The 57,487-nt window shown below is 69.0% G+C and carries 45 protein-coding genes, 1 other RNA gene and 1 pseudogene (1 of these 47 only partly in view); 27 read left to right on the top strand and 20 right to left on the bottom strand.

Features of this window, described 5'->3' with window-relative positions:
- The 3 genes from ACFOGJ_RS22865 to ACFOGJ_RS22875 form a co-directional block, all read right to left on the bottom strand.
- The coding region (locus ACFOGJ_RS22865; RefSeq protein WP_379904966.1) for a DNA polymerase III subunit gamma/tau at positions 1-1,226 on the bottom strand (1,226 nt) is incomplete at its 3' end.
- 123 nt (positions 1,227-1,349) lie between these two features.
- Positions 1,350-1,445, bottom strand: an RNA gene (gene ffs / locus ACFOGJ_RS22870) — signal recognition particle sRNA small type.
- 80 nt (positions 1,446-1,525) lie between these two features.
- Positions 1,526-2,431, bottom strand: a complete 906-nt coding sequence (locus ACFOGJ_RS22875) for a transcriptional regulator GcvA (RefSeq protein WP_379904968.1) — start codon at positions 2,429-2,431, stop codon at positions 1,526-1,528.
- Positions 2,432-2,568: 137 nt separating this feature from the next.
- On the opposite strand from ACFOGJ_RS22875, the gene ACFOGJ_RS22880 reads away from it, so the two are divergent.
- Positions 2,569-2,829, top strand: a complete 261-nt coding sequence (locus ACFOGJ_RS22880) for a DUF1127 domain-containing protein (protein WP_379904970.1) — start codon at positions 2,569-2,571, stop codon at positions 2,827-2,829.
- A 179-nt stretch (positions 2,830-3,008) separates the two neighbouring features.
- A complete protein-coding gene (nudC, locus tag ACFOGJ_RS22885; RefSeq protein WP_379904972.1) occupies positions 3,009-3,956 on the top strand; it encodes an NAD(+) diphosphatase in 948 nt (315 codons plus the stop codon).
- A 30-nt stretch (positions 3,957-3,986) separates the two neighbouring features.
- Here nudC and ACFOGJ_RS22890 read toward each other — a convergent pair whose 3' ends face one another.
- The 3 genes from ACFOGJ_RS22890 to ACFOGJ_RS22900 form a co-directional block, all read right to left on the bottom strand.
- On the bottom strand, positions 3,987-4,385 hold the full coding sequence (locus ACFOGJ_RS22890; RefSeq protein ID WP_379904974.1) for a VOC family protein: 399 nt from the start codon (positions 4,383-4,385) through the stop codon (positions 3,987-3,989).
- A gap of 19 nt (positions 4,386-4,404) precedes the next feature.
- Positions 4,405-5,301: a prephenate dehydratase gene (locus ACFOGJ_RS22895; protein ID WP_379904976.1), complete on the bottom strand. Its 897-nt coding sequence runs from the start codon at positions 5,299-5,301 to the stop codon at positions 4,405-4,407.
- Positions 5,302-5,367: 66 nt separating this feature from the next.
- The gene (locus ACFOGJ_RS22900; protein WP_379904977.1) at positions 5,368-6,126 is read right to left on the bottom strand and encodes a 3-deoxy-manno-octulosonate cytidylyltransferase; all 759 of its coding nucleotides are present in this window, start codon (positions 6,124-6,126) and stop codon (positions 5,368-5,370) included.
- A gap of 242 nt (positions 6,127-6,368) precedes the next feature.
- Between ACFOGJ_RS22900 and ACFOGJ_RS22905 the strand changes: the two genes are divergently transcribed.
- The 8 genes and pseudogenes from ACFOGJ_RS22905 (at position 6,369) to ACFOGJ_RS22940 (ending at position 16,265) form a co-directional block, all read left to right on the top strand.
- Positions 6,369-7,058, top strand: a complete 690-nt coding sequence (locus ACFOGJ_RS22905) for a c-type cytochrome (RefSeq protein ID WP_379904979.1) — start codon at positions 6,369-6,371, stop codon at positions 7,056-7,058.
- 106 nt (positions 7,059-7,164) lie between these two features.
- Entirely contained in the window at positions 7,165-7,977 is an 813-nt protein-coding gene (gene hisN, locus ACFOGJ_RS22910; RefSeq protein ID WP_379904981.1) for a histidinol-phosphatase, read from the top strand.
- A gap of 246 nt (positions 7,978-8,223) precedes the next feature.
- Complete coding sequence (locus ACFOGJ_RS22915) at positions 8,224-10,101, top strand: extracellular solute-binding protein (protein ID WP_379904983.1); 1,878 nt, start codon at positions 8,224-8,226, stop codon at positions 10,099-10,101.
- A 16-nt stretch (positions 10,102-10,117) separates the two neighbouring features.
- Entirely contained in the window at positions 10,118-10,495 is a 378-nt protein-coding gene (locus tag ACFOGJ_RS22920) for a VOC family protein (RefSeq protein ID WP_379904985.1), read from the top strand.
- A gap of 396 nt (positions 10,496-10,891) precedes the next feature.
- Positions 10,892-12,004, top strand: a pseudogene (locus tag ACFOGJ_RS22925) (extracellular solute-binding protein); the annotation flags it as partial.
- A gap of 445 nt (positions 12,005-12,449) precedes the next feature.
- Positions 12,450-13,568 (top strand): microcin C ABC transporter permease YejB, encoded by a 1,119-nt coding sequence (locus ACFOGJ_RS22930; protein WP_379904987.1) that lies wholly within the window; start codon positions 12,450-12,452, stop codon positions 13,566-13,568.
- Complete coding sequence (locus tag ACFOGJ_RS22935) at positions 13,568-14,644, top strand: ABC transporter permease (RefSeq protein WP_449288602.1); 1,077 nt, start codon at positions 13,568-13,570, stop codon at positions 14,642-14,644. Before ACFOGJ_RS22930 ends, ACFOGJ_RS22935 begins: the two co-directional genes overlap by 1 nt.
- A 4-nt stretch (positions 14,645-14,648) precedes the next feature.
- Positions 14,649-16,265 (top strand): ABC transporter ATP-binding protein, encoded by a 1,617-nt coding sequence (locus ACFOGJ_RS22940; RefSeq protein WP_379904989.1) that lies wholly within the window; start codon positions 14,649-14,651, stop codon positions 16,263-16,265.
- Between the two features lie 39 nt (positions 16,266-16,304).
- Here ACFOGJ_RS22940 and ACFOGJ_RS22945 read toward each other — a convergent pair whose 3' ends face one another.
- Positions 16,305-17,873: an ATP-binding protein gene (locus ACFOGJ_RS22945; RefSeq protein WP_379904991.1), complete on the bottom strand. Its 1,569-nt coding sequence runs from the start codon at positions 17,871-17,873 to the stop codon at positions 16,305-16,307.
- A 181-nt stretch (positions 17,874-18,054) separates the two neighbouring features.
- On the opposite strand from ACFOGJ_RS22945, the gene ACFOGJ_RS22950 reads away from it, so the two are divergent.
- From ACFOGJ_RS22950 to ACFOGJ_RS22960, 3 genes are read left to right on the top strand one after another with little or no spacing between them, the layout of a single operon-like run.
- Positions 18,055-18,627, top strand: coding sequence for a nucleoside 2-deoxyribosyltransferase (locus tag ACFOGJ_RS22950; RefSeq protein WP_379904993.1), 573 nt, complete (start codon positions 18,055-18,057; stop codon positions 18,625-18,627).
- A 56-nt stretch (positions 18,628-18,683) separates the two neighbouring features.
- Positions 18,684-19,664, top strand: coding sequence for a class I SAM-dependent DNA methyltransferase (locus ACFOGJ_RS22955; protein ID WP_379904995.1), 981 nt, complete (start codon positions 18,684-18,686; stop codon positions 19,662-19,664).
- Positions 19,661-20,590 (top strand): 2-hydroxyacid dehydrogenase, encoded by a 930-nt coding sequence (locus ACFOGJ_RS22960; RefSeq protein WP_379904997.1) that lies wholly within the window; start codon positions 19,661-19,663, stop codon positions 20,588-20,590. The genes ACFOGJ_RS22955 and ACFOGJ_RS22960 overlap by 4 nt, the downstream gene beginning before the upstream one ends.
- 18 nt (positions 20,591-20,608) lie before the next feature.
- Here ACFOGJ_RS22960 and ACFOGJ_RS22965 read toward each other — a convergent pair whose 3' ends face one another.
- The 3 genes from ACFOGJ_RS22965 to ACFOGJ_RS22975 form a co-directional block, all read right to left on the bottom strand.
- Positions 20,609-22,039, bottom strand: a complete 1,431-nt coding sequence (locus ACFOGJ_RS22965; RefSeq protein WP_379904999.1) for a leucyl aminopeptidase family protein — start codon at positions 22,037-22,039, stop codon at positions 20,609-20,611.
- A 67-nt stretch (positions 22,040-22,106) separates the two neighbouring features.
- Positions 22,107-23,183 (bottom strand): TAXI family TRAP transporter solute-binding subunit, encoded by a 1,077-nt coding sequence (locus ACFOGJ_RS22970; RefSeq protein WP_379905001.1) that lies wholly within the window; start codon positions 23,181-23,183, stop codon positions 22,107-22,109.
- 29 nt (positions 23,184-23,212) lie between these two features.
- On the bottom strand, positions 23,213-23,491 hold the full coding sequence (locus ACFOGJ_RS22975) for a SemiSWEET transporter (RefSeq protein WP_379905003.1): 279 nt from the start codon (positions 23,489-23,491) through the stop codon (positions 23,213-23,215).
- Positions 23,492-23,614: 123 nt separating this feature from the next.
- Here ACFOGJ_RS22975 and cobU point away from each other — a divergent pair, with 123 nt between their 5' ends.
- Together cobU and ACFOGJ_RS22985 are read left to right on the top strand one after the other, a co-directional pair.
- A complete protein-coding gene (gene cobU, locus ACFOGJ_RS22980) occupies positions 23,615-24,169 on the top strand; it encodes a bifunctional adenosylcobinamide kinase/adenosylcobinamide-phosphate guanylyltransferase (RefSeq protein WP_379905005.1) in 555 nt (184 codons plus the stop codon).
- Between the two features lie 114 nt (positions 24,170-24,283).
- A complete protein-coding gene (locus tag ACFOGJ_RS22985; RefSeq protein ID WP_379905007.1) occupies positions 24,284-24,841 on the top strand; it encodes a thioredoxin family protein in 558 nt (185 codons plus the stop codon).
- Between the two features lie 42 nt (positions 24,842-24,883).
- Here ACFOGJ_RS22985 and ACFOGJ_RS22990 read toward each other — a convergent pair whose 3' ends face one another.
- From ACFOGJ_RS22990 to ACFOGJ_RS23000, 3 genes are all read right to left on the bottom strand, one after another.
- A complete protein-coding gene (locus tag ACFOGJ_RS22990) occupies positions 24,884-26,392 on the bottom strand; it encodes a tetratricopeptide repeat protein (protein ID WP_379905009.1) in 1,509 nt (502 codons plus the stop codon).
- Between the two features lie 37 nt (positions 26,393-26,429).
- Positions 26,430-27,026, bottom strand: coding sequence for a hypothetical protein (locus ACFOGJ_RS22995; protein ID WP_379905011.1), 597 nt, complete (start codon positions 27,024-27,026; stop codon positions 26,430-26,432).
- Between the two features lie 228 nt (positions 27,027-27,254).
- Positions 27,255-27,836: a hypothetical protein gene (locus ACFOGJ_RS23000; protein ID WP_379905013.1), complete on the bottom strand. Its 582-nt coding sequence runs from the start codon at positions 27,834-27,836 to the stop codon at positions 27,255-27,257.
- Positions 27,837-28,333: 497 nt separating this feature from the next.
- Here ACFOGJ_RS23000 and ACFOGJ_RS23005 point away from each other — a divergent pair, with 497 nt between their 5' ends.
- Both ACFOGJ_RS23005 and ACFOGJ_RS23010 read left to right on the top strand, forming a co-directional pair.
- The gene (locus ACFOGJ_RS23005) at positions 28,334-30,226 is read left to right on the top strand and encodes a type I secretion system permease/ATPase (protein WP_379905015.1); all 1,893 of its coding nucleotides are present in this window, start codon (positions 28,334-28,336) and stop codon (positions 30,224-30,226) included.
- Between the two features lies 1 nt (position 30,227).
- Positions 30,228-31,598 carry an HlyD family type I secretion periplasmic adaptor subunit gene (locus ACFOGJ_RS23010; RefSeq protein ID WP_379905017.1) on the top strand — a complete coding sequence of 457 codons (1,371 nt, stop codon included), beginning with the start codon at positions 30,228-30,230 and terminating at the stop codon, positions 31,596-31,598.
- Between the two features lie 64 nt (positions 31,599-31,662).
- On the opposite strand, the gene ACFOGJ_RS23015 is transcribed toward ACFOGJ_RS23010, so the two are convergent.
- Entirely contained in the window at positions 31,663-37,656 is a 5,994-nt protein-coding gene (locus ACFOGJ_RS23015; RefSeq protein ID WP_379905019.1) for an O-linked N-acetylglucosamine transferase, SPINDLY family protein, read from the bottom strand.
- Between the two features lie 256 nt (positions 37,657-37,912).
- Between ACFOGJ_RS23015 and ACFOGJ_RS23020 the strand changes: the two genes are divergently transcribed.
- From ACFOGJ_RS23020 to ACFOGJ_RS23030, 3 genes are all read left to right on the top strand, one after another.
- Positions 37,913-38,791 (top strand): phytanoyl-CoA dioxygenase family protein, encoded by an 879-nt coding sequence (locus ACFOGJ_RS23020; RefSeq protein WP_379905021.1) that lies wholly within the window; start codon positions 37,913-37,915, stop codon positions 38,789-38,791.
- A gap of 35 nt (positions 38,792-38,826) precedes the next feature.
- The gene (locus ACFOGJ_RS23025) at positions 38,827-39,690 is read left to right on the top strand and encodes a TylF/MycF/NovP-related O-methyltransferase (protein WP_379905023.1); all 864 of its coding nucleotides are present in this window, start codon (positions 38,827-38,829) and stop codon (positions 39,688-39,690) included.
- Between the two features lie 118 nt (positions 39,691-39,808).
- Positions 39,809-41,815, top strand: coding sequence for a carbamoyltransferase C-terminal domain-containing protein (locus ACFOGJ_RS23030; protein WP_379905025.1), 2,007 nt, complete (start codon positions 39,809-39,811; stop codon positions 41,813-41,815).
- Between the two features lie 57 nt (positions 41,816-41,872).
- Here ACFOGJ_RS23030 and ACFOGJ_RS23035 read toward each other — a convergent pair whose 3' ends face one another.
- The 3 genes from ACFOGJ_RS23035 to ACFOGJ_RS23045 form a co-directional block, all read right to left on the bottom strand.
- Positions 41,873-42,853 carry a transglycosylase SLT domain-containing protein gene (locus ACFOGJ_RS23035; RefSeq protein ID WP_379905027.1) on the bottom strand — a complete coding sequence of 327 codons (981 nt, stop codon included), beginning with the start codon at positions 42,851-42,853 and terminating at the stop codon, positions 41,873-41,875.
- Positions 42,854-42,988: 135 nt separating this feature from the next.
- Positions 42,989-43,225 carry a hypothetical protein gene (locus ACFOGJ_RS23040; protein WP_379905029.1) on the bottom strand — a complete coding sequence of 79 codons (237 nt, stop codon included), beginning with the start codon at positions 43,223-43,225 and terminating at the stop codon, positions 42,989-42,991.
- 28 nt (positions 43,226-43,253) lie between these two features.
- Positions 43,254-43,688 (bottom strand): hypothetical protein, encoded by a 435-nt coding sequence (locus ACFOGJ_RS23045; protein WP_379905031.1) that lies wholly within the window; start codon positions 43,686-43,688, stop codon positions 43,254-43,256.
- A 540-nt stretch (positions 43,689-44,228) separates the two neighbouring features.
- Between ACFOGJ_RS23045 and ACFOGJ_RS23050 the strand changes: the two genes are divergently transcribed.
- The 5 genes from ACFOGJ_RS23050 to ACFOGJ_RS23070 all read left to right on the top strand — a co-directional run bounded on the left by ACFOGJ_RS23050 (position 44,229) and on the right by ACFOGJ_RS23070 (position 51,990).
- Entirely contained in the window at positions 44,229-46,007 is a 1,779-nt protein-coding gene (locus ACFOGJ_RS23050) for an SLC13 family permease (RefSeq protein ID WP_379905033.1), read from the top strand.
- A gap of 186 nt (positions 46,008-46,193) precedes the next feature.
- Positions 46,194-46,832, top strand: a complete 639-nt coding sequence (locus ACFOGJ_RS23055) for a TetR/AcrR family transcriptional regulator (protein ID WP_379905035.1) — start codon at positions 46,194-46,196, stop codon at positions 46,830-46,832.
- A 74-nt stretch (positions 46,833-46,906) separates the two neighbouring features.
- On the top strand, positions 46,907-48,922 hold the full coding sequence (locus tag ACFOGJ_RS23060; RefSeq protein ID WP_379905037.1) for a hydantoinase/oxoprolinase family protein: 2,016 nt from the start codon (positions 46,907-46,909) through the stop codon (positions 48,920-48,922).
- The gene (locus ACFOGJ_RS23065) at positions 48,919-50,565 is read left to right on the top strand and encodes a hydantoinase B/oxoprolinase family protein (RefSeq protein WP_379905039.1); all 1,647 of its coding nucleotides are present in this window, start codon (positions 48,919-48,921) and stop codon (positions 50,563-50,565) included. The genes ACFOGJ_RS23060 and ACFOGJ_RS23065 overlap by 4 nt, the downstream gene beginning before the upstream one ends.
- A gap of 36 nt (positions 50,566-50,601) precedes the next feature.
- Positions 50,602-51,990 (top strand): NAD(P)/FAD-dependent oxidoreductase, encoded by a 1,389-nt coding sequence (locus ACFOGJ_RS23070; protein ID WP_379905041.1) that lies wholly within the window; start codon positions 50,602-50,604, stop codon positions 51,988-51,990.
- Positions 51,991-52,343: 353 nt separating this feature from the next.
- On the opposite strand, the gene ACFOGJ_RS23075 is transcribed toward ACFOGJ_RS23070, so the two are convergent.
- The 3 genes from ACFOGJ_RS23075 to ACFOGJ_RS23085 form a co-directional block, all read right to left on the bottom strand.
- Positions 52,344-52,529, bottom strand: a complete 186-nt coding sequence (locus ACFOGJ_RS23075; RefSeq protein WP_379905043.1) for a hypothetical protein — start codon at positions 52,527-52,529, stop codon at positions 52,344-52,346.
- Positions 52,526-54,226, bottom strand: coding sequence for a hydantoinase B/oxoprolinase family protein (locus ACFOGJ_RS23080; RefSeq protein WP_379905045.1), 1,701 nt, complete (start codon positions 54,224-54,226; stop codon positions 52,526-52,528). Before ACFOGJ_RS23080 ends, ACFOGJ_RS23075 begins: the two co-directional genes overlap by 4 nt.
- A gap of 73 nt (positions 54,227-54,299) precedes the next feature.
- Positions 54,300-56,321 (bottom strand): hydantoinase/oxoprolinase family protein, encoded by a 2,022-nt coding sequence (locus ACFOGJ_RS23085; RefSeq protein WP_379905046.1) that lies wholly within the window; start codon positions 56,319-56,321, stop codon positions 54,300-54,302.
- 228 nt (positions 56,322-56,549) lie between these two features.
- Between ACFOGJ_RS23085 and ACFOGJ_RS23090 the strand changes: the two genes are divergently transcribed.
- On the top strand, positions 56,550-57,014 hold the full coding sequence (locus ACFOGJ_RS23090) for an ATP-dependent zinc protease family protein (RefSeq protein WP_379905048.1): 465 nt from the start codon (positions 56,550-56,552) through the stop codon (positions 57,012-57,014).
- Between the two features lie 15 nt (positions 57,015-57,029).
- On the top strand, positions 57,030-57,487 hold the start of the coding sequence (locus ACFOGJ_RS23095; RefSeq protein ID WP_379905050.1) for a succinylglutamate desuccinylase/aspartoacylase family protein. It continues 634 nt past the right edge of the window; only the first 458 of its 1,092 coding nucleotides appear in the window; its start codon is at positions 57,030-57,032; its stop codon lies beyond the right edge, outside the window.

The following is a 57,487-nucleotide window of genomic DNA, read 5'->3' on the forward strand; positions in this document are numbered from 1 at the left end:
GCGACTGCGGTCGGCGCGGGCGTCCGCGGCGCGCCGGCGGTCGATGTGGCGGCCGATGCGCCGCCGCCGGCGCCCTGCAGGCCGCGCAGCACCTCTTCCGGCGGCGGCAGGTCGGCGGCATAGGCCATCCGGATCAGCGACATTTCCAGCGCCTGCATCGGCTGCGGCGCCATCCGAACCTCGGTCAGTCCCTTCATCAGCATCTGCCAGGCGCGGGACAGGCCGGTCATCGGCAGCGCCTCGGCCAGGCTGCGGCCGCGGCTGCGCTCTTCTTCCGGCAGGCCGGGATCGTCGGCCACCGCGGGCGTCACCTTCACCCGGGTCACCCAGTGGGTGACGTCCAGCAGGTCCTGCGCGATCACCACCGGGTCGGCGCCGCGGTCGTAGAGCCGCATCGCGGTGTCCAGCGCCTCGCCGATGCGGCCATGCATCAGCTGCTCGAACAGCGCGAAGATCTCGCCGCGATCGGCCAGCCCCAGCATGTCGCGCACCGCATCGGCACCGACGGTCCCGCTACCATGGGCGATCGCCTGGTCCATCAGGCTCAGGCCGTCGCGCACGCTGCCTTCGGCGGCGCGGGCGATCAGCTGCAGCGCGGTCTCGTCGACCTCCGCCCCTTCCTGCCCGGCGATGCCGGCCAGATGCGCGCTGAGGGTCGCGACATCGACCCGCCGCAGGTCGAAGCGCTGGCAGCGCGAAAGCACGGTGACCGGCACCCGCCGGATCTCCGTCGTGGCGAAGATGAACTTCACGAAGGGCGGCGGCTCCTCCAGGGTCTTCAGCAGCCCGTTGAAGGCCGCCGTGGAGAGCATGTGCACCTCGTCGATGATGTAGATCTTGTAGCGGCCCAGGACCGGCCCGTAGCGCACCGCCTCGATGATCTCGCGGATATCGCCGATGCCGGTGCGGCTGGCGGCGTCCATCTCCAGCACGTCGGGATGGCGCTCCTCGGCGATCGCCAGGCAATTGTCGCAGGCGCCGCAGGGCGACGGCGTCTCCCGCCCCTGCCCGTCCGGCCCGCTGCAGTTCAGGCCGCGGGCGATCAGCCGGGCGGTGGTGGTCTTGCCCACCCCGCGCACGCCGGTGAGGATGAAGGCCTGCGCGATCCGGCCCGCCTCGATCGCGTTGGTCAGGGTGCGCACCAGCGCTTCCTGGCCGATCAGCGCGTCGAACGTGGTCGGACGATACTTGCGGGCGAGAACTCGATAGGGATCCGGACCGCTCATCCACCCTGTTCCGTCGCCGCCGCGGCAATCGGGCGGCTTTTCCACTGCGGGGGGTCCATCGGCACGGCCGCCAGGGGCCACCCCCAGGGACCGACCCGGGGGGCCGCGGTCGTACAATACCGGGCGGAAGACTGGCAGCGACCCGGACCGAAACTCGTTACGGCTGCTTCCTTCCGGACCTGACCGGGTTGGCGAGGAGCCCGTCCACCGCCAGCCTTCCTGACCGGACTATATCAGATCACCGCCCCCGCGATGCAATGCCCCTTTCGCCGCGGCCGGACGGGTGGCGGGTGGAGGGGTCAGGCTTCCAGGGTGGGGCTGCGCCGCGCCACCTCCATCACCCATTCGCGAAAGCGGACGATCTTCGGGATCTCCGATTCTTCTTCCGGTGCGCAGACGTAGAAGCCGGCATTGGCGGGCGAGGCCAGGGCGAAAGGCCGCACCAGGCGCCCCGCCTGCAGGTCGCGCTCCACGGTGCGGGCCCGCCCGATCGCAACCCCCATGCCGTCCATCGCCGCCTCCAGGGCGGTCAGCTGCAGGTCGAAGGTGATGTTGCGCTTCCCCTCCAGGTCGGGGAAGCCGGCCGCGGTCAGCCATTGCCGCCAGGATTCCGGGTTCGGGCTGACATGCAGCAGGGTGTGGTTGGCCAGGTCCGCGGGACTGTCGAGCGCGCCGACCGTCTCCGCATAGCTCGGCGCGCAGACCGGGAACAGCTCGTCGTTCATCAGGTAGTCGGCGCGCAGGCCGGGCCATTGCCCATGCCCCCAGCGGATCGCCAGGTCGACATCGTCGCGCCGCAGGTCGACCAGCTGCGGCGAGGTGGTCAGGCGCACCTCGATGTCCGGATGGCGGGTCTGGAATTCCATCAGCCGCGGCACCAGCCATTTCGCCGCCAGGGTCGGCAGGGTGGATACCGTCAGCACGCCTTCGTCGCGGGCCGCCGTCACCCGCGCGGTGGCCCGCCGCAGATCCTCGAACGCGCCGCTGACCGCCGGCAGGTAGGCGGCACCGGCCTGGGTCAGCGCCAGTGCCCGGTGGCGGCGCACGAACAGCTTCAGGCCCAGCTGGTCCTCCAGCCGGCGGATCTGGTGGCTGATCGCGGTCTGGGTGACGTTCAGCTCCTCCGCCGCGCGGGTGAAGCTGAGGTGGCGGGCCGCCGCCTCGAAGGCGCGCAGACCGGTCAGCGAGGGCAGGCGGACGCTCATGGACGGCTCCTGGCAGGGCACGGCCCTGCCCCATAAGTCGAATGATTTCTGTTCATGTCAAAGGTGAGAACTTGTCCTTTGTCGCGCCGCACAAACAGACCCATCTGTGCGGTGTAACGCAAACGACGGAGGGTGAAATGGCTTCCACCACCTTCAACGGACTGAATTCATCTCATGTTTCGACCGGTTCCGCCAGCGCCCCCGGCAGGATCGCCGCACCGCTTGCCGCCGGTCACTGGTACGACCTGGACAGGATCGGCCGCCAGATGCGGATCTGGCGCAATCGCAGCCGCGAGCGGGCGGAACTGGCGCATATGTCGGACCTCGACCTGGCCGATATCGGCGTGTCCCGCGCCGATGCCGAGGCCGAGGCCGGCAAGCCGTTCTGGCAGGTCTGACCGGCCGGCCGGCCTGTCCCGTGCGGTCCTTTCCGGGTGCCCCCTGCCCGGATCCTGCGGCGCCGATGTTCCATCCTGACGGACGTCGGCGCCGCGCTTTCTTTCGCGGCACCGGGCCCGCCACCGGGGCCGGCGGACCGCTTGTCGGGGATCGGGGGCTGTGCCATCTTCCCCGCCTCATGCACCCGCCGATCTGCTTCACCTCCAATCCGCTCGACCGCCAGTCCGCCCACCGGGGCAATGACGATTGGCGCCTGGAGCGCCTGCGCGACCCCGACAGCCGCTTCCTGCTGGTCAGCGGCGACCTGAAGGCCTTCGTCGACCCGCGGCGGCCGGACGGCCCGCGGATCGCCTGGGTCAGCAATGCACAGATCCTGGACCTGCTGGTTCCGCAGCGGGGCGATCCGGCACCCTGCATCTTCCTGGGCGAGGCGGAGGGGCTGGCGCATTTCGCCATCGACGCCGCCGGGCTGGACCGGGCCGACCCGTCCTGGGGCGGCAAGTTCATCGACGTGCGCAGCATCGCCGGCGCCCTGCCGGTGGAAGAATCCGGTATCCTGGCGCAGGCGCGCTCGATCGTGGACTGGCATCGCCGGCACGGCCATTGCGCGGTCTGCGGCGCACCGACGGAGGTCGCCGACGGCGGCTATAAGCGCGCATGCAGCGACAGCGCCTGTGCTGCCGAGCATTTCCCGCGCACCGACCCGGTCGTCATCATGCTGGTGATCCGCGACGGACGCTGCCTGCTGGGCCGGCAGCCGCGCTTTCCGAAAGGCGTGTTCTCCGCCCTGGCGGGGTTCGTGGAGCCGGGCGAATCGATCGAGGACGCGGTCCGCCGCGAGATCGACGAGGAAGCCGGCATTGCCGTGGGCAAGGTGCGCTACATCGCCTCGCAGCCCTGGCCCTACCCGTCCTCCCTGATGATCGGCTGTGTCGGCGAAGGCATTTCCGAAGAGATCGAGGTCGACGGCGAGGAACTGGACGAGGCCCGCTGGTTCAGCCGCGACGAGGTGGCGGCGATGATCGCCGCCAGCGAGGACATGCAGGCGCCGCTGCGGATGCCGCCGGCCCTCAGCCTGGCCCATCAGCTGGCGCGGCGCTGGCTGGACGGCGACGCGGACCTGTAGGCCCGCCGACCGCCCCCTGGCCGCGGCGGGTCACGACTGCGCGGCCGGCAGCTCTCCCAGGATCGTCATCGCCTCCAGCCGGTTGCCGTCCGGATCGCGGACGAAGGCGGCAAAGACCCGCACCCGGCTGTAGGCCCGCTCCCCCGGGGCGCCATCGTCGCTGCCGCCGCCCTTCAGTGCACCGGCGTGGAAGGCCGACACCACCTCCGGGCTCGCTGCCCGCAGCGCCAGGTGGCAGCCGGTATCGGTGGCGACGGCCGCCATGCCGGGCCGCGCATGGATCCAGAGTTCCGGAAAGCGCCTGCCGTAGCCGATGCTGCCGGCGCGTTCGACCAGCCGGGCATAGCCCAGCGGACGCAGCGCGGCATCGTAGAAGCCGGCGGCGGTCGCCAGGTCGCGGACCCCGAGCGAGACATGGTCGATCGCCATGGCGGGCCCGGCCTGTCCCTCAGTGACCGCCGCGATAGTCGGAGGCGGGATAGCAGCCCAGTACCCGGAACACGGTGGAGAAGTATTTCAGCTCGTCGAAGGCGCGCTCCACTGCCGGGTCGGCGACATGGCCCTCGATCTCCGCATAGAACTGAGCGACGGTGAAGAAGCTGTCGGTCATGTAACTTTCCAGCTTCACCACGTTGATGCCGTTGGTGGCGAAGCCGCCCAACGCCTTGTAGAGCGCTGCCGGCACGCTGCGCACCTGGAAGATGATCGAGGTCAGCGCGCGCACCTCGCTGCGCGGGTCCGGGTCGGCCCGGTTGCGTGCCATCACGATGAAGCGGGTGGTGTTGCCCAGCCGGTCCTCGATATGGCTGCGCAGCACCTCCAGCCCGTAGATCTCCGCCGCCAGGGTGGAGGCGATCGCCGCCTCGGCCGGGTCGCCGCGCTCCGCCACCTCGCGCGCGGCGCCGGCGGTGTCGGCCCGGGGCACGGCTTCCAGCCCCAGGTCCCGGGTCATGCCGCGGCACTGGCTCAGCGCCTGCTCGTGGCTCAGAACCCGCTTCACGCCTTCCAGGGTCGCGCCCTTCGGCGCCAGCAGCTGGTGGCGGACGCGGTGGAAATGCTCCCCCACCACGTAGAGATGGGAATCGGGCAGCAGGTGGTGGATGTCCGCCACCCGTCCCGCCAGCGAATTCTCGATCGGGATCATGCCCAGATTGGCATGGCCTTCCTTCACCGCGGCGAAGGCATCCTCGAAGGTGGCGCAGGGATAGGCATCGAGCGCCGGAAACTTCTCCCGGCATGCGAGGTGGGAATAGGCCCCGGGCATGCCCTGGAAGGCGATCCGGGTCTCCGGCGTGCCGGGCGCCGCGGCGGCGCGTGTCTTCGGGTCTGCGATGCTGGCGTTCATGACAGTTCTGCTGGCGAATGGAAGCGACGCGGCCGACGACAGGCGTCCCCGCGGCACATCAGCTATTCAGGGTTGTGCGGAAAACAGCGCCCGCATCCGGGCGAGGTCGTCCGGAGTATCGACCCCGGCCGGAACAGCGTCAATGCAGGCGATGCCGATGGACAGACCGTTCTCCAGCGCGCGCAGCTGCTCCAGCTTCTCCCGCCTCTCCAGCGGCGAGGGCGGCAGCCGCACGAAGCGTTCCAGCGCATCGCGCCGGTAGGCATAGATGCCGACATGGTGCCAGACCGGGCCCTCGCCCCAGGGCGCCGTGGACCGGGTGAAATAGAGCGCCCGCCCCAGGCGCCCGGCGCCTCCGTCCAGCCCCCGCGGCAGGGCGGGGATCGCCTTCACCACGTTGGGATCGGCCCGCTCGCGATCGTCCATGGTCGGCACGGCCAGGGTGGCGATGTCGGTATCCAGCACCCGCAGCGGCTCCAGCACCGCGGCGATGCTGGCCGGCGGGATCGCCGGCAGGTCGCCCTGCAGGTTGATCACCGTGCCGTGGCGGCCCTCCGGATCGACCTGCCGCATCGCGGCGTGGATGCGGTCGGTGCCGCTGGGCAGATCCGGGTCGGTCATCACCGCCTCGCCGCCCGCCTTGGCGACGGCCTCGGCGATCGCGGCATCGCCGGCCGCCACCACCACCCGCCCCAGGGCGGCCTCGGTCGCGCGGCGCCAGACCTGCACGATCATCGGCGCATCGCCGATCATGGCGAGCGGCTTGTCGGGCAGCCGGGTGGCCGCCAGCCTTGCGGGAATCACGATCAGGGTGGGCTGGGACATCGTCGCAAACCTCATTGCGTCAATTGGTCACATGACCGGGGCCGGTGCACAGGCTACTCCTCATGCCTCAGGCATAGCGGACTTCCGCCGTCCCGCCGACCGCAATTTCCACCCTTTCGCGGTCGCCTCGGAACGGCCGCTTCCCGGCCTGCCGAGACCAGCCCCGCGCCCGGCCCGCCCCGGCGCCCCGTTCCCACTGCGTCGCTTTGCGGAAAGCGGCAATTCGATGTAGAGAAACCGCCATGGATACGTTCGAATTCAACAAGATTGCCGGCGCGATTCTGTTCGTGCTGCTGATCATTGTGGGCATTGGGACGGTCGGGGATATCCTGGTCAGCCCGAAGCAGCTTTATGAGCCCGTCTATCACGTCGACGTGCCCGACGCGGAAGGGGCTGCGGCGACCGCTGCCGCGCCCGCGGAGGTCGAGGTCGCGCCGATCGCCGTGCGGCTGGCCAGCGCCGATGTCGAGGACGGCATGAAGGAGGCACGGAAGTGCGCCGCCTGCCACACCTTCGAGCAGGGCGGCGCCAACAAGGTCGGCCCGAACCTGTGGGACGTCGTCGGTCATGAGACCGCCCACCTGGACAACTTCTCCTACTCCGATTCCCTCGCCAGCCTGGGCGCGACCTGGTCGTTCGAGGCGCTGGACGAATTCCTCGCCGACCCGAAGGCCTATGTCCCGGGCACCAAGATGGCCTTTGCCGGCGTGAAGAACCCGGACCGCCGCGCCGACCTGATCGCCTATATGCGCTCGCTGTCGGAAAGCCCGGTGCCGCTGCCGGAGCCGGCGCCCGCCGCCGCAGAGCCTGCCGCCGCAGAGCCTGCCTCGGGGGACGGCGCGGCGCAGCCGGCGACCGAGGACAAGGCGATGCCGGCCACGGACGGCACCGACCCGACACCACCGGTCGAGCAGGAGCCCGCGAAGGACTGATCCGGCCCGGCGCCGTGCCGGCGGCCGTCCGGCCGCCCGGCCGGTGCCGCGCCGCCGGCGCATCACCCGCCGCCTTCTGGACCGCGGCATGGATCGGGGACGGCAGATGAGCAACGGCGATTCCGGGGCGCCGGCCCTTTCCGCAACGGAACTGGGTGAACTGGCGGCCTTCGCCGGACGCCTGGCGGACGAGGCGGGTGCCGCCGTCCGACCGCATTTCCGGCGCCTGCACCATGTCGAGCGCAAGGAGGATGCCTCGCCCGTCACGGTCGCCGACCGGGCGGCCGAAGAGGCGATGCGCCGGCTGATCCTGGACAGCTATCCCGACCACGGCGTGTTCGGCGAGGAATTCGGCGTCAGCAACCCGGATGCGGCCCGGCTCTGGATCCTGGATCCGATCGACGGCACCAAGTCCTTCGTCGCCGGCCTGCCGATCTTCGCGACCATGATCGCGCTGACCGACGATGCCGGTTTCGCCCTCGGCGTGATCGACCAGCCGATCGTCGGCGACCGCTGGGTCGGCGTCCGCGGCGTCGGCACCGCGCAGAACGGCGCGCCCGTGCGCTGCCGCTCCGGGGTCGCGCTGCAAGACGCCGTGCTGGCCACCACCACCTACGAGTTCCTGACCGCGACGCAGCGCCAGACGGTGGACCGCCTGTTCGGCGATGTGCGGCTGATCCGGCTGTGCGGCGACGCCTATATCTACGCCCTGCTTTCCTCCGGCCAGATCGACATCGTCTTCGATACCGAGGTCCAGCCCTACGATTTCGCGGCGCTGGTCACCATCGTGGAGGGCGCCGGCGGCGTGATCACCGACTGGAGCGGCGCGCCCCTGCCGGTGGACCGGCCGAGCCGGGTGCTGGCCTGCGGCGACCCGGCCCTGCATCGCGCCGTGCTGGGCTATCTGGCCGGCCTCTGAGCCTCGCCCGGCGCCTGCTGCTGAAGCAGGCGTGAACGGCCGCCGGCGTCCCGGCCCCCGGCCACGGGTTCGCAGCCGGACCTATCTGTCCTACATAGCTGTCATATCGGCCGCGCGGACGGATCCCCGGATCCGGACATGCCGCGCGGCCAAGACAGTTCGAGACCCAAGACAGCTCGACACCCAAGACAGCTCGACACCCAAGACAGCTCGACACCTAAGACAGCTCGACACAGGGGCCTGAAGATGGGACTTCCGACGCGACGCACCGCCCTGACCGCTCCCCTGGCCGCCGCCCTGGCTGCGGCCCTCGCCCTGACCGGGCTGGCCCTGCCGGGGTCCGGCGGCTCCGCGGCCGCACAGGAAAACGCTGCGGCGAAGCCACAGCACGCGCTGTCATTGATCGGGGCGCCGAAATACGGCCCCGACTTCACCCGGCTCGACTATGTCAATCCGGAAGCGCCGAAGGGCGGACGCCTGCGGCTGCATTCGATCGGCGGCTTCGACAGCCTGCATCCGCTGCTGCCGCGCGGCGAGCCGGCGCCCGGGCTGGGCCTGGTCTACGAGACGCTGATGTCCTCCCCGCTGGACGATGTCTCGGCCGAATACGGCCTGCTGGCCGAAAGCGTCGAGGTGCCCGAGGACCTGTCCCATGCCACCTTCACCCTGCGGGAGGCGGCGAAGTGGCATGACGGCACACCGGTGACCGCCGACGACGTCGTCTTCACCTTCGACAAGATCAAGACCGAGGGCGATCCGCAGCTGCGCTTCTACTACGCCAATGTCGACAGGGCGGAGAAGCTCGGCCCCCGCAAGGTGAAGTTCCACTTCTCGGGGCCGAAGAACCGCGAACTGCCGCAGATCATGGGCCAGCTGCCCGTGCTGCAGAAGGCCTGGTGGGAGCAGGACGACCGGTTCGGCCGCACCACGCTGACGCCCTGGCCGAGTTCCGGCCCCTACCGCATCAAGTCGGTCGACGCCAACCGCTCCATCACTTTCGAGCGCGTCCCCGACTATTGGGGCGCCGACCTGCCGCTGAATGTCGGCCGCAACAATTTCGACGAAGTGGTCTACGACATGTACCGCGACGCCACCGTCGCGCTGGAGGCATTCAAGAGCTTCCGCTACGACTGGCGGACCGAGACCACCGCCCGGGTCTGGGCGCAGGATTACGACTTCCCGGCGCGCGCCCGCGGCGACGTGGTGCTCGACACCGTGGAGACCGCCCGCCCGACCGGCCTGGTCGGCTTCATCTTCAACCTGCGCAAGCCGAAGTTCCAGGATCCCCGCGTGCGCGAGGCGATCGCCCGGGTCTTCGACTTCGAATGGATGAACAAGAACTATTTCTTCGGCCAGTACGCCCGGACCGACAGCTATTTCGAGAACTCCGAGCTCGCCGCGCAGGGCGAACCGACGGGCGAGGAACTGGCGTTCCTGGAGCCGCTGCGCGGGCAGATTCCCGAAGAGGTCTTCGGGCCCGCCTACACGGCACCGGAATCGGACGGGTCGGGGCGCGACAGGCGGCAGCTGCGTCAGGCGATCAAGCTGCTCCAGGAGGCCGGCTGGACGATCCAGGACGGCAAGCTGACCGGCCCCGACGGGGAGGTCATGCGGATCGAGTTCCTGCTGGTGCAGCCCGCCTTCGAGCGCATCGCCGCCGCCTATGCCGACAATCTGCGCCGGCTGGGCATCCAGGTGGACCTGCGCACGGTGGATTCCAGCCAGTACATCAACCGGCTGCGCAGCTTCGACTACGACATGATCTATTCCGGCTGGGGCCAGTCGGAATCGCCGGGCAACGAGCAGCGCAGCTTCTTCTCCGCCGATGCCGCCGACGACCCGTCCAGCCGCAACTATGCCGGCATCACAGACCCGGCGGTCGACAAGCTGATCGACAACGTGATCTTCGCCGAGGATCGCGAGACCCTGATCGCGGCCACCCGGGCGCTCGACCGGGTGCTGAGCTGGAACTGGTACGTGGTGCCCGGCTGGCACCTGCAGGCCGATCGCATCGCCTACTGGAACAAGTTCGGCCGACCGGAGGAAACGCCGGCCTATGGCGTCGACATCCTGGCCTGGTGGCACGACCCGGCGAAGGCGGCGGCCCTGAAGGGCGCCGAGTAGCCGGGACGCGCCACCCGTGGACCGCTCCGCCCTGACGGTCAGCCTCTACGTGCCGGACGTCGCGGCCGCCATGGCGTTCTACACGGGCATCCTGGGCTTCACCCACAGCGGCAGTTGGAACGAGGACGGGCGGCCGATCTGGGCGGAAGTCGCCCGGGACGGACCGAAAGGCACCGCGCGGATCTGGTTCTTCTGCCATGCCGTCGAGGACCGGCCGGGCCCCGCCTTCTCCGGCCTGATCTACCTGTTCGTCGAGGATGTGCGGGCGGAGGCCGAACGGCTGGACGGTCGGGCAAAGGTCCGCTGGGGCCCGGAGGACCAGCCCTACGGGCTGCGGGAACTCGGCGTCGAGGATCCCCACGGCTACCTGCTCTGTTTCGCGCAGGACATCTGAGGAACGGCACCCGGAGTGGAGGAAGGCATGACGAACCGCGTGGCACCGACGAGAACCGCGGCCGCCGGACAGCTGCCGGCGGCGCTGCTCCTGCTGCTTCTCCTCGCTGCGCTTATCCCAGGCCTGGCGGTCGCCGGGACCGTGACACGGCACGGCCTGTCCACCTTCGGCGAGCTGAAATACGGGCCGGATTTCCGCCATTTCGACTATGTGAATCCCGAAGCCCCGAAGGGCGGCGCGATGCGGACCTGGGCGCTGCAATCCTTCGACAATCTCAACCCGCTGATCCTGAAGGGCAATCTGGCGGTGCAGACGGAACTGCACTTCGACAGCCTGATGGCACGCGCCGAGGACGAGCCGGACGCGATGTACGGCCTCATCGCGGAAAGCGTGGAAATGCCGGAGGACCGCGCCTGGGCGGCGTTCAACCTGAACCCGCAGGCGCGCTGGCACGACGGCACCCCGATCACGGCCGAGGACGTGGTCTTCACCTTCGACGCGATCCGGGAAAAGGGCCATCCCAGCCTGCAGCTGCTGTTCGCCGACCTGGAGAGCGTCACGGCGGAGGGGCCGCACCGGGTCCTGTTCCGCTTCAAGCCGACGGAGAGCCGGCGCGACCTGCCGCTGGCCGTGGCCTCCCAGCCGATCATGTCGAAGGCCTGGTTCGAGGGCCGCGATTTCGCCGCCACCACCCTGGAGCCGCCGCTGGGCAGCGGGCCCTACCGCATCGCAGAGGTCGACCAGGGCCGTTCCATCACCTACGAGCGGGTGCCCGACTACTGGGCGAAGGACCTGCCGGTGAATGTCGGCCGGCACAATTTCGATCGCGTGCGGATCGAGTATTTCCGCGACCGCGACATCGCGCAGGAGGCCCTGTTCGCCGGCGCCTTCGACTGGCGGATCGTGAACGTGGCGCGCGACTGGGCGACCGCCTTCGACGGCCGCCCACCGGTGGAGTCGGGCCAGATGAAGCGCCTGGAGCTGCCGGACAACAGCCCTTCCGGCGTGCAGGCGCTGTTCCTGAACACCCGCCGGCCGCAGCTCGCCGACCGCCGCGTGCGCGCGGCGCTGAACCTCGCCTTCGACTTCGAATGGATGAACCAGACCCTGTTCTACGGCATTTACCGGCGCATGGGCTCGATGTTCGAGAATTCCGACCTGCGTCACGACGGCCCGCCCGGACCGGCGGAACTGGCGCTGCTGGAGCCGTGGCGCGGCAAGGTGCCGGACGCGGTCTTCGAGAAGCCGTTCGAGAACCCGGTCCATGGCGATTCGCGCGCCACCCGGAGCAACCTCCGCGAAGCCCAGAAGCTGCTGCAGGAGGCCGGCTGGGAAATCCGCGATGGCAAGCTGGTGGACGGCGCGACCGGGCAGCCCTTCACCCTGGAGTTCCTGCTGTACGAGGGGCTCTACGCCCGTGTCCTGAACCCCTATATCCAGAACCTGAAACGCCTGGGCATCGACGCCTCGATCCGGGTGGTGGACGTGGCCTCCTATGAGAACCGGGTGCGCGAATACGACTACGACGTGATCGTGCGCCGCTTTGCGCAGCCGCTGACCCCAGGCGTGGAGCAGCGCAACATCTGGAGTTCGGTCGCCGCCGACCGGGTGGGCAGCTTCAACTTCTCCGGCATCGCCGACCCGGCGGTCGACGCGCTGGTGGAGGAGATCGTGAAGGCAAAGGACCGCGACAGCCTGCGCGCCGCGGTCAGCGCCCTGGACCGGGTGCTGATGTGGGGCGGGTACGCGGTGCCGCAGTTCTATTCCGGACAGTTCCGGCTGGCCTACTGGGACCGCTTCGGCCGGCCGGAGGTGCAGCCGGAATACGCGCTGGGCCTGATCGATACCTGGTGGATCGATCCGGAGAAGGATGCCAAGCTGAACCTCGACAGGTGAGCCTGCCGTCGATGCACCCGCCCCCGAACGCCCCGCAGCAAGGCCAGATCGCCCGACCGTGACCGCCTATATCATCCGCCGACTGCTGCTGATCATCCCGACCCTGTTCGGGATCATGGTCGTCAACTTCGCGATCATCCAGTTCGCGCCGGGCGGCCCGGTGGAGCAGGTGATCGCGCAGGTCACCGGCACCGCGGTCAGTTCCACCGCCCGGGTCAGCGGCGCCGGCGGATCGGAAACCGGCGGCGGCCAGGGCGCGCGCGACAGCGGCGGCGGCGGCGGCGGCAATGACAGTCGCTATCGCGGCGCGCAGGGCCTGGATCCCGCCTTCATCGCCCAGATCGAGAAGCAGTTCGGCTTCGACAAGCCGGCGCATGAGCGCTTCCTGCTGATGATGGGCAATTTCCTGACTTTCGACTTCGGGGAGAGCTATTTCCGCGACCAGCGGGTGATCGACCTGGTGCTGGAGAAGATGCCCGTCTCCATCTCGCTGGGCGTCTGGTCGACCTTCCTGATCTACCTGATCTCGATCCCGCTGGGCATCTCCAAGGCGGTGCGGGACGGCTCGCCGTTCGACCTCTGGACCTCCGCCGTGGTGATCCTGGGCTATGCGGTGCCCAGCTTCCTGTTCGCGGTGCTGCTGGTGGTGGTGTTCGCCGGCGGCTCCTTCCTGGACTGGTTCCCGCTGCGCGGCCTGGTCTCCGACGACTGGGACAGCCTGCCGCTGGGACAGCAGATCCTGGACTATCTGTGGCACCTGGTGCTGCCGATCACCGCGCTGACCATCGGCGGCTTCGCCGGCCTGACCATGCTGACCAAGAACTCCTTCCTGGAGGAGATCAACAAGCAGTACGTGGTCACCGCCCGGGCCAAGGGGCTGACCGAGCGCCGCGTGCTGTACGGCCATGTCTTCCGCAACGCGATGCTGATCGTGATCGCGGGCTTTCCCGGCGCCTTCATCTCGGTGCTGTTCACCGGCGCGCTGCTGATCGAGGTGATCTTCTCCCTCGACGGGCTGGGCCTGCTGGGTTTCGAATCCGCGATCCGCCGCGACTATCCGGTGATGTTCGCAACCCTCTACTTCTTCACCCTGCTGGGCCTGATCGTGAACCTGATCAGCGACCTCTCCTACACGATCATCGACCCGCGGATCGACTTCGAGCGGCGGGAGGTGTGATGGCGCTGATCACCCTCTCTCCCCTCAACCGGCGGCGGCTGCAGAGCTTCAAGAACAACCGGCGCGGCTACTGGTCGTTCTGGATCTTCATGGTGCTCTTCGTGGTCACCCTGCTGTCGGAGTTCATCGCCAACGACAAGCCGCTGGCGGTCTGGTTCGACGACGGGCTCTACCTGCCGATCTTCGCCAGCTATCCGGAGACCGATTTCGGCGGCGATTTCGAGACCGAGGCGGAGTATCGCGACCCGTTCGTGGCGGAGCTGATCCAGGAAAAGGGCTGGATGCTCTGGCCGCTGGTGGAATTCTCCTACGACACCATCAACCTGGAACTGCCGCAGCCCGCGCCCTCGCCGCCCTCGGCGGTGAACCTGCTGGGCACCGACGACCAGGGCCGCGACGTGGTGGCGCGGCTGCTCTACGGCTTCCGGATCTCGGTGCTGTTCGGCCTGGTGCTGACCATCCTGTCGTCGATCATCGGCATCATCGCCGGCGCGGTGCAGGGCTATTTCGGCGGCCTGACCGACCTGCTGTTCCAGCGCTTCATCGAGATCTGGTCCGGCCTGCCGACCCTGTTCCTGCTGATCATCCTGGCCAGCGTGGTGGAGCCGAACTTCTGGTGGTTGCTGGGCCTGATGCTGCTGTTCTCCTGGATGGCGCTGGTCGGCGTGGTGCGGGCGGAGTTCCTGCGGGCGCGCAACTTCGACTATGTCCGCGCCGCGCGGGCGCTGGGGGCGGGCAATGTCACGGTGATGTTCCGCCATGTCCTGCCCAACGCCATGGTGGCGACCCTGACCTTCCTGCCCTTCATCCTGAACGGCTCGATCACCACGCTGACGGCGCTGGACTTCCTGGGCTTCGGCCTGCCGCCGGGCTCGCCGTCGCTGGGCGAGCTGCTCGCCCAGGGCAAGGCGAACCTGCAGGCGCCCTGGCTGGGCCTGACGGCGTTCCTGGTGATCGCCGTCATGCTGAGCCTGCTGATCTTCATCGGCGAGGCGGTGCGCGACGCCTTCGACCCGCGCAAGACCCTGGCGCCCGGGGCGGTGCCTGCGGAGAGCGCCGCAATGGCGAAGGCCTGAGCCGATGGCGTTCTGCGAGGTGACCGACCTGAGCGTGGCCTTCGGCGAGGGCGCGGCGCCGGCCGTCGACCGTGTCTCCTTCACCGTCGACAAGGGCGAGACCCTGGCGCTGGTCGGCGAGTCCGGCTCCGGCAAGTCGGTCTCCGCGCTGTCGATCCTGCAGCTCCTGCCCTACCCGATCGCCCGCCACCCGTCGGGCTCGATCCGGATCGAGGGGCAGGAGGTGCTGGGGGCGCCGCCGGCCGTGCTGCGGAAGATCCGCGGCAACCGGATCTCGATGGTGTTCCAGGAACCGATGTCGTCCCTGAACCCGCTGCACACGGTCGAGAAGCAGGTCAACGAGGTGCTGCTTCTGCACCGGCGGATGGACCGTGCCACGGCCCGCGCCCGCACCGTGGAACTGCTGCACCTGGTCGGCCTGCCCGACCCGGAGGAACGGCTGAAATCCTATCCGCACCAGCTGTCGGGCGGGCAGCGCCAGCGGGTGATGATCGCCATGGCGCTGGCCAACGAGCCCGACCTGCTGATCGCCGACGAGCCGACCACCGCGCTGGACGTCACCATCCAGGCGCAGATCCTGGAGCTTCTGCAGGACCTGCAGGCGCGGCTGGGCATGGGGTTGCTGCTGATCACCCACGACCTGGGGGTGGTGCGCAAGATGGCGGACCGGGTCTGCGTGATGACGAAGGGGAAGATCGTCGAGGAAGGACCGGTCGCCCGCATCTTCGATGCGCCGGAGCATCCCTATACCCGGGCCTTGCTGGCGGCGGAGCCGAAAGGGGCGCCGACCCCGTTCGCGGCCGACGCGCCGGTCGTGGTGCAGGCCGACGACCTGAAGGTCTGGTTCCCGATCAAGCGCGGCGTGCTGCGCAAGACGGTGGGCCATGTGAAGGCGGTGGACGGCATCTCCCTGACCCTGCGCGAGGGAGAGACCCTGGGCGTCGTCGGCGAGTCCGGCTCCGGCAAGTCGACCCTGGGCTTCGGCCTGCTGCGCCTGCTCTCCTCCACCGGCGGGATCCTCTATCGCGGCCAGGAACTGCAGGGTCGCAGCTGGTCGGCGATGCGGCCGCTGCGGCGGGAGATGCAGATCGTCTTCCAGGACCCCTTTGCCTCGCTCAGCCCGCGCATGTCGGTGTTCCAGATCGTCGAGGAGGGGCTGAAGATCCACGACCTGATGCCTGACGCCGACGAACGGCGCCGGCATATCGCGCAGGTGCTGGAGGAGGTCGGCATCGACCCGGCCACGATGGACCGCTACCCGCACGAATTCTCCGGCGGCCAGCGGCAGCGGATCTCGATCGCCCGGGCGATGGTGCTGCGGCCCCGCTTCCTGGTGCTGGACGAGCCGACCAGCGCACTGGACATGAGCGTGCAGGCGCAGATCGTCGACCTGCTGCGCGACCTGCAGGACCGCTACGACCTGGCCTATCTGTTCATCAGCCACGACCTGAAGGTGGTGCGCACCCTGGCCGACACCGTGATCGTGATGAAGGACGGCAAGGTGGTCGAGCATGGCCCGTCGCAGGCGATCTTCGAGGCCCCGCAGACCGCCTATACCCGGGCGCTGATCTCCGCCGCGTTCGAGCTCACCACCGGCGAGGCCGGCGCGGTCAGCACCTGACCCCCGCCGGCCGTCAGACCCAGCCGTCAGACCCAGGCGTCAGACCCAGCGGATGAACAGCCAGACGGTGCCCGCCTCCGGGCCCGGCCGCATCTCGATCAGTACCTTCCAGGGCCGCCGCAGGGTAAAGACGTAGGAGAAGATCTCGCTGCGCGATCGCCCTTCGCTGACATCGCGGAAGCGGCCGTGGAACGTGTCGGTGAAGGTGCAGGGCGCGATCTCCCGGAAGAAGTTGCGCCCCTTCACCCGTTCGGCGCGCAGCTCCGCGAAGCCGGCCTCCACGGCGTTGTAGCGCAGCACCTTGCCGCTGCCATCGAGCAGAACGGTACCGACCGGCAGTTCGTCCAGCCCCCGCTCCGACATTGCCGGCACCGAATCCGCAAGTGCGACCCCGTCCAGGGCGAAGAAATCCTTCAGTCCGGCGATCGAGGGCTGCGGCCGGGTGCCCTCCGGCGCCTCCACCCGATCCGTCGGCAGGACCAGGTAGACGGTGGTCCCCACGCCGGGCTCGCTGTTGATGAATAGCTCGCCGCCATGCCGTTCGGCGATCGTCCTGGTGATCGGCAGTCCCAGGCCGGCACCGGCCGGCCCGGCCTTGTCAGCGCTTTCGATCCGTCCGAACGGCGCCAGGGCCGTCGGCAGGTCGCGCGCGGCGATGCCGCGGCCGGTATCGGAAACGTAGAAGCAGAGCCGCCCATCCGCCAGCAGGTCGCTACCGACCTGTACCGCGGTAATGTCGGCGCTGAACTTGCGGGCATTGGCGACCAGGTTGACCAGCGCCTGGCGCAGCAGCCGGCGGTCCGCCCGCAGGCGGATCCCGTCGGGCAACCGGTTCGGCAGCATTTCGGCCGCGACCGTTTCCGCCCTGGCCTGCGACAGCCGGGCGGCATCCTCGACGATCTCCGCCGGCACCACCGGTGCCTCGTCCAGCGGCGTGGCGCCGGATTCGATCCGGGCGAGATCCAGGATGTCGTTGATGATCTCCAGCAGATGCCGGCCGGCAAAGGCGATGTCGCCGGAATATTCCCGGTATTTCGGGCTGCCCAGCGCGCCGAACATCTCCGCCTCCAGCATCTCGGCATAGCCGATCACGGCGTTCAGCGGGGTGCGCAGTTCGTGGCTCATATTGGCCATGAACTCCGTCTTCGCCCTGTTCGCGACCTCGGCGCGGTCGCGCGCGGTCTCCAGATCGAACTCCAGTTTGCGCCGGTCGGTAAAGTCCATGCTGGAGCCGATCAGGCGCACCGTCCGCGCGCCGTCGCGAAGCGGCGTCAGGGTCGTCCGGGCATAGAAAAGGCCGCCCGGCAGCTCGATATCCTCGTCATACTCGACGATGCTGCCGGCCGCGATGCAGCGGCGATAGTTCTCCGCCACCTGCTGCGCGTGGCGGGGTGGAAGGATGTCGTCCAGCCGCCGGCCCGCAATCTGTTCGTTCCGCGTCGAGAAGACCCGCTCGTAGGCGCTGTTGATGAATTCCACGACATAGCCATCGTCCCGCACGGCGATGACGAAGACGGCGATGCCGATGGCATCCAACAGCGAACTGACGGTCTCCAGCGGACCCGTGGCCCAGAAATCGGCCTTGCCAGTATCGATCAGATTCTTCACGTGGTAGCTGCTCCAGGACGATCAACAGCGAAGCCCGTGGCCGGGTTCCGCCGGCGCACCGATCAGCCCGTTCGGTCGCGTCCGGACAGACCATAGCAACCGAAGCCGTCCGCGAAGTGGTGTCATTTTACCGTCATCCGGTGGGCCCGCCCGCGATTTCCCTCATTTAGCGCAGGTGAACATGAAGAAAGCCTATCTCGCCGGTCCGGAGGTCTTCCTGGCGGATGCCCTGGACATCGCCCAGGCGAAGCAGGCGCTCTGCAGCGCCTACGGCTTCGAGGGCCTGGCCCCGCTGGATGGCGAGGTGACCACGGCCGGCGGACCGGAAGCGCTGGCCGGGGCGATCTACGACAAGAACGTGGCGATGATCCGCCGCAGCGACCTGGTGATCGCCAACCTGACGCCGTTCCGCGGGCTGGTCATGGACCCCGGCACCGCGTTCGAGATCGGCTTCGCCTGCGCGCTGGGCCTGCCGGTCTTCGGCTATGCCAATACCGATGCCGGCCATTTCCGGCGGGTCGCCGATGCCGGCCCGCTGCGGCCGCGGCCGGGCCGGCCGGAGGTGCAGGAGGATGCGGACGGGCTGGCGGTCGAGGATTTCGGCCTGTTCGAGAACCTGATGATCGACGTGCCGATCCGCCGTCTCGCCGGCACGGTCGACACCGGCGCGGTGCCGCGGGACCGGCTCTATGGCGACCTTTCGGTGTTCGAGCGCTGCCTTGCGCGGGCCGCCCGCACCCTGTCCCGGGGATAGTCACAAAGCGCCCGTCTCATGCTATCACCCAGGCCATGAACCGGAAGGAAAGACGGATGCAGGCGCGTCTGCAGGGCGCCGCCGGAAGGCGGGGGCCCGGCAGGACCGGCGCCGGAAAGACCGGCGGCCTGGCGCTGCGGGCGAAGCCGCCTGCCGGCCTGGCGCCCGAACTGGCGCAGGCCCTGGCGCAGGCCCAGGCCGCCCTGCAGGCGCGACCGAACGACATCCCGACCCTGGTCGCCTATGCCCAGGCCGCCGACCGCGCAGGCCTGCGCGCGCAGGCGGTGGCCGCCTATCGCCGCTGCCTGGAGATCAACCCCCACCTGCACGCGATCCGCCATCTGGCGCATGCCCTTTCGGGCGAGGGCATGCTGCCGCGGGCGCCGGACGACTATCTGCGCTGGGTGTTCGACGAGGCGGCGCCGGTCTTCGAGCGCGAGCTGCGGGCGCTGAAATACCAGGGCCCGGAAATGGCTCTGGCGGCCTTCCATGCGGTGGCCGGCAGCGACGCGCCGCCGCAGCGGATCATCGACCAGGGCTGCGGCACCGGGCTGAATGCCGAGGTGTTCGCGCGCCATATCGGCATGATCGACGGGATCGACGTGGCGGCCCGGATGCTGGACCAGGCCCGCGCCCGGAAGGTCTACGACCGCCTGCTGCTGGGCGAGATCGCGGATGTGCTGAACCGCAGCGACCGGCAGTACAGCCTGGCCTTGTCCACCGACGTGCTGATCTATATCGGCGAGATAGAGCCCTGCTTCACCGCCACCTGGCGGGTGCTCGAACCGGACGGGCTGTTCGTTGTGACAGTCGAGATGAGCGCTGACGAACCCGTCCGCCTGATGCCCTCGGGCCGCTACCGGCAGTCGGATGCGCATATCCGCGAGGTCGCGGCCCGCACCGGCTTCCGGGTGGAGCATGCCGCCTTCGCGCCGCTGCGGATCGAGCGCGGGCAGGAGGAACCGGGCGGCGCCTATGCGCTGCGCAAGGTGGCGGGCGGCGCGCCGGCGGAGCCGAAGGAAGGAGCCGCGTCATGACCCTGGTGCTGATCACCGAAGGCATGGATGCCCAGGACTGGCGGCGTGCCCTGATCCGGGTCGCGCCGGAGATCGACGTGCGGATCTGGCCGGATGTCGGCCGCGGCGAGGGGATCACCTTCGCCGTCGCCTGGAACGCGCCCGAAGGGATCTGGGCGGCTCTGCCCGACCTGCGTGCCGTCTCCTCCGCCGGGGCGGGGGTCGACCGGCTGCTGGCCGATCCGGACCTGCCTGCCGACCTGCCGGTCGTGCGCCTGGTGGACGAGCGGCTGGCCGGCGGCATGGCGGAATATGTCCTGCTGCACGTCCTGCGCATCCACCGCCGCCTAGCGGAACTGCAGGCCGCACAGGCGGAACGCCGCTGGATCGGCTTCGCCACCCCGGACACGCCCGCCACCACGGTCGGCGTGCTGGGCCTGGGTGCGATCGGTTCCGACGTGGCCCTGAAGCTGGCTGCGATCGGCTTCCGCACCATCGGCTGGAGCCGGTCCCACAAGGAACTGCACGGGGTGGAGACCTTTTCCGGCACCGCCGAACTGCGGGAATTCCTGGGCCTCTGCGACTATTGCGTCTGTCTGCTGCCGCTGACCCCGGACACCGCGGGGATCCTGAATGCCGAAACCATGGCGCTGCTGCCCAAGGGTTCGCACCTGATCAATGCCGGCCGCGGCGGCCATGTGGTGGAGGCCGACCTGCTGGCAGCGTTGGACAGCGGCCGCATCGCCAGCGCCACCCTGGACGTCTTCGCCACCGAGCCGCTGCCGCCCGCGCATCCGTTCTGGCGCCATCCGGCGATCACCGTGACGCCGCACAACGCGGCCGACACGGTGCCGCTGAGCGCCGCCAGCCAGATCGCGGAGAACTACACCCGCCTGTCGCAGGGCCGGCCGCTGCTCAACCTGGTGGACCGCGGCCGCGGCTATTGAACCGCCGCCGGCGCCCGCTCAGCGCGCGCCATAGCGCTCTTCCAGCACCCGGAACACCGCCCGCAGGGCCATCGCCTCGCCGCCGACCGGCCGGCCGGGCCGCGCCTTGGCGTTCCAGGCATAGATGTCGAAATGCGCCCAGGATTTCGCCGCGCCGACGAACTCCTTCAGGAACAGGGCGGCGGTGACGGCGCCGGCGAAGCCGCCCTCGCCCGCATTGTTGATGTCGGCGATGGTGCTGTCGATCATCGACCGGTAGGGCGCGTGCAGCGGCAGCCGCCACAGCGGGTCGCCGCAGGCCTGCGACGCGGCCGCCAGGGCGGCGGCAAGTTCGTCGTCGTCGGTGAAGAAGGGCGGCACCTCCGGCCCCAGCGCCACCCGCGCCGCGCCGGTCAGGGTGGCGAAGTCGAGCAGCAGGTCCGGCGCCTCGTCGCCGGCATCGGCCAGCGCATCGGCCAGGATCAGCCGGCCCTCCGCGTCGGTGTTGCCGATCTCCACGCTCAGGCCCCGGCGCGAGGCCAGAACGTCGCCGGGCCGGAAGGCATTGCCGGAAACGGCATTCTCCACGCAGGGCAGCAGCAGGCGCAGGCGGACGTTCAGCCCGGCATCCATCACCAGGCCGGCCAGCGCCAGGGCATGGGCGGCGCCGCCCATATCCTTCTTCATCAGGGCCATGCCGGCGGCGGGCTTCAGGTCCAGCCCGCCGGTGTCGAAAACCACGCCCTTGCCCACGATGCCGAGGCGCGGCGCATCCTCCGGCCCCCAGCGCAGGTCGACCAGCAGCGGCGGGCGGGCGCTGGCCCGGCCGACGGCGTGGATCATCGGGTAGTTCTCCGCCAGCAGGGCATCGCCACGCACCAGGCGGAAACGGGCGCCGTGGCGGGCGGCCATCCCGCGCGCCGCATCGGCGATCTGGTCGGGGCCCATATCCTCCGCCGGCGTCGTGACAAGGCTGCGGACCAGCAGGATCGCCTCTGCCATGCGCCGGACGGACGACCGGTCCGCCGCCGCCGGCCAGGCCAGGCGCACTGCCTGCGCATCCCGCCCCTGGGCCGGCTGCCGTCGGTAGCGATCGAAGCGCCAGCCGCCCAGCACCCAGCCCAGTGCCGCGGCCTGCGCCGTGGCGGCCGCATCGGCCGGCGCCGCGGCATCCACGTTCAGCGCATAGTCGCCCGCCGGCAGCGCCGCACGCAGTGCGGCCAGGTCCCAGACCAGGCCCGGTTCGTCGGCTTCGGCCACCAGCACCACGGCGGCCAGCCCGCCATCGGGGCCAGGGATCAGGGCGTGCCGGCCCGCCTTGCCCTCGAAGCCGGAAGCGGTCAGCCAGGCGGCGGCCCGGCCGCTGCCCTCCGGCGGCGCGTCGCGCCACGCCGCAAATCCGGCAGGCCGCACGAGGTGGATCGGGCAGGCGCCGGGGGCATCGTCGAGCAGGGTGTCCAGCAGGGTCATCATGGCTCCGATGGCTATGCGCCGCGCCGTAGTGCCGCCCCGGGGAGGGGGGAGGGGGCGGGGCGGCTCACGACGGCAGCAGGCCGGCGTCGCGGTAGAACCGCTGCGCGCCGGGATGGAGGGGGATGGCGATGCCGCGCAAGGCGGTGCGCAGCCGGATGAACTGGCCCGAGGCATGCCCCGATGTCAGCAGTCCGCGATTGGCAGGGTTCCACAGCGCCTGGGTCAGCAGGAAGATCTGTTCCTCCGGCGCGCGGGCACTGACCACCCATTGCGCGCCGACCGACAGGGTCCGCAGCGGGTTCTGCCCGGGATAGGTGCCGCCGGGGATCGTGTCGGTGGTGAAGAAGCGGTGCTGCGTCGTCAGGGTGCGGGCCTCCGGCCCGTCGATCGGCAGGAAGCGGATCGCCTGCCGGCCGGCAAGATTCATCACCGTCGGCACCGGGATGCCGGCGATCAGCACCAGCGCGTCGACCCGCTGCTCCGTCAGCAGGCCGGCCAGGTCGCCCTGCGGCACCGCCATGACCTGGTCCGGGGTCGGCCGCAGGCCATAGGCGGCCAGGATCAGTTCCGCGTCGCGGCGGGTGCCCGAGCCCAGCGCTTCCACGGCGATGCGCCGGTCGCGCAGGTCGGCGATGCCTTTCGCCGTGCTGTCGGCACGGACCACGACATGCACGAACTGGGGAAACAGGTTGGCCACCACCCGCAGGTCGGTCAGCGGCGCCCCCTCGAAATCGAAGCCGGAGCCGTGATAGGCGCGGAAGATCACGTCCGCCTGCGCCATGCCGGAATTGAAGCTGCCGGCCACCACCCCCTTAACGTTCACCACCGAGCCGGCGGTGGTCATCGCGGTGGCGACCAGGTTGGGCACGCCGCAGGCGCCGCCCTCGTCGCAGGGCGGGGTCCCCGGCGGGCTGGAGACCGCCGTGGCCAGGGCGACGCCGATCGGGAAGTTGGTGCCGCCGGGCGGGCCGGTGGCGATGGTGAAGAAGATGATATTGGCTTCCGGAGAGAACCGGGTCTGGGCGAAGGCGCGTCCCGCCCCGCCCGGGCCGATCCCCCAGCCGCCTGCACAGACGGCCGCCAGCCCGCCGCAGCCGCGCAGGGCGGCGCGAAGCAGGGTGCGGCGGTCGGTCTCGGACATCGGCGGGCTCTGCGGGGTTACTTTGGAGGTTATCGTCTGTCGAAACGCAGCTTGCCCACCAGGATGCCCATTGCCAGGAAGAAGGTCACGCCGTTTGCTAGGATCAGGGAAATGGACTCCTTCAGGACACCGGACAGCAGCCAGAGCGCGACGCCGCTGCACAGCAGGATGAAGGTCGGCAGGGAGATGTCCCTGGCGGAGCGGCGCTGCCAGACCCGGAACACCTGCGGCAGGAAGGCAATTGTGGTGAGGGTTCCGGCAACGAGGCCGATCGCCTCTCCGATCTCGACACCCAGATCCAGCGACACGTCCGTCCTCCCACTGCCCTGCCGGCGGCCCGGGGCAACCGAGCGGCCCCGTCCGGACGCCTCCCATAATCCGGCGCCGGGCGGCCGGCAAGCGGCTGTCGCGGCCGCATGCGGTCCGCGTCGATGACAGCCGGGACAGCAACGGGCCGGACCCTGGTGCTGGGCGGCGCCCGCTCGGGCAAGAGCCGCCACGCCCAGCTTCTGGCCGAACATGCGGGGCCGGCGCCCTGGACCTATATCGCCACCGCAGAAGCGCTCGATCCGGAGATGGAACAGCGGATCGCGGCGCACCGGCGCGACCGCGGCCCCGACTGGCGAACGGTCGAGGCACCGCACGACCTGGCGACGGCGCTTGCCGCCGCCGCCGCGCCGGACAGGGTCGTCCTGGTCGACTGCCTGACCCTGTGGCTGAGCAACCGGCTGCTGGCCGATGCCGACCTTGCGGCGGACTCGGCGGCGCTGGAGGCCGCCTTTGCGGCCGCCCCCGGCACGGTGATCTGCGTCGCCAACGAGGTCGGCCTGGGAATCGTGCCGGACAATGCTCTCGCCCGCCGCTTTCGCGACGCGGCGGGCCGGCTGAACCAGCTGCTCGCGGCCAGGGCGGACCGGGTCCTGTTCATGGCCGCCGGCCTGCCGCTCTCCCTGAAGGGCGACAGCCCGCCGCTCGCCCCGGCGTGACGCCCCCCTCCCGCGCGTGGCGGGGAGGATTGGACAGGCGGCTCCTGGCCGCCTATCTCTGGCGCTGGAGCCCCGGGGGCGCCCGGAGCGGCATCAGGCACGGGAGGCGGCAGCATGGCGGCAACGGAAACCCCGATCTGCGACTTCGGTCGGCCGGCAGTGGATTTCGATCTGTTCGGGGTCGACAACCGTCGGCACAGCCTCGCCGACATAAGGGGGCCGAAGGGCACCCTGGTGATGTTCATCTGCAACCACTGCCCCTATGTCCGGCGGATCATCCAGCCCCTGGTGCAGGACGTGCACCGGCTGATGGCGGAAGGCATCGGCGCGATCGCGATCATGCCCAACGACACCGACGCCTATCCCGATGATTCCTTCGAGATGATGCGGCACCACGCGATCGAATGGGGCTTCGGCTTTCCCTATGTCATCGACGAGCAGCAGACCGTCGCGCGGGCCTATGGCGCGGTCTGCACGCCGGACTTCTTCGGCTACAACGCCGACCTGAGCCTGCAGTACCGCGGCCGCTTCGACGATGGCACCGGCGGCCGCGACGGCAGCGGGCAGCATGAGCTTCTGGCGGCGATGCGCCGGATCGCGGAGACCGGCGAGGGCCCGCGGGAGCAGGTGCCGTCGATGGGCTGCTCGATCAAATGGCGGAGTGCCGCCTGACGGGCTGTCAGGCGCCGGCCGCGACCGCTGCGACGCCTGCGGTCAGGCTTCCGGCAGGACGTCGAAGGCCAGGCTGATCCGCGGCCGGTCGTCGGCACCGCGGAACGGGATCGTCCGGTGGAACAGGTAGGACGGAAAGAAGACCAGCCGCCCCGGTACCGCCGCCACCTGGGTCACCAGGGTCAGCCGTTCCGGCGGCAGGATGCCGGCGGCGTCCAGCTGCGCCTCGGGCCGGCCCAGCTCCAGCCGGCCGGCCTCTGCCGGCGCATCCGCGGCAAGCTCCGGCACCTGGACATAGTAGACGCCGCTCATCCAGCCGCGCGGGTGGATGTGCGGCCGCTGGTGGCCGCCCTCGTGCAGCACGGTGGCCCACAGGTTGAAGCGGTAGCGCCGCGGCCGGTGCCCCAGGAAAGGATGCCCCTCGCGAAACGGCAGATCGTCGATGCGCCGCGCCACGGCTGCAGCCAGCCGCTCGCGGAAGGCGGCGATCGCCGGCCCGCCGCCGCGGCTCAGGTCGCCGCTCTGCCGGCCGGCGCTGGTGGTCGTGTCGGCCGGTTCCCATGTCAGCGGGATCTGCGACAGGATCTCCTCCGCCAGGGCCGTGTTCAGGCCGGAGGAGTCGCCGTCAAGCGCGCCGACCAGGACCATCTCCGCCGGATCGGCGAGCGCGGCATAGCCGGCGGTGTCACCCGCCGCCGCGGCGACATAGGAGAGGTAGCAATGGGCGTACTGCCGCTGCGCCTGCCCGCCGGGCCAGGGCGGCAGCACCTGCAGCGCATGCTCCAGCGCCGCCTTTGCCGGCGCCAGCCGGCCGGCGCGCAACGCCGTCTTGCCCAGGCTCACCGCGACATCCGGCTGGCCGGGTGCGACCCGCAGGGCGCGGTCCAGGGCGGCCAGGGCGGTGGCTGTATCGCCGCGCGCCGCCGCAACCTTGCCGCGCCCGGCCAGGGCGGCCGGATGGTCCGGCGCGGCGCGCAGCGCGCGCTCGAAATGGCCGGCCGCCGCCGCCAGCGCCGCCTGCCGGCGCGGATCGTCATCGGGGACCGTGCCGTCGGCCGGCACCTGCCCCAGCGCGAGCTGGCCCAGACCGTTCTGCACTTCGGGATGCGCCGGCTCGATCTCCGCCGCCCTGCGATAGCGCGCCTGCGCCTCGTCGAGCCGCCCCTTTTCGAGGGCCAGATTGCCGAGGTTGATCAGCGCGGGCACAGAGGCCGGATCGTCCGCCAGGACGGCGAGATAGGCGTCCCGGGCAGCGTCCAGGCGGCCTGCGGCACGGTAGGCATTGCCCAGCAGGCCGCGGAAACCGGGTTCGTCGGGATAGGTGGCGACCGCCTTCTCGAACTGCTGAACGGCCTCCGCAGGCCGGTTCGTCTGCAGGGCGATCAGGCCCAGCATGTGCATCAGGCGGGCATCCGCCGGTGCCACGACCTGCAGCTGCCGCAGCCGCCGCTCGGCCTCTGCCACCTGGCCGCCGTTCAGCAGCGCCATGGCCTGCGCGAAGCCCTCGTCCGGCGCAGCGGCCATCCGCCCGCCCGTGTCCGGCCTGCTCATCGCGCCCGGCCCATGGCCGCACGGGCCTGGAACGGCCTCATCCGGCAGCCGCCGCGCCCCCACCCGAACCGGGACCGCCCGAACCGGACCCGTCCGGCCCGGAGCGGCCCGGGCCGCTGCCATCGGTGGCCAGCGAGTCCGCCTGCCGGCCCGACTGTATGATGCGGATCGCCGACACGGCTTCGGCCACATCCTTCAGGCCCGGTACCACCAGCATGCGGCCGTTGCGCAGGGTCAGCAGCAGCAGACCGCTGCCCGGCTCGCCGCCGAACAGCCGCCCGCCCGGATCGGCACGGGCTTCCACCGTCAGGATGTCCGCAAGCGGCAGCTGCAGGCGCGGCAGCAGGATGGACTGGCGCAGTGCCAGGACATCCGAGCTGACCTCGAAGCGGAAACTGCGGGCATTGATCCAGCTCGACAGGGCAAGGAACGCCACAAAGACCAGGAACAGCACAGGAAGAAAGAAGGCGATGGGTGCCATCAGCAGGGCGGAGATCGCCGTCGCCCGGAGATAGAAGCCGGGCGCGCGCTCCGCCCAGAACAGGACCGGCTGCCGGCCATGGGGACCGGGCCCGCTGATCCCTTCGAGGGCGCCGCTGCGGCGCAGCCGCTCGATCATGTGACGGTCGGTCATAGAAAGCGCTCCGGTCTTCGCCCATGCCTGCCTGCATCGCGGCCGGGCCGGACTCACCCTGCATCGCACGCCCTGCAGACCTGTGTGTGCGCCGTCCCGTTTTCAACCGCCGCCCCGGTTCCGCCCTGTTGTCGTTTCCCGCACCCGTTGCCGCCGTCGGCCGACAATGCGGCGCGGGCCGCGGTGCGGGGGCCGGCCGGCAGTTGTCGCCGGCCGACCGGCAGCCGCCTACATGAACAGGGTCACCTCGCCCTTGCTCTCGGTCCGGATCCGCTTCAGGCAGTCCGGCTTTTCGCCATCCTCCGCTGCGCATTTCGTCACATCGTTGATCAGGAACTGACCCACGGTGGCGCAGTCCAGTTCAGGCAGGTCGAAGGGCCGCACCCGGGTCTTGTTCGGCTGCAGCGGCGCGATCTGGACCGCATAGCGGCGGCTGACGAAGCCGTCCTTGTCGAACAGGATCAGTTCCATCTCCAGGTCGGTATAGCGGTCCTCGCTCTCGTTCTTGACCACCAGATAGACCCGGCAGGCATCCTCCTGCTGCTCGATGGTGTTGAGTTCCACGTTCAGGGTCGGTTCCGCGGCGGTGGCAGCGGCTGCTTCCGCACCGCCGTCCTGGTCCTCCTTGTCCTGCGCGACGGTGGCGTCGGGCCGCAGCAGCAGGGCCATGACCGCCACGACCAGGGCGGCGAAGGCGGTCGCGGCGAGGTGGCGGCCGGAGGTGCGACCCGGCGCCCGGAGGTCCCCGTCGGGCCCGCGGCCCGCCCCGTCCGGACGTTCCATCCAGCGGCGCATCCATCCAGTGACCATGATCGTTCTCCTCGCCAGTTAGTTGATTGCGACCTGTGTCTTCCGAAGCGGTCGACATCATACGCCGCCGCACCGCTTCCGGAAATCTGTTGCGAACAGATTGCAACAAAGGCGGCGGCCGGCGCCCCCTGCCCGACTGTCGCCGCATGCGGCACGAGGTACGCGGTGCACCTGCCATCGCGGCGCCACAATGTCCCGGATGATGGGCCCTGTCGCAACAACCTGCGATCTGTGGCCGCGGGGTCCGCCGTTTGCAGAACCAAGGCCGAATGTGTAAGCAACTGTTTTCGGTCGGTCCTGGCAATCGGCCCAGGTATTTTCTGCCATGCGAAGCCGGCCGCCTCCGGAGCGGTCCATGTCCCGGATCGGGCATGTGACGGCGGATCGCCGCGCCCGCTTCCGTATCGACGCAGGGTTCCGGTTGCGGCACGGCGCTCCGGTGACGACGACAAGATGGCGCATCATGCGCGATAGCTCGAACCGACACAGGGTCTGACATGCGCTTTTATCCCCGCAGCGAGATCATGCGGGACATCTTCGGCCAGTGCGTCCCGACGCTCCTGCTGATCGTCCTGTTCAGTTTCGGCATCGGGCTGCTGTTCTTCACCATGCCTCTGTACATGATGCAGGTGTTCGACCGGGTCATGTCTTCGCAGAGCGGCGAGACGCTGATCCTGCTGACCGTCATCGCACTCTTCGGGCTCAGCGTCAGCGCGGTTCTCGAGGGCATTCGCGGCATGATGCTGGTCAGGCTGGGCAGCAAGGCGGACAAGCTGCTTTCCGAGAAGCTGCTGGGCATGCGGCTCGACGATGCCGCGCGAAAGGGCAACGATGCCGGCGCTGATCTGCTGGCAAAGCACGAGACGTACCGCAGCACCTTCGCGGGCCCAGGCCTCCACAACGTCTTCGAGATCCCGTTCGTTCCGCTCTACATCCTGGCGATGTTCATCGTCAGCCCGTTCATCGGCGTGCTCGGACTGTTGGGCCTGCTGATCAGCGCGGCGGTGGCGCTCGGCAACCAGCTGGTCACTGCGCGTCGGCTGAACAATTCGATGCAGGCCACCGGCCAGAGCCATCAGATGGCGCAGAGCTTCGTGCGCAATGCCGAGGTGGTGTCGGCGCTCGGCATGCAGCCGGAACTTATGCGGCGCTGGAAGCGCAAATATTTCGGCGGCCTGGTGGCCCAGAGCGGCGCCATGGACAGCATGAGCATCTCGGCCGGGCTGACCAAGAACCTGCAGATGATCCTGCAGATCTCCATCATCGGCGCCGGAATGGGGCTTGTAATCGCCGGCGACGCGACCCCGGGCGAGACCTTCGCGGCCATGTTCATCATGGGCCGGATGATAATGCCGGTGAGTTCCATCGTGATGTCGTGGCGCTCCATCGTCGAAGGCATGGATGCCTTCAAGGAGGTGGACGATGCCCTTGCCGACATGGACGACCGCCCCGAGGCGATGCAATTGCCGCCGCCGACAGGCGAACTGTCGGTGGAACGGCTGACCTATGTGCCCGGCGGCAGCAAGACCCTGCTGCTGAAGGGGATGTCCTTCGACATTCCCGCCGGCACCATCCTGGGCGTGATCGGTCCCAGCGCGTCCGGCAAGTCGACCCTGGCCAAGCTGATGGTCGGCGTGTGGAAACCGGCATCCGGCCATGTGCGGCTCGACGGCGCCGATGTCTATACCTGGCCACGGGAGGATTTCGGTCGCCATGTCGGCTACCTGCCGCAGGACATCGAGCTATTTGACGGCACCGTGCGCGACAATATCGCCCGCTTTCGTGAATCAGACCCGAACGATGTGGTCGATGCGGCGCGGATGGCCGGCGTACACGACCTGATCCTGCGTCTGCCGGACGGTTACGACACCGAGATCGGGCCGGGCGGTACCCGCCTCTCGGGCGGCCAGCGCCAACGGATCGCCCTGGCGCGGGCGGTCTTCGGACGCCCGAAGCTGGTGATCCTGGACGAACCCAACTCCAACCTCGACAGCGAGGGCGAAGCCGCCCTGAGCCAGATGCTGAAGGCACTGAAGGAGCGTGAGACCACTGTCGTCATCATCTCACACCGCCCCCATATCCTGGGCATGGTCGACGATATCCTGATCCTGCGCGACGGTCAGGTGGAAGCCCTCGGCAAGGCCGGGGACGTGGTGCCGCGGCTGGTCGGCGGAACGGGCGACAAGCGCCAGATCGCCCAGACACAGGGTCAGGGGCAGGGCCAGGGTCAGGGGGGCGGACAGGCCGCAGCGTCGCAGCCTCAGACAGCGGTGCAGGGATCTGCACAGGCGGCAGGGCAGCAGGCCAATGCGCAGGGACCGGCGGCCGCACAGGGGCAGGCTGGCCAGGATGCGACCGCACAGGGCCGCGCGTCGGAAGGAGCGGCATGACATGATGAAGGTGAAAAAAAATCTGTTGCCGGTGCCGCAGGACGGTGGGCCGGCGGAAGAAGAGGACCCGATGGACGGGCTGAACGACAAGGTTCGGCCGATCTCCCTGGTCGGGCTCGTCATCTTCGCCGGTTTCTTCATCGGACTGGTCGGCTGGGCCGCGCTGGCGCCACTCGCCAGTGCCGCCTTTGCGAACGGCAATGTCGAGATCGAGGGCAACCGCAAGACGGTACAGCACAAGGAGGGCGGAGTCGTGAAGTCCCTCCTGGTGAGGGAAGGCAGCGAGGTGAAGGCAGGCGATCCCCTGATCATCCTCGACGACACGCAGGCTTCATCGGTGCACGACCTGCTGCGCGAACAGTACTACGCCATGCTGGCGCAGATCGCGCGCCTGGAGGCCGAGCAGGCCGATGCACCGCAAATCACGTTCCCGGCGGAGCTGATGGACGAAGCAGCGGAGCGTGACGATGTCCGTCGCATCGTTGAAGGCCAGGAACAGGCCTTCGAGGCACGGCGGACCCTGCTTGAGAATCAGGTCAGCACCCTGGAACAGCGGCGCAAGCAGCTGGACGAGCAGATCGGCGGCCTCGAGTCGCAGATCACTTCGCACAAGCGGCAGATGCAGCTGCTGCGCGACGAACTGAAGGGCACAAGGGAGCTGCAGCAGAAAGGTCATGCCCCGATGACCCGGGTGCGCGCCCTGGAACGCTCGCTCGCATCGCTGGAGGGACAGGTCGGCGAGTATCGCGGCAATATTGCCCGAATCCAGGAAAATGATGCCGAGATCCAGATGCAGATCATCAGCCTGAAGCGCAATCGCATCAGCGAGGCCGCCGAGAAGCTGGCGGAGCTTCGCAGCCAGGCATTCTCCCTGAACGAGCGGATCGTGGCGGCCAAGGATATCCTCGACCGCAGCATCATTCGCGCGCCGACCGGCGGCCGCGTGCTGGGACTGGATATCCACACCGAGGGCGGCGTGGTGGCGCCCGGCCAGCCCCTGATGGACATCGTGCCCGGCCAGCGCAACCTTGTGGTCAAGGCCGCGCTGGAGCCCAACGCGATCGATGACGTTCATCTCGGCATGGACGCAGAGGTGCAATTCGCCGCCTTCTCCAGCCGCTTCACCGAGCGCATCATCGGCGAGATCGTCGACATCTCCGCCGATGCCAAGGAGAACAAGAAGGTCGGGTCGCTATACTACGAACTGCGGGTCGTGGTTCCACCTGAGGAACTGGCCAAGCTGGGCGACGATGTCGAATTGGCGCCGGGCATGCCGGTGACGGTGAAGATCGTCACCGGCGACCGGACCGCCCTCAGCTACTTCACGAAGCCGATCACCCGGACCTTCGACAAGGCCTTCACCGAGCAGTAGGCGCCACCATACTGCGCCGGTCCCCCACCGCGCCGGTCACCGTCGGGGCCGGCGCGGGCGCCTGTCAGTCAGCCCGGGCGGTACCGTCGGGCCGGACGGTAATCGGGGTTGCCCCCTCCCCCCGGCACCAGCGCTGCCAGGCGACACGGAAGGCCGCCTCCATCTGCCTGGCCAGATCGCTGCCGTCGCACAGCGGCGATGCCGCCATCCGGTCCCGCAGTCCCGCCCGCAGCCGGGCCAGGCCATCCAGGTCCGCCGCCGCTGCTACGGCCCGCGCCACATAGGCCTCGGTGTCGTCGACCGCCCAGTCCGACAGGCCGGTGGCCCGCAGGATGCTGACGCCGAACCGGCCCACCGACGGCCGGTCCCGCCTCGACAGCACCGGCACTCCCATCCACAGCGCCTCGCAGGTCGTCGTCCCGGCATTGTGCGGCCAGGGGTCCAGGGCGATGTCGATCTCGCGATAGTCGACCGTGCCGCGGAACACCTTCAGCCGCGACGGATCGATGCCCTGCGCCACGAAGCGCTGGACGAACAGGTCGCGCACGGCGGGGTCATGGTAGGGCTTGTTGTTCAGGACCAGCCGCGATCCCGGCACCGCCTTCAGGATCCTGGCCCAGGCCGCGACCACATGATCGTTCAGCCGCATCGTGCGGCTCAGGCTGCCGAAGGTCACATGGCCCTGCTGGAGGGCCGGCAGGCGGTTCGGCTGCGGCATTTCCGGCCGGGCCCGATAGGCCATCGGGAAGCGGTTCAGGCGGATCAGCGCCTGTTCGCCGAACAGATGCGCCGCCTCCGGCGGCGTCATGTCGCCATCGCCGACGAAATAGTCGAAGCCGCTGATCCCGGTGGTATAGCCCAGGCCGACCATCAGCGAGATCAGGATCGGTGCGGGCCGGCGCACCATCGCCAGCAGCCGGTTGCCGGCCGTGTGGCTGGCCAGGTCGATCATGATGTCGATCCGGTCCTCCCGGATCCGCGCGGCCAGCCGGTCATCGTTCAGGTCGTAGGTCTCCCGCCACTGGTCGGCGAGCGCCCGGTACTGCGCGGTCACCTCGTCCGGCGCCGGGGTCTCGGAATACAGCACCAGTTCGACCGCGCCGCGGTCATGTCCCTCCAGCATCGGCAGGAGGAAATTGCGGGCGGCATGACTGCGGAAATCGGGAGAGGCATAGCCGATACGCAGGCGGCGCCCCGGATCGCGGTCGTTGTCGTGGCGGACCTGCGCCGGCACCAGCGGCCGTGCGTGCCGTTCGTCCCAGTTGCGGTATTCCGCAAAGATCTCTTCCGCGCTCATATCCGGCGCGTAGTTCAGCGCGAACAGCAGGTTGCTGTGATGCTGCACGCCGTCGCGCTCGCTGTGCACGGCACGGCGGTAGGCATCGAACGCCTGGTCGAAACGGCATTCGTCCAGGTAGATGTTGGCCAGGTTGTTCCAGGTCAGGGCGTGGTTGGGATCGATGCGGATGCTCTCCAGGCAGAGCCGTTCCGCCTCCTTCAGATTGAACTGCCGGTACTCCGCAACGCCGAGGTTGGTGAGATCCTTCTTCACCCCCGGCCGCAACTGTATCGCCCGCCGGCCCGCCGCGACCGCCCCCTCGAAATCCTCCAGGACAATCCGCATCGGGCAGAGATTGCTCCAGCCCTCATAATCGTCGGGGACCAGCGCCAGGCCGCGTTCATAGGCTGCGATGGCACCCCTTGTGTCCATCTGCATCTGGCGCGCCTGACCCAGGGTGATCCAGCCCCGGCCGTCGTCGGGCCGCTGTTCGAGATAGGTCGCCATCAGCGTCTCGGCCTCGCCGTAGCGCTCCGATCCCATCAGCAGGCTGCACAGGTTCTGCGCCGCTTCCCCCTGCCGCGGGTCCAGCGCAACGGCCTGCCGGAACGCTGCCTCCGCCTCCGCCGTCCGGCCGGCGCGCCGCAGGACGATGGCATGGATGTTGTGGTGGCCGGGATCGCCCAGGGCCTGCCCCACCAGCCGCTCCGCCAGCTGCAGCGCGTCCTCCGGCAGACGGTCCGCATGAATCGCCGCCACGAGGTAGAGCAGCAGTTCCGCGACGGAAGCGCCTCCCGTACTGACGGCTGCCCGCAGCAGGTCGACCGCCTCGGCGGGCCGGCCCGCCGCCATCAGCGCTGAAGCCTTCGCCGCACCATCGGTTGGCACAGCGGCAGGCTGAGCCGATCCGGTATCCGGCGGTGGCAGGGACGAAACCGGGCTACCGGCTGCCGGGCCGGCGCCCGGATCGGGACCGCCGGTGGGTGCACCGCCAAGACGTAGGTAGAGTGCCTCCAGCCGCGCCGCCAAGGCCCCGTGATCGGCCATCGGGCCGCCCTGGACGTGCTCGCGCAGTCCGGCACGCGCGCGCGTCAGCCGGTCCGTGTCACCGGCCAGCTGCAGCGCGATGTCGACATACGCCTCTGGGCTGTCCGCGACCCACGCCTCCAGCCCGCCGGCCTCCAGCAGGCTGGCGCCCAGGCGGCCCACAGGGGTCGCGCCGCGCAGGCTGACCACCGGGACACCCATCCACAGGCTCTCCGCGACGGTCGTGGCGGCGCTGTGCGGGAAGGGGTCCAGGGTGATGTCGACCTTCCCATAATGGCTGAGGCTGGCCGCCTGCGGCGTCACATAGACCAGGTCCAGGCGATCCGCGCCGATCCCGCGGGCATGGAACGCGGCCAGGAAACGCGTACGCACGGCCGCCTCCTGGAAGACCCGGTTGTTCAGCATCAGGCGGCTGCCCGGCAGGGCGGCCAGGATCTCTGCCCAGCAGTCGAGGACCCGGTCGTTCAGCCGGATGACGCGGCTGAAGCAGCCGAAGGTGACATGCCCGTTCGCCGCAGCCGGCAGCGCCCCGACATTGGGGAAAGGGCTTTGCGGACGGAAGGCGACCCATGGCCCGTCCACCCGCAGCGCCGGTTCGGTGAAACCGGTCTCCGCCACCTCGGGCGCCAGCACCCGATCCGCGATCACCCCGTCGAACTGCGCCATGCCTGTGGTGCCGCCGAAGCCGATCGGATAGGTCAGCTGCACCGGTGCCGGCCGACGGGCGAACAGGCCCAGGCGGGCGGCGGATGTATGTCCGGCAAGATCGACGAGCACGTCGATGCCGATCTCGCGGACCAGGGCGGCGAGGTCGTCGTCGCTGCGGCCCGCGGTCTCGTGCCAGCCATCGGCGGCGGCCCGGTACATGGCGCTGGCCGCGTCGGTGCCGGAGAGTTCCGCGAACAGGTGGACCTCCACCTTGCCGCGGTCATGCGCCTGAAGCAGGGGCAGCAGAAAGTTCAGGGTGGCGTGTATCCGGAAGTCCGGCGAGACATAGCCGACCCGCAACCGCCGCCCGGCCGCCGCTGCCCCGGCGCTGCGGGGCAGTTCCTGCCGGCCGCCGGCCGGCGCGAAGCGCGCGGCCCAGGCTTCGGCCGTGCGCCGGATCGTTGCCGCATCCCGGTCGGGATCGTAGTTCTGCGCGAACAGAAGGTTGGCATGGGTGCGCGCGCTGGCCTTGCCGCTGTCGACAAGGCGCTGCAGCATCGGAAGGCCTTCCGCCAGCTGGGCCTGCTCGCACAGGGCCATGGCCAGGTTGCCGACGACCTGTGGCGAGTCCGCCGCGTGCTTCAGCGCCCGACGGGCGAACCCCTCGGCCGCGGCCGCACGTCCGCCCTCCAGGCAGATCGCCGCCATGTTGTTGGCCGCCGCGGCATCGTCCGGCACCAGGGCCAGCAACTGCTTGTAGCCGGCTTCCGCTGCATCCAGGCGTCCTTCCGCATGCGCCTTCTCCGCCGCCCTCCGCAGCGTACCGGCATCGCCAGGATCCACGGGCAGGTCGACCGGCACCAGGTCCGGCGGCTGCGGCCGGTCCGGTGCCGGCGCAGCCTGCGCAACGGCAAGCGCGGCCGCCTGGGCCCGGACCGACGCCGCATCGGCTGGCCGGTCGGCGGCGTCGAGGCACCGGGAAACCAGGTGCAGCAAGTCGATATCGTCCGGCCGCTCTGCCGACAGGCGGGCGGCCATGCGGAACGCCTCCGCCCCGCGGCTCGCCGCCAGCAGGGTTTCGACGGTTGTCGCGTCGGCCGCCTGAGGCCCCCCGGACGGATCGACGGAGGCATCGGCGGACACAGATGTGTGGGAGGACGCCGGTACGGGGGCGGTCGCGGAGCCACGGTAGAGCAGGAAATCGGGGGTCGGCCAGGACGGCGCCGGCTCGGTCCGGCCGGTGCACCAGCCGCGCCACAGGCGGCGGTAGTGCGCCTCCATCTCGGCGGCCAGGCCACGCGGATCCATCAGGGGCGATTGCCGCATCGCCGATCGCAGGCCGGCGCGGGTCCGCGCCAATGCCGGCAGGTCTGCGGCGAGCGCCACGGCACGGCGGACATAGTCGGCATCGTCGCGCGCCACCCAGCCGGGTTGGCCCAGGCTGTTCATGATGCTGGCGCCGAAGCGGCCGACCGAGGGCCGGTCCATCCGCGACACCACCGGCACCCCCATCCACAGCGCCTCGAAGGTCGTCGTCCCGGCATTGTGCGGGAACGGGTCCAGGGCGATGTCGACCCGGTTGTAGGTTTCCCAGGTCACCGATTGCGGCTGCGTGAACAGAAGCTGCAGCCGGTCCGGGTCCACGCCGCGCCGGGCGAACATCTGACGATAGGCATTGCGCGCCGCCTCTTCGGCGAAGCTCTTGGTGTTGAGCATCAGCCGCGCCGTCGGTACCGCCTTCAGGATCTCCGCCCAGCAATCGACAACCCGGGCATTGATGCGCACCGTCCGGCTGAACGATGCGAATGTGACATGCCCGGCTTTCTCCGCCGGCAGCGGGCCGACCTCCGGCATCTCCGCAGGCGGACGGTAGGTCATCGGGAAGCGGCCGAGGCGCAGGACGGGTTCGCTGAACAGATGCCCGGCATCCGGCGGTGCCATGGCATCGTCGGCGAAGAAGCCGTCGAACACCGACATGCCCGTCGTGTAGCCGAGGCCGACGAGATAGGCGATCTGCACAGGGGCAGGCCGGCGGGCAAACACCTTCAGCCGGTTGCGCGCGGTATGGCCGGCGAAATCCACCAGGATGTCGATGCGGTCCTGACGGATCTGCTCCACCATCTCCTCGTCGCTGATGCCGGTGACATTGCGCCAGGCATGGGCGAGTTCGCGGTAGCGGTCGGTATAGCGGTCCGGGGCCGGGACCATACCGTAGAGGAACAGCTCGAACCGGTCCCGGTCGTGCGCCTCCAGCAGCGGCTCCAGGAAATAGTTCGCGGCGTGGCGCCGGAAATCGGGGGAGACGAAGCCCAGGCGGATGCGGCGGTCGGGATCGCGGTCGTTCTCATAGTGCGGATCCGACGGGACCAACGGGCGGCATTGCAGTTCGTCGAACCGCCGGTAGTCGGCGAAGACATCTTCCGCCGAGGCGTCCGGATCGTAGTTGCGGCAGAACAGCAGGTTGCTGTGCGCGATGGCGAAGTCGGGGTCCAGTTCCACCGCCTTCCGGAAATAGGTCGCTGCCTCCACCATCCGGTCCTGGCCCATGACCGAACTGCCCATGCTGTTCTGCAGGACGGCACTGTCCGGATCGATCTTCAGGCCGCGCCGGGCGAAGACCTCGCCTTCGCTGTTCCGCCCCAGCAGGAACAGGGTGTAGGCAAGATTGCCGTAGGCCTTGGGAGCCGCTGGATCGGCGGCAATCGAACGACGGAACGCTTCCTCCGCCTCGAACGCCCGGTGCATGTCGTTCAGCAGACCGCCGTAGCTGTTCAGCAGCTCGGCATTGTCGGGCCAGATCGCCAGCGATTTCAGCGCGACCTTCTCCGCCGCCTCCAGGTCACCCATGCCTTTGAGCGCCGCGGCAAGATGACCCATCACCTGCGGGTCGTCGGGTCGCAGCTGCAGAGAGCGCTGCAGGGCCTCGGCCGCCGAACGGTAGCGGCCGATGTTATGGAACATCGCGCCGAGGACACCCCAACCGCCAGCGTCCGCGGGATTCGCCTTCAAATGCTGCTGGCAGAGGGCGAGGGCCTCGTCCGTTCGACCGCTGGTGAACAAGGCGGTGGCGACGTCAACCGACATGGAGCATTCCGGAAGGGGAGTGGCGACCAGGCCGCCGGGACAATGGACTTCGCCGGCTGCCATAGCATAGAGTCTCCGCACCCGCGAGACGCTACCGGGCAATGTCGCGGCTTGCCGGCTGCCAGATCATCGCCAACCGATGAGGCAAGGCAGGATCGCCTGCGCTGGCCTGCGGTCCCACGGGCCTCCGGCAGGGACGCCGGCCCTGCGGTCCGCCGCCCGAACTCCTTCGTATTCGACCTCGAATGGCAACGACATGCCGATCTATGCTGAGTCCGACAGTAACGCCCCTCTTCCTGGCGCCTTCCCGGTGGCCGGCCAAGGCGGCCATGCCAGCGCCGTGGCGCAAGAGCGGTGGTCGGAAGCCGACATAACCGTGGCACCCGCGGACTACGAGGCCGCCGCGGCCTGCCTCACCAAGGCAGGCGTCGTCCTGTTGCGCGGCGCCATCGGCCGCGGGGTCGTCGAGCAGGTTCAGCAGGCGACCGCCCGGGCGTTCGAGCGTCTCCCGCAGGTTGCACCTGCCGGCGACGATGCGGCCCGGGAGTTGATGCGCCTGTCCATGATCGGACCGGGTCTGACAGCTGGCTTCCCGGAACTGCTCGCCTTGGCGCGCCGCGCGGTGGAAGGCGGGGTCGGCCGGCCGATCCTGGAACACTATCTTGGCGGGCCGTTGATTCCCGACACATCGACCCTGCGGTTTCGTTGCCACCGCCCGTCCCAGAACCTGAGCTTCGTGCCGCTGCACCAGGATGTGGCGTTTACGACCCACGACAGGAGCTGGGTCAATTTCTGGGTGCCGCTTACACCCTGCGGCCATCTCGCCCCTGGGCTGCAAGTCTTTCCTCTGTCTCGGGCTATGGCCTTTCCCCACAACGCAGACGCCACGCCGGGTGGCTATCCGATGGGCCATATCAGTGAAGAGACAATGGCTTCCTGGCCGATTCCATTGTCCGCAATCGAGCCGGTGTTCGAACCTGGCGACCTGCTGATGTTCGATGGCTTTTGTCCGCACCGCACGGTGGAGCGGCCTGGCATGACCCAGGTACGGATGAGTTTCGAATTCCGCTACACCTCGCACGTCTCCCGTGGACCCATTGCCGACGGTCCGCGCCAGGAACGCCGCAGGACCTAGGCCCTGCCGATACCCACGACGGACGAAGCCTGAGCATGATGCCTATCGACACCGGCCCGCAGAAGACCGATCCCGGAGCGACGGAATCCGCCGGCATCGGCGCCGATACCCCGTTCGAGATCCCACTGAAGTATTTCCCGCCGGCCTTCGTCGACGACAGTGCCAAGCAGCGGTTCGAGTCGCGCCTCGGCCAGTTCCTCAATGTCTGCGCCCCGTTGAACAAGGCGGGATCTGTCGCCGTCTTTGCCGATAACCTGCTGACGATCGGGCGTGCTTTCTCCTTCCTGGAAGACCGCCGTTTCACGGATACCCTGCAGGCCTGTGCGCGCGAAGAGCGCGACCTGGTGATCGCCTGGCGCACCCATGTCCTGACCTGGGCAGCGAAGAGCTGCCTGGCCCTGGAAGGCGATTTCGTGGAATGCGGCACCTACCGCGCCTACAGCGCGGAGGTGATCTGCGGCTATGTCGAGCCGCACCGCCACGGCAAGCGGTTCGTGGTCTATGACCTGTTCGACCCGGACGAGGCCGCCGGCGTCGGTCATCGCCTGCCGAGCCACGGCGACACCCTGTTTGCCGAGGTTGCCGACCGCCTGGCGCCCTATCCGGGAACCCTGGTGGTTCGCGGCAAGGTGCCCGACGCCCTGCCCGAGACGGCGCCGGAAAAGATCTGCTTCATGCATCTGGACATGAACAATGCCGAGGCGGAGGCCGGGGCCCTGGCCTTCCTGTTCGACAGGATCGTCGACGGCGGCATGGTCGTGCTGGACGACTATGGCTGGGCCTACTATTCAGAGCAGCGGGTCCGTGCCGACCGCTTCGCGGCTGAACATGGGCAGTTCATCGTGGAACTCCCGACCGGTCAGGGCCTGTTCATCAAGCGCGCCGCAGCGGCCCGCTGACCGGCCCTGCCCCGTCCCGAACATTGAGCCCGGCAGGGCTGCGGGGCATGTTGCGTGCCGGAGCGGCCGGCCCCGGGGCATCGCCCTGGCCTCATTCTTTGGCGGAGCCTGAGACGGAATGAACATTCTCGCCCTGAATTTCGGGCATGACGCCGCCGTGGCGGTGCTGCGCGACCAGGAGGTCGTCAACTGCCTGCTGCGCGAGCGCCACACCCGGGTGAAGCACCATATCGGGCTGACCTCCGACCTGGTTGACCTTGCGCTCGCCGATGCCGGCCTGAAGGTGCAGGACATCGACGTCTGCGCGATCGTCTCGTCGCAGCGGGTGGAGATGATCCTGCCCGCCGGCGACCCGCTGGAGATCCGTTTCGAACTTCATGCCGGCCATGCCGAGAGCCGCGACGACGCCTGCCGGGCGCAATATGCCGAACGGGCGGCCGCGGCGGCCGAGGTGTCGCTGCCGCTTCATGCCCATCTCTCCGATCCGGAGACGATGGATCCCGGCTTCCTCAGGGAGATCTTCCCCGAAGGCATGCCCTACGACCGCGCGGCCTGGCGGCACGTGCCCTCCCCCGACATCTATGCCAACCCGCCCGAATGGCGGCAGACCCGCACCCTGGCGGAGATCGCGGCGCAGCGGGTCGACCCGGCACGGCTGCGGGAGCGGCGGCGGCAGTTCGACCTGCCGGTGACGGTGCGCCTGCACGGCCACGACCTGCCCGGCTATTGCGTGCAGCACCATATGGCGCACGCCGCCTCAAACTATTTCCAGTCCGGCTTCTCCGAGGCCGCGATCCTGTCGAACGACGGCGGCGTGGCGGCGTCCTACCTGTCCGGCTTCCTGCTCTATGCGCAGGACAACGCGATCTACCCGCTGTTCCCGCACTACAACAATGTCGGCGCTCTCTACATCCTGCTGTCGCAATACCTGCAGCTGGGCGAATGGGATGCCTCCGGCAAGCTGATGGGCCTGGCATCCTATGGCGAGCCGGCCTTCTTCCGACCGGAATTCGTGGGCAACCGCTTCGAGAAGGGGGAAGGCACGTCCAACGGCAGCCGCGAGTGGATCAGCCACTGCCACAAGCTGGCCGCGGAGATGGGCTACGAGCTGTCCGTCACCGCGCGGCGCGAATTCGCGACCGCGCCGGTCAATGCCGATATCGCCGCCAGCAGCGAGATGCTGCTGGAGCAGACCCTGCTGCACAGCGCCCGCGCGCTGCGGCAGCTGCTGGACAATTCCGGGCTGCCGGTCCGCAACCTGGGCCATACCGGCGGCACCGCGCTGAGCTGTCCGACCAACTCCCTGCTGGCCAATGCCGGCCTGTTCGACCGGGTGTTCGTCGAGCCGGGCTGCAATGACAGCGGGCTGGCGATCGGTGCCGGCCTCTACGTCAACCACCAGATCCTGGACCGGCCGCTGCGCCCACGCGGGGCGGGCTACTGGCCCAGCCCCTATCTGGGGCCCCGCATCCTTCCCGCTGCAGTCGACGCCGCCATCGCCGCGGCCGGCGACGATATCGTCGAGGTCGACGTCGACGACGCCGCCGAGGATGCGGCCGCGGCGCTCGCCCGCAACGAGATCATCGGCTGGTTCGAAGGACGCAGCGAGATCGGCCCGCGTGCGCTGGGCCATCGCTCGATCCTTGCCGATCCGCGCGACGGCGGAAACCTGCTGCGGGTCAACGGGGTCAAGGGGCGGGAGAGCTGGCGCCCCTTCGCCCCTGCGGTGCTGGAGGAGGAGGCCGCCGCATGGTTCGAAGGCACGCCCCTGCCCTCGCCCTACATGCTGTTCACGGCGGATGTCCGGCAGCCCGACAGGGTGCCGGCGATCACCCATGTCGACGGCACCGCGCGGGTGCAGACGGTGAATGAAGGCTGCGGCGCCTACTACCGGCTGATCAAGGCCTTCCATCGCCTGACCGGCGTGCCGGTGATCATCAACACCTCGTTCAACGGACCCGGCGAGCCGGTGATCGAGACCCCCGACCATGCCATCGCCTTCCTCCGCGGCACCCGGCTGGACCGGCTGTACCTGGACGGCCGGGTTCTGGTGCGCGCGGCGGATGCCGGCGCTCCGCGAACCGGACCGGATGCGCGGAGGGAGAAGGTGCTGGCCGAGGCCTGACCGGCGCTGCCGCCGGCCTCCCGGCGGGGCGTGCGCAGCGGTCGCGGACGCTGGCGGTCAGGCCGCCCGGAAGGCGCTGCCCGCGCCGCGGCTGTCGATACCGCGACTGTCGGCGCCGCGACTGTCGGCGCGTGCGGGCGCGGCACCCATGTCCACGGCCACTTCCTGCAGCGCGGCCAGTGCCAGGAAGGATTCCGGCCGCAGGGAGGGGACCAGCGGCGCCACGCCGCTCCCGCCGAGCCGCGCTCTGGTGAGGATCGAGTTGCCCTCCATGCCGTCGCGTCCGGCCATCGCATAGCCGCCACGGTCCAGGGCCACCGGCCCCGCCTGTGCCGCGTCGATCTGGCCGAAGCGGCCGGCAATGGCCTGCCCGCCGCCATCCGGTCCCACCAGGTCGTCGAACTTGGCTGCGAAGCGGTCGTAGACCTGTTCCAGGCTGCGGGGCTGGCCGCCGGCATCGTAGAACACGCCGCGATTGGCCCGCGCCGCGCGCGGGAAAAGGTCGGCCGCGGCACGCCCCGGATCGGCGTCGCGTGCCTGCAGGAAGTCCTTCGCCCCTTCGACTCCCAGAAAATGCGCCATGTAGAGGTCGGTCGCATTGGCCGGGCGGTTCAGCGCCTGCTCCAGCGCCAGGCCGTTCTCCCGCGCATGCTCGGCCGCCATCAGCGAGGCGATCTCCGGATCCTTGCGCAGGTCGAGCACGGCCTGCCGGTCCGCCGGATCGGCGATGGAATGGCGCCCGCTGGCGTCGGTACGGATCAGGCCGGCATAGGCGCCCAGGCCATGCTTGGCACCATGCGCCTTCACTGTGCCGAGCCATGTCTGGTCGATGAACTGGTAGAGCCCGGTCGCGGAAGAGGTTGCCGCCTCGACCGCGGGCCGGAAGCTGCTTTCCTGCCGGGCCTGGGCGACCAGATAGGCAAAATCGACCCCCGTGCGACGGCTGGCATTGCCGATCGCCTGCGCGATGTCGCGCGGCGCACCGGCGGCCTGCGCGCGCATCAGATCCACTGTCGGCGCAAAAGAGGTTGCTGACATACTGTTTCCTGCCTCGACCGCCGGCAACCGGGCCGGCGGGATACACCACATGTTGCCGATCAGGTAGCAAGGGCCGTGCCAACGGCTGGCAACCGGGAGGGCAATTTCAGAGCGGCAGCGCGTGGGACTCTGGGCTCAGCCGGCATCGCCGTCGTGCGGCGCCTGCCGGCGCCGCCACAGCCAGTCCGCAAGGCCGTAGGCCGCGCCGACAGCCGCGCCGGCCAGCAGATAGAAGCCGATCTGCGGCAGGGTCGGCGGCGGCGTGCCGATAATGCCGACGTAGTGCAGCACCACCAGGGCCAGGCAGGCCGAGCCGGCCACCCGTGTCGCGCGCAGCAGGCGGCTGGTCAGGTAGGGTCGCGGCAGGGTCATCGGCCTGCCCGGCCGGTCGCCGGCACCGCTATTCGGCCAGTCCGGCGCGGAAGCGCGACAAGGCAAGCCGTGCCGCCGGACAGACCGCCTCCGTGACGGCGGCCCTTGTCTCTGGATGGTCGAGCCCCAGACCGGCCGGCACCTTTCCATCGCGGCTGGCCTGTGCGCCGCCGCTGCGTCGGCCTTCGCCGCGGGCGGTGCAGACGAACTGGTAGCTGGCATCCGATGCCGCACCGCCATTGCCCGGCTGTGTCGCCGCCGCGGTGGCGCAGCTGATGTCATAGACCTCCCCGGTGCGGTTGTGCTGCAGCCGCGCCAGCAGGACCAGGCCCTGGGCCTGCATGTCGCGGTTCAGGGTCAGGCCGCCGACCGCATAGAGCGGCGCGTCGGGACAGTCGATGCGGAGCGGATAGCCCTGCGCTGCCGCCGCGGCCCAGCTGCCGGCCCATGCCGGCAGGGCCAAGGCGCAGGCCAGCAGCCCCGCACGCCATCGATGCCGGCTTGTCCGGACTGCCGTCCGGCGACACGGCCAGTCGCCTGCCATGGAACATCCTCTCGCTGCCACAGGGCTGCAAAGGCGCCCGCTCGGCCGCCCAATGTCAACCCTGAAAGACCAGGTCGCCCCCGAATGACGGACGGCCAGCGCAAGGGTGCCGCACCGGCCGACCCGGTCCCGGAAAAAATCGTATATGCGGATCATTCGCATTTGCATTTCAAGGCGGGATCCCTATAGTGGATCTCGCTCGCGGGCAGGTTCTCGCGACATCTCCTAAGATCCGAACTGGGCCGCCGGTGCAAACCGGCGGCCCTTTTTTCGACGACGGTCCTTCGCGACCCGCGCCCTGTCTCGTCCGGCCGGCGGTCGGGTACGGAACCCGCCGCTGCGCTTCGCGTTTTGCGATCCTGGGCATTTCTGGCATTGCTGCCTGGAGCGGGCCCATTCCGCACGCCGCGGGGCGCCGCGGCCACCTCCATCGCGCAACCGACACGGTGACGCAACCCGATGACGACTGAACAGATCGCCATCTGCCTGCTGCTGGCCGCCACCCTGGCCCTGTTCGCCTGGGGCCGCTGGCGCTACGACGTGGTCGCCCTGACCGCCCTGCTGGCAGCGGTCCTGCTGGGGCTGGTACCGACCGACAGCGCCTTCTCCGGCTTTGCGCATCCCGCCGTCATCACGGTCGCCGCCGTCCTGGTGCTGGGACGCGCCCTGATGCAGTCCGGGGTGATCGACTGGCTGGCCGAACGGCTGGTTCCCTCCGCCGGTCCGGCCTGGATCCAGGTCGGCGGCCTCTGCCTGATCGTCAGCGTGCTGTCGGCCTTCATGAACAATGTCGGCGCCCTCGCCCTGCTGATGCCGGTGGCGATCGCCGCGGCCGGCCGCTCGGAGCGCTCGCCGGCCATCGTCCTCATGCCGATGGCCTTCACCAGCATGCTGGGCGGCCTGATCACCCTGATCGGCACGCCGCCGAACATCATCATCTCCAACTACCGGGCGGATGCCCTGGGTGCGCCGTTCGAGATGTTCTCCTTCGCCCCCGTGGGCGGCGGGCTGGCGATCCTGGGCCTGGTCTTCGTCGCGCTGGTCGGCTGGCGGCTGCTGCCGCGGCGCCACCATGCGGGCCGCACCGAGCTCTACGGCATCCAGGAATACATCACCGAGGCCAAGGTGCCGGCGGAGAGCCGTTTCGTCGGCAAGTCGGTGGCGGAGCTGGAGAAGGAAGTGGAGAGCCAGGAGGCCCGGGTCCTCAGCCTGATCCGCGGCGAGCGGCAGATCCCCGCCTTCGCGCCCTGGGAGCGCATCCAGGGCGACGACATCCTGATCCTGCAGGCGGCACCGGACGCCATCGAGGGGATCCTGAAGACCCTGGACCTGGCCCTGATCGACCAGGACAAGGCAGCGCTGGACGAGGCGCTCGAAGGGCACGGCATGGGCCTGACGGAGGCGGTGGTCATGCCGCGCTCCCTGATCGCCGGCAATACCGCGCTGGAGATCCGCCTGCGCTCCCGCTACGGCATCAACCTGCTGGCGGTGGCGCGGGAAGGGCATCCGCATCGCGGGCGGCTGCGCAGCTTCCGTTTCCAGGCCGGCGACGTGCTGCTGCTGCAGGGGCCAGAGGACCAGATCAACGGCGCCCTCTCCACCCTGGGCTGCCTGCCGCTGGCGCAGCGGGAGCTGCGGATCGGCGTGCCGCGCCGCGCGGCCACCATCCTGGCGGTGGCGCTGGGCGCCATCGCCATCGCGGCGGTCGACCTGCTGCCGGTCGCGATCGCGCTGACCGCGGCGGTGGTGATCCTGATGCTGCTGCGGGTGATGCCGCTCAGCCAGGCCTATGACGCCATCGACTGGTCGGTGATCGTGCTGCTGGGCGCCCTGCTGCCGGTGGGCGAGGCGCTGCAATCCACCGGCACCACGGACCTGATCGCCGGGCAGCTGCTGTCGCTGTCGGGCGAACTGCCGCCCTGGGTGCTGCTGGCCCTGGTGATGATCGTGACGATGACGATCTCCGACATCGTCAACAATGCCGCCACCGCGGTGATGATGGCACCGATCGCGGTCGGCATCGCCACCGGGCTGGACGCCAATCCCGACGCCTTCCTGATGGCGGCGGCGGTCGGCGCCTCCTGCGCTTTCCTGACCCCGATCGGCCACCAGAACAACACCCTGGTGATGGGGCCCGGTGGCTATCGCTTCTGGGACTATTGGCGGATGGGGCTGCCGGTGGAAATCATCGTGGTCGCCGCCGGCGTGCCCCTGATCCTGCTGTTCTGGCCGCTATAGGGCCGGCCCGGCAGGACGCGCCCCCGCAGGCCAAAGGCAAAGCGCGCGCCGAAGCGCGGAGGCAGATGGCCGCGCCCGCCCGATCGATCGCGACGCCCCGGATTCGCCGCGCAGCAGATGCCTTGACGAAAGAAATTACATTCGACACACTTTTTACATTCGACTGTAAGTTTCAGGCCGGGAAAAATGGACAGGGCCGACATGCCTCCGAGCGGCGGTCGACGCGCGCGCAAAAAGCAGATGCAGCGTGCCGAGATCTTGCGAGCGGCGGTCGTCCTGCTGCGCGAGGACAGCTTCGAGCGGACCAGAATGGAAGACGTTGCCGAGAAAGCCGACGTCTCCCTCAAGACTGTCTACAACTACTTCCCTTCGAAGAACGCCATCCTGCTGGAGATTCTTTCCGCTGATCGCGCGCGCCTTTCGCAGGCCTATGAGGCCGTCGCAGAGAATCCGCCAGATGATCTTGCCGAGGCACTTGCGCAGCTCATGCACGCGGACATTGGCGACGTGACAACGCCGCAGGAGAAGACGCTGTGGCTGGATATGCTCGCCGCGGAGTTCCGAGCGAACAGCGAAGCGCCGGACGAAGTCGACCGAAACAGAGAAATCTTCAGATCGTTCACGCGTCGGATTCTGAGGCAGTTCCGCGCACGCGGAATCTTGAGCGGGGACGTGGACGAGGCGGTAGCGGCAGACATGGTCTACGCGCTCCTGATGTACGACTTCCGCAACTACTGCGCTCGCCCAGATCTGACCCCCGATGATTTTCTCCAGCGCGCGCGCCAGCAAACCCGATTGCTCGTCGCGGGATGGACCGTCTGCTGAGCTGCAGGGAGGGCACCCCGCCTGCACTTGGGGCGGGGCGAAACAGGAAGGCCGGGTCTAGCAAGATGATCAAGATGGCTGTCGAGGTCGGCGGGACGTTCACCGACCTGATCTGGATCGAGGACGGACAGGTGAGGAGCCGGAAGGTCCCCTCAACGCCCGAGGACCCCTCGGAGGGCGTGATTTCCGGCCTGCAGGCGGCACTGGGCCAGGATCTCTCGAGGATGTCCGAGCTCTGCCACGGTTCGACGGTGGCCACGAACGCGATCATCGAACGGCGCGGGTGCCGGGCGGCTCTGGTGACGACGCGCGGCTTCAGGGACGTGCTGGAACTGCAGCGTCAGCTTCGTGCCAATGTCTATGCGATCGCCTGCGGGAAGCCGGAGCCACTGGTCCCCCTGCGCCGCTCGATCGAGGCGCCGGAGCGTCTGGATGCGCATGGCGCGGTCATCGAGCCGCTGGACGAAACGTCCCTGATCGCGGCGGTCGACGACCTTGTGGCGCGCGAGGCGCCCGAGGCCCTCGCCGTCTGCCTGCTCCACTCCTATCTCGATCCGCAGCACGAACTCAGGATCCGTGCGCTTCTGGCCGAGCGCCACCCGGACCTCCCGGTCATCCTGTCATCGGACGTGCTGCCAACTTTCCGGGAATATGAGCGCGCCTCCACGACAGCGATGGCCGCCTATCTGGCACCGCTGGTTGGCCGGTATATCGGCCGCCTGGAGCGCCACATGGCGGAGCACGCCCCGCAGAGCGATCTCTTCGTCATGCAGTCCTCCGGCGGTGTCCTGCCGGGAGGGGGCGCCCTCGACCGTGGCGTCCACATGCTCAACTCCGGTCCTGCGGCGGGCGTGATCGGCGCCGTTCGGGTGGCGGCGATCGTCGGCGATGCCGATGTGATCACGCTCGACATCGGCGGAACCAGTTCGGACATCGCGCTGATCCGCAGCGGTACGGCTGGCGTCACGGCCGAAACCGAGGTCAATGGCCTGCCGGTGGGCCTGCCGAGTACCGATATCGCCAATATCGGCGCCGGCGGCGGAAGCCTCGGCCATATCGATCGCGGTGGCATGTTGCGGGTCGGGCCGCGCTCGGCCGGTGCCCGGCCCGGGCCCGCCTGCTACGGCCATGGCGGAACCGATCCGGCGATCACCGACGCGCTCGTGCAACTCGGCTGGATCCGGCCGGACCGGTTCCTTGGCGGCAAGATGGCGCTGCATCCCGACCGGGCCGCCGAGGCCCTGGGGAAGCTCGGGGCGTCCGCTTCGGACGCGGCGCAGGCCATGGTCGACATCGCGATTGCCCATATCGGGCAGGGCATCCGGCTCGTTTCAGTCCAGCGCGGCCACGATGCGAAAAGCTTCGCGCTCTACGGCTATGGCGGCATGGGACCGATGATGAGCGCGCTCGCCGCAGAAGATCTCAAGATCAAGCGCGTGGTCATTCCGCCGCATCCCGGGCTGTTCTCCGCGCTCGGCCTGCTCGTGTCGGACCTGAAGCGCATCTACCGCGAAACCAACCTCATGAAGGTGGACGCGGATGCGCCCGCGCGCGTGGCGGCGTCCTTCGAGCGGATGCGGGAACGTGCCGTCGAAGAATTCACACGGCTCGGCCGCCATCGTGACGAGCTGGTCTTCGATCATGCCCTTGAGATGCGCTATTCGGGACAAGGATTCGAACTTCTGACCGAGATCGACCTCGACAGGCTTCCTGCGCAGGGTCACGACTATCTTGAGCGTCTTTTCCACGACACGCACATCGCGCGCTACGGCTCGGCGTCACGCGAGCCCGTGGAGATCGTCACATTGCGACTCGTCGCGCAGATACCCGCCGATGGCCACACCTTGCGAGAGCTGACCCGCGGCCCCCTGGGCGTTGCCGCGCCAGAGCTCGAGGAGGCGGCGGTGACCTTCCGCGGCACCCGAATGCAGTGCCGCTTCGCCTGGCGCGATTCGTTGCCGAAGGGCCATGTTCTGCGCGGGCCGGCGATTGTCGAGGAACCCACCGCCACCACGCTGGTCCCGCCGGGATGGCAGGCGGCCGTACACGAGACAGGATCCCTGATCCTCGAGAAGGAGGTCCGGGCATGAGCACGCCGAGCACAAGCGAGCAGGCCCTGTTCAGCATTATCGGCAATGGACTGCACGGCATAGCGCAGGAGATGGGGGAGAAGCTTGTCCGCTCGGCCTACTCCACCATCATCCGGGAAGCCAGGGACTGCTCGACCTCGCTTCTGGACCGCAACGGACGGATTCTGGCGCAGGCGCAGTTCTGCCCGATCCACATGAACTCGTTCGGAAAGGTGTTCGAGGCCTTCGCCAGGCGCTACGACCTGTCGACGATCCGCCCCGGCGAAGGCCTGATCACGAACGATCCCTACAGTGGCGGTCAGCACCTGAACGATTTCGTGCTCTTCACGCCGATCTTCTACAAGGACGGCCTGGTCGCCTTCAGCGCGTCGATCGGGCATCACATCGATGTCGGCGGCGGTGCTGCGGGCCCGAATGCGGGCGCATCCGACGTCTTCTCCGAAGGGTTGCGGATTCCGCTGTCGCGCTTCGAAATCGCGCGCGATCTGGGGGACGGCCTGCTGGAGCAGTTCATCCGCCTCAACGTGCGGGCGCCCGACCAGGTGATGGGCGATGTCTATGCGCAACTGGCCGCCAACCGGACGGGCCAGCAGCGCTTCGCCGAGATGCTCGACCAGTTCGGCGAAGAGATCGTGCTCCGCGCTGGGGCGGAGCTGCAGGACTATTCGGAGCGACTGGCGCGGGATGGCATAGGCGCCATGCCCGATGGCGTCTACGAGGCGGAGGACTTCGTGGACGACAATGGCTTCAGCGACGATCCGCTGCGCGTCGCCGTGCGGATCACGATCAGCGGCGATTCCGTCGAGATCGATTTCGAGGGAAGCTCGCCGCAGTCGAAGGGAATCATCAACTCTCCGCTCGCCTCGACGATCTCGGCGGTCTACGGCGCGTTCGCCGTTCTGCTCGGCGGCGGACAGATTCCGGTGAATGACGGACTGTATCGGCCGATCGCGCGCATCGACGTGCCCCATGGCTCGTTCCTCAACCCGAGCCAGCCGGTTGCGGTGCGCGCCCGCAACACCCCCTGTCACCGCATCTACAATGCCATCATGCGCGCCATGTCGGACATCGCGCCGCATCGGGTGCTTGCCGCGGGCCATGACACGACGAACGCCATCGGTATGGGCCATATGGGCCCGGACCGCTACCGCGTCTACATGGAGGTGGTCGGCGGTGGCTGGGGCGCGTCTTCCGGCGCCGATGGGGCCGATGTCGTCGACGGATTTGTCGGCAACTGCTCGAACGTTCCGGTCGAGAGCCTGGAGATAGACTATCCCTTCATGCGCATCGAGGAATATGCCCTGCGGCGCGGCTCGGCAGGAGCGGGAGCCTATCGGGGCGGTATGGGCGTGCGGCGCGTCTACCAGATTCTCGACGAGGACGTGACCTTCAACTGCTATTCCGACCGCTTCAAGCGCCGCCCCTGGGGCCTGCATGGCGGCGCGCCGGGCGCACCCTCACGGTTCTTCGTGGAGCGTGACGGAACCTGCATCGACCTGCCCTCCAAGGGCAATGTCGCCCTTCGCCGCGGCGACCGACTGGTGATCGAGACCGCCGGCGGCGGCGGCTTCGGCGATCCGGCACGGCGCGATCGGGACCTGCGCTCGAAGGACGAGGCGGAGGGGGTGCTCGCTCCTGCCTGAACGTTCCGGCGACTTCCGTCGCAGGGAGGCCGCAACATGGTTTGCGATACCCGGTTCTCCGGTGCCGTCCGCGCGCCGTTCTGGCTGGACACCGTTCCAGAGACCGACGCCGCACCGCCACTGACCGACGATATCGCCTGCGATCTCGCCATCATCGGTGGCGGGTTCACGGGCCTATGGACGGCACTGAAGGCGCGGGAGCGTTCGCCGGATGCGACGATTGCCGTATTGGAGGCCATGCGTTGCGGTGCGGCCGCCAGCGGCCGGAACGGCGGATTCTGTGCGCCGAGCATTTCCCACGGTGTCTCCAACGCCCTGGCGCGCTGGCCAAGGGAGGCGGAAATTCTGGTTCGCCTCGGGCGAGAGAATCTCGACGGGTTGCAGGAGGATCTCGCCAGGTACGGGATCGACTGCGACTTCGAGCGCGAGGGCAAGCTCAACCTGGCGGCCACGCCCTGGCAGGCTGAAGGGCTCAAAGCAATGCAGGCAGCCTACGCGCGCTTCGGCATCGGGAGCAGTTACCTTGAAGGCGATACTCTGGACGAAAAGCTCAGGAGCCCGAAATATCTCGCGGGACTCTATGAACCCGACTATGCACTGGTGAACCCCGGGAAGCTGGTCGCAGGACTGCGAGAGGCCTGTCTCGGTCGCGGAATCGCCCTCTATGAGGATACGCCCGTCTCGTCACTTGACGGTACCTCGTCGGGCGTGCGGCTGACCACGCCGCAAGCCGTGCTGTCCGCCAGGCAGGCTGTGATGGCGACAAATGCGGCGGTTCCGCTGCTCAAGCGTTTTCGCATGTCGATCATCCCTGTCTTCGACTATACGCTGGTGACCGAACCGCTTTCCGACGAACAGTCTGCGGCCCTGGGCTGGCGCGGCCGCTATGGCATCGCCGACAGCGGCAACCAGTTTCACTATTGCCGCAAGACGGCCGACAACCGCATCCTCTGGGGTGGCTTCGACGCGATCTACCATTACGGCAGCGGTCGGGATCGGGCGTTCCTGCACCGCCCCGAAAGCTATGCGCGGCTAGGGGCGCATTTCGCCGAAGCGTTCCCAGCGCTTTCGGAGATTTCCTTTACGCATGCCTGGGGCGGGATCATCGATACCTCCGCACGGACCACGTTCTTTGCCGGCACCGCGCTCAAGGGGCGCCTCGCCTATGCGCTCGGCTTCACCGGGCAGGGCGTCTCTGCCTCGCGCTTTGCTGCGCTCGCGATGCTGGACATGCTCGAAGGCAGGCGCACCGAACGCACCGGCCTGCGCATGCTGCGGCGCCGGGCGGTGCCTTTTCCGCCCGAGCCCCTGCGCTCCCTGGCGGTCCGACAGGTTCAGCGGGATCTGGCGCAGGAAGACCGCACCGGAGCCCGTTCTCTCCTGCTTCGGACACTCGACCGTCTCGGGATCGGCTTTGCGTCGTGACGGTGGGTCAGGGGGGCTTGCATGACGGATAGCCCCCGCAGTCCTGCCGGTGTCATTACCTTCGAGGCTAGAACGTTCCCGACCTGGGTGGAAGCGATGACGCGACCACGATCGTCATCCCGGCCTTGAGCCGGGATCCATTCCGCCAGTCTTGCGGCTTCTGAGCGGCTGGCGGAATGGGTTCTCGGGTCAAGCCCGAGAACGACGGATTTTCCAGCAAACCCGGGAATGCGCTAACGCCACCGCATCGGCCGGGGTCCCATGGGCCGCAGCCTTCCGGCGAGGCATTCAATTGCCCGCCATCCCGGCATTGAAGGAGAAGCGCCCCAGCACGCGACAGTTGGCGCCGCAGGCTATTCCGCCGCGTCCGGAAACCGCTTCAGGGTCTCCGTCCGGTACCAGTCCACGCACCAGTCGGAGCAGAACTTCTTGCCCTTCACCGCGTCGGTGATGCAGGGCTCGCCGTCATGCAGCAGGATACCGCAATTGTCGCATTTCAGGTACTGCTCGACATAGAGCTTGTTGGCCGAGAACTTCATTCCGCAGCCTCCGAATAGCCGTAGTCGCGGGCCGCGCCCTCGCGGGTGACGAAGCCTTCGCGCAGGTCATGCGCGATCATCGCCGGATCGCGCTCCGTGGGCTCGCCGAAGCCGCCGCCGCCGGGCATCTGCAGGATCACCCGGTCGCCCTTGCGGATCGTGATGTTGGAATATTTGCTGGGCGACACCTTGTTGAAGGCCTGCTGCACGGTGAGCCATTCCGGGGTGCCGGCGCGCTGGATCAGGGTCGCCGCCTTGCCGCCGGGCTTGCCGCCATGCAGGCCCCAGGGCGCCAGCTTGTAGCGGTCCGACATCTGGCTGGCGGTGATCTCCTCGTTCAGGCAGAGCAGCTGCTTGCGATAGCCCAGCCCGCCGCGGAACTTGCCCGCGCCGCCCGAATCGGGGACCAGTTCGAAGCTCTCCATCCGCCAGGGGAAGCGGGTCTCGAACACCTCCACCGGCGTGATCCGGCAATTGCCGTTGATGCTGTCGCAGGAATCGTTGCCGTCGGCGAAGCTGCGCCCGCCCCAGCCGTTCGATTCCAGGTCGTAGCAGGCGAAATACTCCTCCGTCCGCGCATCGACGCCGCCGAAGACGAAGTTGGCGTGGGTGGACCCTTCCGCCGCCATCGCCCGGTGCGGAATCGCCTGGCCCAGCGCGCCCAGCACGGTGCCGGCGATGCGGGGATGGGTCTCGGTATTGCCGCCGACCTCGGGCGCCGGGTAGTCGACATTGACGATGGTGCCCGGCGGCGCCACCACCCGGACGGGGCGGAAGCAGCCGGAATTCTTCGGGATCGTCGGATCGGTCAGATGCAGCAGGGCATTGTAGGTCGCCGACCAGGTCACCCCGAGGGTGGCGTTGATCGGACCGCGGGCCTGCTTCGAGGAGCCGGTATAGTCGACGATGATCTCGTCGCCGCGGACATGCGCGCGCACCACGATGTCGTACTCGCGGTCCTCGATCCCGTCATCCTCGACCTTGTCGGCGAATTCGTAGATGCCGTCGGGGATGTTCTCGATCTCCGCCCGCATCCGGCGCTCGGAATAGTCCATCAGGTCGGAGATCGTCTGCTGGACGTTCTCCTTGCCGTACTTGCCGTAAACCTGCTGGATGCGGGACACGCCCAGGTCGACCGCGCTGATCATGGCGCGCAGGTCGCCATAGTTGTAGCGGGGCGTCCGCACGTTCGCGAGGAGGATCTTCCAGACCTCCTCGTTGTCCTGGCCGCGGCGCTTGATTTTCACCGGCGGCACGCGGAGGCCCTCATGGAAGATCTCCGTCGCCTCGCCGCAGAAGCCGCCCGGGACCATCCCGCCGACCTCCGCAATATGGCCGATCGCCACCGCGAAGCCCTCCAGCCGGCCATCCACGAAGAATGGCTTGAAGAAGGTATGTTCCGGGGTATGCAGGCCGCCGCGATAGGGATCGTTGTGGACGATCACGTCGCCCTCCTCGATCTGGTCGAGGGGGATTTCCCGCACGCAGGTCTTGATCAGCAGCGGCATGCCGCCGATCTGCGCCGGGCAGAATTCCGCCACCGCGATCATGTCGCCGTTGCGGTCCGCCAGCGCACAGGTGAAGTCCAGCGCCTCGTTGAAGATCGTCGAATAGGACGTCTTCATCAGGGTGATGCCCATTTCCCGGCAGATCGACACCATCGTCGATTCCAGGATGTTCATCTGTACATAGTCCATAACGCACTCCCGGATGGGGCTAGCTTTCGCGCGGGGCCCGGCTGGCGGGTATCCGGCGCCTATCCTGGCCGAGCTACTCGGCGATTTCCATGGTGCCGTACGTGCCGACGGTCAGGGTCTGCCCGGGTCGCACCAGGGTGACGGAGGCCGGCTCCTCGACCAGCGCCGGCCCGGCGATGACGTCGCCGGCGCGCAACTTCTCGCGGTCGTAGACGCCGGCCTTTTCGTCGCCGGCTTCGAACGCCACGGTGCGATGGCCGACGGGCGCCACCCTGCCGTCGCCCTTCGCCAGTTCCGGCAGGTCCGGCTTCGGCCCGATCGCGGTCAGCGCCACCTTCATGTTCACCGTCTCGATCCGCTCGCCCTCGATCGCGAAGCCGAAGCGGGCATTGTGCTGCGCGTGGAAGCGCTGCCACAGATCTGCGGTATTCTCCTCGGTGAAGCCGTCGGCGTCGAAGGGCAGCTCCAGCTCGTAGTTCTGTCCCAGATAGCGCATCTCCAGCATGCGCTGGACCTCGATGCCGCTGGTATAGCCCTGTCCCTCCAGCACCGCCCTGGCATCGGCGACCAGTTCCTGCAGCACCGTCGTCGCTCGGTCGCGGTCGAACTTGTCGGAGATCTGCTGCACGGTGCGGTGCCGATCGACACGGGCGTCGGTCATGGTAAAGCCGAAGGCGGAGAACTGGCCGGGATGCGGCGGGATGATCGCGCGCGGGATGTTCGCCACCTCCAGCAGATCGGCCGCATGCAGCGGCCCGGCACCGCCGAACGCCAGCAGGCGGAAGTCGCGTGGATCCAGGCCCTTTTCCAGCAGCACGGTGCGCAGCGCGCCGACCATGTTGTTGTTGGCGATCTGCACGATCGCCAGGGCGGCGTGGCGGCTGCTCAGCCCCATCGGGTCGGCGACGCTCTCCACCGCCTTGTGCGCCGCGTCGCCGTCGAGCTGCATCGCCCCGCCCAGGAAATTCTCGGGACTGATCCGGCCCAGCACGACATTGGCGTCGGTCACCGTGGGTTCCCGGCCGCCGCGGCCGTAGCAGGCGGGCCCCGGATCGGCGCCGGCGCTCTGCGGACCGACCCGCAGCATGCCGCCCTTGTCGATCCAGGCGATGGAGCCGCCGCCGGCGCCGATCGTGCGGATGTCGATCATCGGCACCTGGATCGGCACCCCCCACTCGATCTCGAAATCGGTGGTGAAGCTGGCCTCGGCGCCGACGACGGTGGAGCAGTCGGTGGAGGTCCCGCCCATGTCCAGGGTGACGATATTGTCGATGCCGAGCTGCCGGGCGAGGGTGCGGGCCGCAACGACGCCGCCGGTGGGACCGGACACCGCCAGCTCGATCGGCGTTTCGGCTGCCGATTCCAGGGTCGCCTCGCCGCCGTTCGACTTGATCACCACCACCCGGTCGCCGATGCCGGTGCCGGCGAAGGCCTCCCGCATCGCCTTGAAGCTGCGCCGCACCACCGGCTTCAGGAAGGCGTCGGCGATGGTGGAGGTGGAGCGCTCATACTCCTTCCATTTCGGCAGCACGTCGTAGGAGATCGAGATCGGCATGTCCGGCAGGGCCTTGGCGATCGTGTCGCGGATCTGCCGCTCATGGTCGGGAGAGACGTAGGAGAACAGGCAGTTGACCGCCACCGCCTCGATCCCGGCGCGCTCCATATCGGCGGCCATGGCCGCGACCTCCGCCGGATCGACCGGCTTCACCACCTCGCCCTGCGCGTCCAGCCGCTCGTCGACTTCGTAGCAGTCCTCCCGCTTCGCCAGCGGCTTCGCCTTGATCCAGGACAGGTCGTAATGCGCACGGCGGTTGCCGCGCTGGATGAAGGGGATGTCCTTGAAGCCCTTGGTCGTGACATAGGCCACCCGCGCGCCCTTGCGCTCCAGCAGCGCGTTGGTGGCGATGGTGGTGCCCAGCCGCAGCACCCGCACCCCGTCCAGGTCGGCGACCTGCTTCAGCCCGGTCAGGACGCCTTCGATCGGATTGCCCGGGGTGGTGGCGTTCTTCCAGACCTTCACGGCATCGCCATTGTCGTCGAACAGCACGAAGTCCGTGAATGTGCCCCCGATATCGACGCCCAAGGTCTGTGGCATGCGCCCGTCTCCTACCATTCGATGTACTTCGGGAGCCGGGATGATCCGGCCCCGCGGCGGCGCCTACTATAGCAAGCAGGCCCTTTGTGTCAGCCGGGATGCGGACCTCTCCAGGTCGTTGTTCGCCACGCTCCATGCCGCGCGCCGGCCCCCCGGGACCTGCACCGGCGGCTTGCCAAGGCGCGGGGCGCCGTGTCAACTGCCCGCGTACGGCGCCGGGAGCCCGCAGTGAAGCGAAAGAAGCAGAAGGCCGTGATCGGCTGGCGGGAATGGGCCGGCCTGCCCGACCTTGGCGTGATCAGCATCAAGGCGAAGATCGACACCGGCGCCCGCACCTCCGCGCTGCATGCCCACAACCTGGTGGAGGAGGAGACCGAGGACGGGCGATGGGCGCGCTTCGTCGTGCAGCCCCTGCAGCGCCGCCGCTTCCCGGCGATCGCCTGCCGGGCGCGGGTGGTCGAGCGCCGGCGCATCCTGTCGTCCAACGGCCAGGCGGAACGGCGCCCGGTGATCCGCACCCGCCTGCAGCTCGGCCCGTCGCTCTACGAGATCGAGCTGACCCTGACCAACCGCGACGAAATGGGTTTCCGCATGCTGATCGGCCGCAAGGCCCTGAAGCGGCGTTTCCTGGTCGACCCCGGCCTGTCCTACCTGACGACATCCGACAGCGAAGTGGCATGGCCCGCAGCCTGAGGAGAGCGGGAGCCCGTGGCACGGCGTACTGAACCGAAACCGCCTGCCGGCCCGGCGGTGCTGCGCGCCGGCTTCGAGATCGCCGGCGCGCAGCTCGCCCCGGGCGAACGGGCCACCCTGGCGCTGCAGCTGCCCGGGCAGTCGGCGTTCACGCCGCTGGCGATGCCGCTGCACGTCGTGCACGGCCGGAAACCGGGGCCGGTGCTGTTCGTTTCCGCGGCCGTCCATGGCGACGAGATCAACGGGGTGGAGATCATCCGCCGCCTGCGCAACCTGCCGGCGCTGAAGCGGCTGCGCGGCACCCTGATCTGCATCCCCGTGGTCAACATGTATGGGTTCCTCAACCACACCCGCTACCTGCCGGACCGGCGCGACCTGAACCGGTCCTTTCCCGGCTCCGCCCGCGGCTCCCTTGCGGGGCGGATCGCCAACGTCTTCGCCCGCGAGATCGTCGCCCGCGCCAGCCACGGCAT

Source organism: Marinibaculum pumilum, from assembly GCF_042646425.1.
Taxonomy (GTDB): domain Bacteria; phylum Pseudomonadota; class Alphaproteobacteria; order Ferrovibrionales; family Ferrovibrionaceae; genus Marinibaculum; species Marinibaculum pumilum.

Bases quoted from the DNA above. Each gene is read 5' to 3' on its own strand.
- ACFOGJ_RS22875 (WP_379904968.1), bottom strand. From the start codon at position 2,431: ATGAGCGTCCGCCTGCCCTCGCTGACCGGTCTGCGCGCCTTCGAGGCG.
- ACFOGJ_RS22880 (WP_379904970.1), top strand. From the start codon at position 2,569: ATGGCTTCCACCACCTTCAACGGACTGAATTCATCTCATGTTTCGACC.
- nudC (WP_379904972.1), top strand. From the start codon at position 3,009: ATGCACCCGCCGATCTGCTTCACCTCCAATCCGCTCGACCGCCAGTCC.
- ACFOGJ_RS22890 (WP_379904974.1), bottom strand. From the start codon at position 4,385: ATGGCGATCGACCATGTCTCGCTCGGGGTCCGCGACCTGGCGACCGCC.
- ACFOGJ_RS22895 (WP_379904976.1), bottom strand. From the start codon at position 5,301: ATGAACGCCAGCATCGCAGACCCGAAGACACGCGCCGCCGCGGCGCCC.
- ACFOGJ_RS22900 (WP_379904977.1), bottom strand. From the start codon at position 6,126: ATGTCCCAGCCCACCCTGATCGTGATTCCCGCAAGGCTGGCGGCCACC.
- ACFOGJ_RS22905 (WP_379904979.1), top strand. From the start codon at position 6,369: ATGGATACGTTCGAATTCAACAAGATTGCCGGCGCGATTCTGTTCGTG.
- hisN (WP_379904981.1), top strand. From the start codon at position 7,165: ATGAGCAACGGCGATTCCGGGGCGCCGGCCCTTTCCGCAACGGAACTG.
- ACFOGJ_RS22915 (WP_379904983.1), top strand. From the start codon at position 8,224: ATGGGACTTCCGACGCGACGCACCGCCCTGACCGCTCCCCTGGCCGCC.
- ACFOGJ_RS22935 (WP_449288602.1), top strand. From the start codon at position 13,568: ATGGCGCTGATCACCCTCTCTCCCCTCAACCGGCGGCGGCTGCAGAGC.
- ACFOGJ_RS22940 (WP_379904989.1), top strand. From the start codon at position 14,649: ATGGCGTTCTGCGAGGTGACCGACCTGAGCGTGGCCTTCGGCGAGGGC.
- ACFOGJ_RS22950 (WP_379904993.1), top strand. From the start codon at position 18,055: ATGAAGAAAGCCTATCTCGCCGGTCCGGAGGTCTTCCTGGCGGATGCC.
- ACFOGJ_RS22955 (WP_379904995.1), top strand. From the start codon at position 18,684: ATGCAGGCGCGTCTGCAGGGCGCCGCCGGAAGGCGGGGGCCCGGCAGG.
- ACFOGJ_RS22960 (WP_379904997.1), top strand. From the start codon at position 19,661: ATGACCCTGGTGCTGATCACCGAAGGCATGGATGCCCAGGACTGGCGG.
- ACFOGJ_RS22965 (WP_379904999.1), bottom strand. From the start codon at position 22,039: ATGACCCTGCTGGACACCCTGCTCGACGATGCCCCCGGCGCCTGCCCG.
- ACFOGJ_RS22970 (WP_379905001.1), bottom strand. From the start codon at position 23,183: ATGTCCGAGACCGACCGCCGCACCCTGCTTCGCGCCGCCCTGCGCGGC.
- cobU (WP_379905005.1), top strand. From the start codon at position 23,615: ATGACAGCCGGGACAGCAACGGGCCGGACCCTGGTGCTGGGCGGCGCC.
- ACFOGJ_RS22985 (WP_379905007.1), top strand. From the start codon at position 24,284: ATGGCGGCAACGGAAACCCCGATCTGCGACTTCGGTCGGCCGGCAGTG.
- ACFOGJ_RS22990 (WP_379905009.1), bottom strand. From the start codon at position 26,392: ATGAGCAGGCCGGACACGGGCGGGCGGATGGCCGCTGCGCCGGACGAG.
- ACFOGJ_RS22995 (WP_379905011.1), bottom strand. From the start codon at position 27,026: ATGACCGACCGTCACATGATCGAGCGGCTGCGCCGCAGCGGCGCCCTC.
- ACFOGJ_RS23000 (WP_379905013.1), bottom strand. From the start codon at position 27,836: ATGGTCACTGGATGGATGCGCCGCTGGATGGAACGTCCGGACGGGGCG.
- ACFOGJ_RS23005 (WP_379905015.1), top strand. From the start codon at position 28,334: ATGCGCTTTTATCCCCGCAGCGAGATCATGCGGGACATCTTCGGCCAG.
- ACFOGJ_RS23010 (WP_379905017.1), top strand. From the start codon at position 30,228: ATGATGAAGGTGAAAAAAAATCTGTTGCCGGTGCCGCAGGACGGTGGG.
- ACFOGJ_RS23015 (WP_379905019.1), bottom strand. From the start codon at position 37,656: ATGTCGGTTGACGTCGCCACCGCCTTGTTCACCAGCGGTCGAACGGAC.
- ACFOGJ_RS23020 (WP_379905021.1), top strand. From the start codon at position 37,913: ATGCCGATCTATGCTGAGTCCGACAGTAACGCCCCTCTTCCTGGCGCC.
- ACFOGJ_RS23025 (WP_379905023.1), top strand. From the start codon at position 38,827: ATGATGCCTATCGACACCGGCCCGCAGAAGACCGATCCCGGAGCGACG.
- ACFOGJ_RS23030 (WP_379905025.1), top strand. From the start codon at position 39,809: ATGAACATTCTCGCCCTGAATTTCGGGCATGACGCCGCCGTGGCGGTG.
- ACFOGJ_RS23035 (WP_379905027.1), bottom strand. From the start codon at position 42,853: ATGTCAGCAACCTCTTTTGCGCCGACAGTGGATCTGATGCGCGCGCAG.
- ACFOGJ_RS23040 (WP_379905029.1), bottom strand. From the start codon at position 43,225: ATGACCCTGCCGCGACCCTACCTGACCAGCCGCCTGCTGCGCGCGACA.
- ACFOGJ_RS23050 (WP_379905033.1), top strand. From the start codon at position 44,229: ATGACGACTGAACAGATCGCCATCTGCCTGCTGCTGGCCGCCACCCTG.
- ACFOGJ_RS23055 (WP_379905035.1), top strand. From the start codon at position 46,194: ATGGACAGGGCCGACATGCCTCCGAGCGGCGGTCGACGCGCGCGCAAA.
- ACFOGJ_RS23060 (WP_379905037.1), top strand. From the start codon at position 46,907: ATGGCTGTCGAGGTCGGCGGGACGTTCACCGACCTGATCTGGATCGAG.
- ACFOGJ_RS23065 (WP_379905039.1), top strand. From the start codon at position 48,919: ATGAGCACGCCGAGCACAAGCGAGCAGGCCCTGTTCAGCATTATCGGC.
- ACFOGJ_RS23070 (WP_379905041.1), top strand. From the start codon at position 50,602: ATGGTTTGCGATACCCGGTTCTCCGGTGCCGTCCGCGCGCCGTTCTGG.
- ACFOGJ_RS23075 (WP_379905043.1), bottom strand. From the start codon at position 52,529: ATGAAGTTCTCGGCCAACAAGCTCTATGTCGAGCAGTACCTGAAATGC.
- ACFOGJ_RS23080 (WP_379905045.1), bottom strand. From the start codon at position 54,226: ATGGACTATGTACAGATGAACATCCTGGAATCGACGATGGTGTCGATC.
- ACFOGJ_RS23085 (WP_379905046.1), bottom strand. From the start codon at position 56,321: ATGCCACAGACCTTGGGCGTCGATATCGGGGGCACATTCACGGACTTC.